Raw genomic sequence first — 57,671 nt, 5'->3', positions numbered from 1 at the left:
TGATCAGTAATTTTCTTGATGCCCTATGCGCATAAAAATTTCCTTCTAGATGGCCACGCTCATTGACGTTTCGTTCGTCATGACGAGCGTATTAATTTTTTTACTATGCAAAGCTTATTGCCATTTACCTTTTTATCAAAAACTGCTAACTTACCAGCATTTATTGAATACTAAGGCTTGTATGACGCAGCGCTGTATCATTATCGGTATTGCTGGAGCTTCTGCTTCAGGTAAAAGTTTATTGGCGCATACTATTGTCAAGGAACTGGGCTCCGAACAAGTCGCCGTCATTTCTGAAGACTCCTATTATAAAGATAACAGTAGCATCGCCTTTGAAAAGCGTATAGAAAACAATTATGATCATCCGGATGCGTTCGATCACGGCTTGCTCGTTGAGCATCTTAAACAACTACAAGCCGGTGAATCGGTAGAAATTCCTATTTATAACCACACCTTGCATATTCGTGAGCAACAAACACGACGCCTTGGTCCACATAATATTATTGTCTTAGAAGGCATTTTATTGTTTGCCGAAATTGGGTTACGGGAGCTGATGGATATCCGTATCTATATGGATACCCCTTTAGATATTTGTTTAATTCGCCGCATTAAACGTGACGTCGTTGAACGCGGTAGGGAAATTGAAACGGTGTTAACCCAATACCAACAAACGGTGCGGCCGATGTTTTCTCAGTTCATCGAGCCTTCTAAACATTATGCTGATATCATTGTGCCACGTGGTGGCGAAAATCGGATTGCTATTGAACTTATCAAAGCCAAAATTCGCGAATTATTAAATAATTTTAGCAACTAGCAAAGAGGAAAATCATGGGTCTGCTTGATAATAAACGTGCGTTAATTGTTGGTTTAGCCAGTGATCGATCGATTGCTTACGGGATTGCTGAAGCTATGCACCGTGAAGGAGCTAAACTCGCGTTTGCTTATCAAGGTGAAAAACTAAAAGAGCGTGTCGCTAAAATGGCAAGTAGGGATTTTAATTCAGACATCGTCATTCCTTGTGACGTCAGTAGCGATGAAGATATTACTGAACTTTTTAAAAAGCTGAATGTCAACTGGGATGGTTTGGATATCTTAGTTCATTCAGTGGCTTACGCACCTGCCGACCAATTACAAGGTGATTATTTCGAACATGTTAATCGTGAAGGTTTTAGAATTGCTCATGATATCAGTAGTTATAGTTTAGCTGCCTTAGCAAAAGCAGCATTTCCGATGATGAAAGATCAAGCTAACGGCGGCGCTATTCTTACACTCAGTTATCTGGGATCCGAAAAAGCCATGCAAAACTATAATATTATGGGCTTAGCCAAGGCAAGTTTAGAGGCTAATGTCCGGTATCTGGCGAATAGCTTAGGTCCAAAACATATTCGTGTGAATGCCATATCGGCTGGGCCGATTCGTACCTTAGCGGCTTCAGGCATTTCCGGTTTTCGAAAAATTTTAGCTTATAATGCTGCGGTTACGCCGTTACGCCAAAATACCACTATAGAACAAGTCGGAAATACCGCGGCTTTTCTGTGTTCTGATATGGCTTCAGGTATTACCGGTGAAATTGTTCATGTCGATGGTGGTTTTCATGCCATCGTGGCTATGGGTGAACCGGTTGAAACCGCACTTGGAAATTAGCTAGCTCCGTATTCTGGGCATAAAAATTCGCAATCTTTCCAGCGAGTGGTATATTACCTTAACAACAGTAATAGGGTCTTAGTGTGTTTCGTCCCATCGCTTTATATATTGGTTTGCGTTATACACGTGCAAAAAAACGCAATCATTTCATTTCCTTTATTTCTTTGACTTCGATGATTGGTATCGCCCTCGGGGTGATGGTACTGATCACAGTCTTATCGGTGATGAATGGTTTTGATAATGCGATCCGCGACCGCATCTTTAATATGGCGACTCAAGTGGCTATCACGGCGACAAACGGACAGCCATTGACTCAAATTAATTCATTAGCACAAAAAGTTTCTCATCAAGCGGACGTTATCGCCAGCGCCCCCTATGTATCTGGACAAGGGATGTTAGTCGATCAAGGGCAACCGCATCCGATTATGATTAGCGGTGTGTTACCTGAATTAGAAAAAAATGTTTCTGAAGTACCGCACAAAATAGTAGAAGGTAATTTCAATTTAGAACCCGGTCACTATAACATTGTGCTAGGCGAAGAATTAGCCTTAAGTTTGGGTATTCAAATCGGTGATAAAGTCAATGTCATCACACCCAGTGTTAGCTTAACACCGGTCGGTATTATTCCGCGCTTTAAAACTTTTACCGTCAGTGGAATTTTTCGTGTCGGACGCAGTTTCGGATTTGAAAGCAGCATGGCTTACATCGCTCTAAAAGATGCGCAAACTTTGTTTCAATTAGGTCAAGGTGTCACTGGCTTGCGTTTAAAGTTAAATAATCTGTATGCGGCACCGAGTGTTTCGAATGCGCTTATTAAAGCTTTACCCCCTACTTATATGGTAAGCGATTGGACTAGTACGTTTGGTAGTCTGATGTATGCTATTTCTTTAGAAAAAAGAATGATGTTTTTTATTTTACTCTTATTAATTGCCATCTCGGCGTTTAATTTAGTTTCATCACTAATGATGGTTGTTACTGATAAGCAATCCGATATTGCGATTTTGCGTACTTTGGGTGCAACTCCTGCTACGATTTTAAGTATTTTTATGGTACAAGGCTGCGTGATAGGTTTTAGTGGCACATTTCTTGGCTTAATCGGCGGAATTGCATTAGCTTCCCAAGTCAGTAACATCTTAAGCTTTATCGAACATGTCTTTCATGTACAAATTCTTGCGTCTAACGTCTACTTTTTTGTGGATAAATTACCTTCCAAGATTGAAACAGCCGATATTATTCATATTTGTATTGCCGCTTTGGGTATGAGTTTATTAGCCACCATCTATCCGGCATTAAAAGCCGCACGCACACTTCCTGCAGAGGCTTTACGTTATGAATAGATCACCTAGCGATTTAGCTACTCCTTCTAAGCAGGATGCTCCGGTACTGAGTTGTACTCATTTAAGTAAAACCTTTCATGATGGTTCTCTGTATGTAGAAGTACTCAAACCTATCAACTTTTCTGTGCAAGCTCGCGAACGCATTGCAATTGTTGGTCCTTCTGGCGCTGGAAAAAGTACTTTATTACATCTATTAGGTGGATTGGATCGACCCAGTTCGGGTGAAGTTTTTCTGGCGGGACAAAATTTAGATCAGTTGAGCGAGAACCATCGCAGTCATCTGCGTAATCGTTATCTTGGTTTTATTTATCAATTTCATCATTTATTACCAGAATTTACCGTATTAGAAAATACATGTATCCCTTTATTGCTAGCGGGCGTTGAGCCTGTATTCGCTCAGAAGAAAGCACTGAGTTTATTAAAAAAAGTCGGTCTGATACATCGACAACATCATAAGCTCGGTGAGTTATCGGGTGGAGAACGTCAACGCACTGCCATCGTAAGAGCATTGGTAAACAACCCGCTTTGCATATTAGCGGATGAACCCACTGGTAATCTTGACAGCCACACCGCAGAACAAGTGTATCAAACCTTACTTGAACTCAATGAAGAATTTAATACCAGCTTAGTTATTGTCACGCATGATCAAAATCTCGCTAGTCGATTAGATAGAATTTTACACATGGAAGACGGTCAGTTAAGTTCTAGTTGAAAAATAATCCTTTGTAGACTTTTTACTGTTATTTAAAATTTTAAGCGATAATACCGTAGTTTTGTAAAATTTTTTTAAAATCATTTTCTTGCATAGGCTTTATATAGACCTCATTAACGCCCATAGCCAAATAATTTTTTTTGCAATTTTCATGAAGCCAACTACTTGTTAATACGATGGGTACCTTTTGATTAACATTTCTTTCGTCACTCCGAATTAAATTAATTAATAAATCAATGCTACAATCCGGTAAATTAACGTCTAACAGAATAACTTGGTAGGATGAGCTTAATTTGTCTAAAGCACTGCGTGCTGAATTAACACATTCTACAGTACAACCAAATTTTTGAAGATTATTTACATTAATTTTTTGACAAATTTTGTTATCATCTATCGATAGAATTCTAGGTAAAGGATTACGCACATTTTTTATTGGGAAACTTAGTTCTTCTAAAGGTTTTTTTAATGTAGGATGGAAACTACTCCCAAAATCTTTAATTTTTTCCATTAGATTAGTTCGTAATTTTAAAATTGACATTATTCTTCTCCATAAATTAGCAATCGTTTTATTTTCCATCGCTATAATCATTGCAAAAATAACAAGCCCGATCATTGCGAGTCGCAAATGACCTTCCATAAATTAAGTTGAGCCAATGTATTAATCCATTTTTAGTCTCAACAATAACTATTTTAAGTATCCTCTGTGTAAGCCTACATGACTATGCTCTAATTCACATACTCTATTTTAAATAAAAACAACTCCTACTATCCACACCAGGGTTGATATTCGTTATAATAGATACATTTAATTAAATGTTTCCTTTCTTAAAGGTTTAAGTTGTGTCTATGAAACAATGATAAATTGTATCGAATATCATGAAATATCAGCTTAAATTTAAAAAAGTACACATTTGCTATTAATAACCTATCTTTATTATATCGAAGGATATTTTATTGATAATATTAAAAAAATTTCAGAACTATTCTGGTAGACATTGACCGTAAAAATTTTATTCTGCATAAAGTAAACTTAAACTGTAAATTGCAAAATAAACAATGTTAATCGGTGAAGCACCATTTTTGGTTTTTTTTAACCTTATTTTAAAATTTTTTAAATGCAGCAAAAAAATTTACATAGACAAAGTACCTTCAATAAAAAATATAATTTTCATTTATTTAGTCTTCCATTAAGACTAAATATTATCTGAATAGATATTTTATGTCAAATTTAATAAAGGAAGATAATGAAAAAGAATCCTAAGTCCATAAAAGAAAAAAACACTTCTCTGTCTATTGATATTCAAGAACGAGCTAATCGACTCAGATATTTGCGTAAAATGTCGCATCTATCCATGAAAGAATTTGCTCAACATTGTAATCTAGGCTTAACCACGATTAATTATTGGGAACAAGGATATAGTAGCGTCACTGAACGCGGTGCACAAAAAGTCAGCAAAGCAATGCGCGAAGAGGGGATAGAATGTTCAGTCATTTGGTTAATGACAGGATATGGGGAACCCCCAAAAGTAACTGATTCAAGTAAGCTGTCTAAATTAAATTATAAAAATCTTGAATCAATATCTAGGATTTCTATTAATGAGAAAAAATCCGATTATCCTTTAGAAAATACTGAAATTAAGGAAGAATTAGCACTTTTTAGAAAAAATTATCCTGAACATCTCATCTATCTTATTGATAATGAAAGTATGAAACCACTTTATGGTCCCGGTGATCTGGTGGCAGGAAAAAAATTAACTGATAAAAATATGGAGTTGGGGCATGGTGCAGATTGTATCGTCGAACTTGAAGGAAGAGAATTATTAATTAGACGTGTAAAAATAGCTCATGTTGTTAATAGTTATGATCTGTATGTTATTAATTCGGATGCTTCTCTAGAGTTCCCTCCCTTACGCAATATGAAAGTACTTTCCTTAGCACCCATTATTCGAATCTGGAAACCCGTTAAATTTTAATAGTAAGTTTATTTTTTTTTACTTTTTGGCTTATCAACTAGCATATAAAATAATTCATTAGGTTTTATCATATTAAGATCATTACGTGCATGCGCTTCCAATGCGATTTTACCTGACTTGAGATCCTTGATTTCAGCTACCATAGCCGTATTACGTTGACTCAGTTGTGTATTCTCCTTTAATTGCTGAGCAATTTGTTTTTTAAGTTGATGTACGCGCCATACACCATCTTGTACAAACCATAGCTTATATTGCAAGCTTAAGAAAAGTAAAGTCAAAATAACTATAAGAGGTTTCATCGAATTAATTATTTAAAAAACGTGAAAAAACAGACTTACCGGCATAACTTACCTTATTTTCCCTTGTGAGCTCTGCTTCAATCCGTAACAAACGATTGTATTTTGCAGTACGATCCGTACGACAAACAGAACCGGTTTTTATCTGACCAACCCCAGTGCCCACGGCTAAATCGGCTATACTAGTATCTTCTGTCTCACCTGAACGATGAGAAATAATCGCTGCGTAATGGGCTTGTTTTGCTAACGAAATTACTTCTAAGGTTTCACTAACCGTGCCAATCTGATTCAATTTAATAAGAATCGCATTAGCTAAATTTTTATCTATTCCCTGCTGGAATAAAATGGGATTAGTTACAAATAAATCATCTCCGACCAGTTGTATTTCTTTACCCAATCGTTTTGTTAGTTGCATCCAACCTTGTTCATCTGCTTCAGCCATACCATCTTCAATGCTAATAATAGGATATTGTTGCACTAAATGCTCTAAATAGTTAATCCATTGCTCGGCATTTAATTCTTTATTTTCTAAACAATATTTACCTTGATGATAAAATTCATTACTTGCGGCATCTAAACCTAGATAAATGTCCTTACCTGGTTTATATCCGGCTCGTTCAATCGCCACTAAAATACTTTCAATAGCCTCGTGATGAGATTGTAAATTAGGTGCAAAACCTCCTTCATCGCCAACATTAGTATTGAAACCTTGCTTTTTTAGATAGGATTTTAAACAATGAAAAGTCTCAACGCCCCAACGTAAAGCCTCACTAAACGTAGGCGCACCTAGAGGTAAGATCATAAATTCTTGGATGGCTAATGGATTATCCGCATGCACACCACCATTAATGATATTCATCTGCGGTGCTGGCATTAAATATTGCTTATCTCCTTGACCCATAAGCTCAGCAATATGCACATACAGCGCTTGTCCTTTCGCTAAAGCCGCGGCTTTCAGTAAACTTAAGGAAACTCCTAAAATAGCATTCGCACCTAATTTTCCTTTATTATCTGTTCCATCCAATTCTTTCATTAAATGATCTAATACTTTTTGATCGGCAATATCTTTTCCAATTAAGTTTTTTTGGATAGGCCCTAAAATATTTTGGATCGCTAATAAAACGCCTTTACCTTGATAACGATCCTGCCTTTGCGTATCCCTTAATTCTAAAGCTTCATTCGAACCCGTCGATGCGCCGGATGGGACACTAGCATCTGCTTTTAAACCTGAATCCAAGATAACTTCGGCGGCAATAGTTGGATTAGCTCGCGAATCTAAAATTTCATACGCATTAATCTCAGCAATTTTTGGCATACATTCTTACCTATAGCGTTGTTTCTATTAAGTTGGTTTTTTTTACCGTGTTATCTATCTCTTGTAAGCTTGCTAACAATTCAGCTATTTTTTCTAATGGCCAAGAATTTGGCCCATCGCTTAATGCTTGTTTTGGATTAGGATGTGTTTCCATAAAAAGACCAGCAATACCTGCTGCCACCGCTGCACGTGCCAATACGGGGATAAACTCTCGTTGTCCTCCCGACGATCCACCTTGACCACCTGGCAATTGTACGGAGTGTGTCGCATCAAATACCACCGGACATTGAGTTGCGCGCATGATAGCCAGTGAACGCATATCAGAAACTAGATTATTATATCCAAACGTCACACCACGTTCACAGACCATGATTTTTTTATTCCCAACTTGATATGCTTTCTCAACTACGTATTGCATGTCCCACGGAGAAAGAAACTGACCTTTCTTAATATTAAGCGGTAGACCTTGCTGGGCAACTTTTTGGATAAAATTAGTCTGTCGGCATAAAAATGCTGGTGTTTGTAAAATATCCACCACACTCGCCACCTCATTTAAAGGCGTATCTTCATGAACATCAGTGACTAGAGCAACACCCAATTCCTTTTTAACTTTAGCTAAAATGCGCAAGCCTTCTTCTAAGCCCAAACCGCGAAAACTCTTAGCAGAAGAACGATTTGCTTTGTCAAAGGAAGATTTGTAAATAAAAGGTATATTCAATTTATTGGTGATTTCTTTCAAGCGCCCAGCAGTATCCATGGCCAGTTGTTCGCTTTCGACGACACAAGGCCCTGCCATAACAAATAAAGGTTTATCAATACCCACTTCAAAATTAAGCAATTTCATAATTATAAACACAAAATTAAAGAGTCATAGTTTACTCTTAAACTTAATGAAGTCCTACCCTTAGCGCTACTCAGAGGCTTTAAAATCAGTCAAAATAGTGAATTTAACGCTTAAATTTTATAAAGAAAAAAAATTTTTAAAAAAAATTAATTTGGTGTTAATATAGAGAAAAATAATAAGGCGGTATGAGAGTGTACTTCAAAAATTATAAAATTTTATTCTCAAATAAAGAAAAAGAACCCAATCTTTTTAAAAAAAGATTGCCTTATGATTTAATTAAAAAAACAAAAAAAAGCTTGTGGCAAAAGGTAACAAAAAAGCGGCGCCAACAACTTAAATTTAACAATAGTTTACAGACTAATAAACATTTATTTTTAAACCAACAAATACCTATAGCAGAATCTCAACTAAAGGAAAATTTGTTGGCTTTTCTCCCTGAATACCATGCAGAAAATGTCATTCATAAACTCTATCAACGTTTTATACAAAACAATAAAATTAATGAACATGCTTATTTTCATTTTTATAATAGAATATCAGCTAAAATCGATGTTTTAAAAATTATTGATGCCGATCAGGGGAAAAATATTGCGCTAAATTCAGATCTGGTTTCTAAGGTGGTTTCTGCATTGACCTATTCTGTCGGGCTGGTTTCTTCGGTTATATTTGATGTTATCGGTGCAGTCATTCGACATGGAATAAGCGAAATAAGTGATATGAGAAAAATTAAAAAAGCCAAAAATAAACTGAATCATTGGATAACTGATCTGAATTTCATAAAATTGCTCAGCATAGTACTGACAAAAATCCATGAACTAGATTTCGCTCACCAAGAAAAAATTGACTATTTTTTAGATGAACAATTTTTAATATTTTGGACTTTGTTTAAAAAACAAGCCAAAATTGATACTGAAATACCTAATTTAAACGATTTTTGGTCTACTTGTTTAGTAGAATATGTCAAAGAGTTAAAATGTCCTCTATTAAAAGAAAATTTTGAACGCTGCTTAAATGAAATGTTTAAATTGCTCAAACTACCATTTCCAGAATCTTTACCGACGTTAACTGAAATAAATCAACCAAATCTTTCTAAAGGCTTCAACACAGACAGCCAAGAAAGTATATTTTTAGCTCAATTGATACTACAAGTTATCATTAGTGGTTATCTAACACAGCTACTGGAGTTTAATCATACAGTTAAAATACAGCAGAATTCTTCAACTTGCGCATCCAAATTTTGGCGTAATGAAAACAATAATTTTAGAGTTGATTATAATCGACCCACTCCTGCCATTAGCTAAGCATTTTCGTCCAGATTAATTACAAGCTATTAGCTTGATTAAACTTGATATAATGCTCTAATATTTCACAACGGATATGTAATAATAAAACAATAAAATAAAAGCTTATGAATGCCACCATCATCGATAATAAAGGATAAAGCATACGCGGCTCGATTAATGAAGGACTAAAAAAATGCAATGTTGCCCCTTGATGCAAAGTATTCCACCAATAGACTGAATAGTGAATAATGGGTAAGTTCGCTAAACCCAACATAATCAATATCGCCGTAGCTTGCGCTGCCATATGCCGCTCAGGAATTGCAGAACGTAAAGCAATTACGCCAAGATATAAAAATAATAAAATAAGCTCTGAAGTTAAACGCGCGTCCCAAACCCACCAAGCGCCCCACATCGGTTTAGCCCAAACGCTTCCTGTTAATAACGCTAAAAAAGTAAACCATGCTCCTAAAAAGACACTACCCGAAACGATTAATTCGGCTAATTTGATACGTAAAATTAAACCTACAATTGAGAAAAATGCCATAATAAAATAAACAAACAATGATAAAAAAGCACTGGGCACATGCACATAGATAATGCGAAAAGCATCTCCTTGCTGATAATCCGCTGGGGCTAAATATAAACCTCCTACTGCACCATAAATACCGAAAACTAATAAAGATAAAGCAAAAATTGGAACTAAATAGTTCGACAATGTATAAAAATGATGTACGGCGATATATCGATAAATTTTGTTTCTTTTTTTTAGTTGAGTCATTTTTTTATTTCCTTTGAGCGATACACAGACAAAATTTAAGTACCAGGAGTATTACGCAAAAGCTATGCCTATACGCAATATTTTATTAATAACTAAAGGTGCTAAACTCATACTCAGAATCATTAACACACCTAACCAAGCTAATGGCCCATTGGCAGGCAATCCCAAACTCGCTAAGGCAACCGCGCTGCTCGCAAAAATGAGTACTGGAATGTAAAATGGGATTATTATTAATATTATTAATAATCCACTCTGACGAAGTCCTAACGTCAAAGCGCGCGCAATACCGCCTAGAAATATTAATGTAGGCGTACCCAATAGGATAGTGAGATATAAAGTTTTTAAAGCCATGATAGGAATAAACAAGCTTAGACTCAGAATCGGTGTCACGATAAACAAAGACATACAAATAACTAAGCAAAATACTAATAACTTAATAAATAAAACTATGCTAAGTTCATTAGGAAGTAAAATAAGCTGCTCTAAATCTCCCTCTTTCCAATCATTTCGAAAAAGCTGATCTAACATTAATAATACTAGAAATAACACCACCACCCAATAAATTCCGGCAGATATTTTTTTTAATAAAATGGGATCGGCACTTATACTTAAAGGAAATAAAATGATCGCTAAAATTAAAAATAATAAGGGATAAATCAATTCGTGATAATAACGAAAAATAGTTAATAACTCACTACGTAAATTAGTTAAAAGCTTTAAAAAAAAAATTATCATGACTTTATATCTAAGAAAATTTTTTTTATTTTTAAAGAGAAAGAATACATCGCCTGATGGCTGGAAAAAACAATGACGCCTCCTCTAGCACTTTGTTTTTCCATTAAAGACGATAAAAATGCAATACCGGCACTATCGAGAGAAGTAAACGGCTCATCCAGAATCCAACAATCTGCTTTGATCAATAATAATTTTGCTAAACTCAAACGTCGTTGTTGTCCTGAAGAAAGGTGTGTTAATAAAGTATTTGCGCATTCTTTTAAATCTAATTGGTCTAATATCTGATGAATAGCATGGATTGCTTCACGTTTGGATTGCTTATGGATTAAATTTCGCCTGGCCAAACATAAATAAAGATTTTCAGTCGGACTCAGTGCAGATTTCATACCTAAGCGGTGGTTAACATAAAGTAAATTATCGGTAAAATTTATGTTATTTTTCTCAATTGCAATACCATTCCACATGACTTTTCCGCTTAAAGGAGTACGTAAACCGGTTAATATCTGTAATAATGTGGTTTTCCCTGAACCATTTGCACCAACAATATGTAATATTTGCTTCGGAAAAAGTTGAAACGTTAGTTGTTTAAACAGAAGTCTGTTATTACGTTCATAAGAAAGTTCCTCTACAGTTAACACTCTCTTCATTCCTTGATAAGTAATGGGTAAGTTTTTTCAATTGCCTATTTAACGAAGTGCTGTTGTATACAAAACAGGACCTAGGCTATATTATTCCTTTTTCAAACGAGTTAAAAGGCCAATAACCATGTCATTCCTTCTTCAATATGTTGTTTTCCTAGCGAAGCTATTTACATTGGTACTTGCTATTTTAATAGTAACCGCCGGAGTTTTCTCTATTATTCGCAAAGCTAAAGAACAAAACAAGAATAAACTATGTGTTAAAAAGCTTAATAAAAAATATCAAGAATTTGCTGAAACATTAAATTCAGAAATTTTAGATAAAAAACAATTAAAAAAATATGCTAAAGAACAAAAAATTAAATTAAAAAAATCTGCTAAATTATTGAAAAAACGAGTGTTTGTTTTAAATTTTCAAGGTGACATCAAAGCTACTGCAGTAAATAATCTACGTGAAGAAATCACCGCTCTCATCCAAGTGGCAACACCGCAAGATGAAGTCGTATTACGCTTAGAAAGTGGCGGTGGCATGGTTGCTCCGTATGGGTTAGCTGCTTCACAGTTACAACGTTTAAAAGATAAACGCATCCCTTTGACGGTTACTATCGATAAAATTGCCGCAAGCGGTGGATATTTAATGGCCTGCGTCGGTGATAAAATCTTAGCCGCACCGTTTGCGATTATTGGCTCAATCGGTGTCGTAGCACAACTCCCGAACTTTCATCGTTTTTTAAAAAAAAGAGATATTGATTTCGAATTACTAACCGCAGGAGAATATAAACGTACACTGACCATTTTTGGAGAGAACACTGTTAAAGCACGAGAAAAAACTCAAGATGACCTAGAAGAAATCCATCATCTTTTTAAAGCCTTTATCCAAGCTAACCGAAAACAAGTTGATATGGCCATAGTCGCTACGGGAGCTCATTGGCTTGCGAAAGATGCACTTACACTCAATTTAGTCGATGAACTAATAACCAGTGATGATTATTTAAGTGTACTCGCAGCTAGTGATAAAGCTGAAATTTATGAATGTCAGTATCTGACTAAAAAATCAGTGGCCGAAAAATTAAGTAGTAATGTACAATCTGCTCTCGGTAAATTAATGTGGTTTAAAAACTAACTTTTGATCCTAAAATTTGCGTGTTCCCTGTAGCAACTTTATGTATGCTAAAGATGGAATCTTTGCAATTGGATTTCTTGACTAGACTTCTTGCATAACCCAGTGATGGGCTTGAGTTCCCAAGCAAACGATAGTCGAGGACCGGAGTTTACTTAAGTAAATGAGGACCGTAGACTAGCGTTTAACGATGAAATCAAGTCTAGCACGCAGGTTATGCAAGTGGTCTACTCTTTTTCCTATGCAATTTTATGACCTACTATAAAGAAATAAGCGCACTTATCGCCGGTGGTTTACTCACCTTTGCTTTTGCTCCGATGTGCATTTATCCTTTAGCTATCTTCTCGCCCGCCGTATTATTATTGCTATGGCTAAATAGCTCAGCTAAACGCGCTTTTATTTTAGGATTACTTTTTGGCATAGGCTTTTATGGTATCGGTGTCTCGTGGGTATTTATAAGCATTCACGAATTTGGTCATACTTCTTTTTTTCTAGCTTCGTTAATTACTGCACTATTTATTTTTATATTAGCCTTATTTACAGCCATTCAAGGTTTTCTAGTCAATCGTTTTTTTCCTAGTAATACATTCATCAAACTCTACTTAATCTTTCCTAGTTCATGGGCGCTAGCCGAATGGGTAAGAAGTTGGATATTTACTGGTTTTCCTTGGTTATTATTAGGCACTAGCCAAGTAAATACGCCGCTTAGTGGTTATGCTCCAATTTTGGGAATAGTGGGTCTGACTTTTCTAGTTGCTTTGTCGGCAAGTTTATTTCTTTCGTTATTCTGTCCTTTTTTAAACAAACGTTTTGATTGTCAGTTCAATCTAAAAAACTTTTACTATTCAGGACGCTTACTGACAATTATAGGAATATGGGCCATTGGTTATATCTTAAGTTTTATCCCTTGGACACATTTACAAGGAAAACCAATCCAAATCAGTCTGATTCAAGCGAATATCCCCCAAGAAATAAAATGGGAACCTGAGTATCAAAAAGCATCATTAATACACTATCAACAATTAACGCAATCACATTGGAATAGTCGACTGATTATTTGGCCAGAAGCTGCCATTCCTCTGTTACAAAATCAAGCAGTTGACTTTTTAAAGCAGCTTGACAAGCAAGCCAAACAGCATAAAACCACATTGATAACAGGAATACCTATCCAAAAAGGCTTTCAATATTATAATGGCATGCTAGCTTTAGGCTTGGATCACGCGACCTATTATAAACAAAGACTGGTTATTTTTGGTGAATATCTCCCGTGGTGGATAATCTGGGCTCACGGTTTATTAAATTTATTAGATATTCCAATGTCTAGTTTTTCACCCGGGCCGAGTCACCAACCCGCATTTAGGGTAGCCAACGTTAATTTAGGTACATTTATTTGTTATGAAATTGCTTATTCCAACTTAGTCCGACAAGCATTGAAAGATCATGCTCAGTTACTATTAACTATTAACGATGATGCTTGGTTCGGTCATTCTTTTGCCTTAGCTCAACATCTACAAATTGGCCAATTTCAAGCGTTAGCCACCGGACGTTACTTAGCTTTTTTAAGTAATACCGGCCTAACGGCTATCGTGACTCCTAAAGGAAAAATTATAGCGAAACTTCCCGCCTTCGAGTCGGGTGTGTTAACAAGTTCGATTTATAAAACTGAAGGTTTAACACCGTGGGTATATCTCGGCGATGGTTCCATCATTATCTTTTTAGTGGGATTATGTATCTTATGTTACGCTTATCGAAAAGCTCACATTTAGATGTTTATGCTTCAGTTAACTCAGGCTATTATAGATTAGTGTTTTATCCAAGCAGTTATCACAATAAAAATTAGGCTTGTTATATAATTAGCAAATAGTTGAACAGTTTTTAATCTATCCGAATTAACAGTACTTTAAAAATGAAGCCTATACTCATAGCAATTGGATTTTTGGCAAGCGCAATGAAAATAAAGCAACCGAGTGTATTATCCATACATGAGGAATGCGAATTGAGCGGCAACCCAGACAAAATTCAAGTGCGAAGAGTATAATTAAAACAAGGTATCTAGCCACATGCAAGAACAATATCAACCCTTAGCGCTTGAAGCTGACATCCAAAAATTTTGGGAAGAGCACCAATGTTTCAAGGTCACTGAAGATCTCAATAAAGAAAAATTTTATTGCCTCTCTATGTTTCCCTACCCTAGCGGGCATTTACATGTAGGCCATGTCCGGAATTATGTATTGGGCGATGTGATTACCCGTTACCAGCGTATGTTAGGTAAAAATGTTTTGCATCCCATCGGTTGGGATGCTTTTGGTTTACCGGCTGAAAATGCTGCCATTGAAAAAGGAGTACCTCCCGCTAAATGGACTTATGCCAACATTGAACATATGCGCAAGCAATTCAAACAACTCGGCTTAAGCTTTGATTGGAGCCGAGAAATTACTACCTGTAAACCTGATTACTATCGTTGGGAACAATGGCTGTTTATTCAATTACTTAAAAATGGTCTAGTCTATAAAAAAAGTGCCGTAGTCAATTGGGATCCTATTGATAAAACCGTGTTAGCGAATGAACAGGTTATTGATGGCCGTGGCTGGCGTTCTGGTGCACTTGTAGAGCGTAAAGAAATTCCGCAGTGGTTTTTAAAGATTACCGCTTACGCAGATGAATTATTAAATGACTTGGATACTTTAGAAGCATGGCCAGATGAAGTCAAAACTATGCAACGCAATTGGATAGGTCGATCCCAAGGTTTAACTATTCAATTTAAAGTCAATAATCCTGAATTAGACACTATTGAAATCTTTACTACGCGTCCCGACACCTTATTTGGTGCTACTTTTATCGCGGTTTCACCCAGTCATCCTATAGCACGTTATATAGCTAAACACGATCCCAAGCTGCAAGCTATCATTGCCAGTTTTCAACAAATCCCTACATCTGAAGAGGCGACTGCACATTTAGAAAAGAAAGGTTTTACAACTCAGCTTACTGCCTATAATCCTCTGACTCACGAAAACTTACCGATATGGATTGCTAATTTTGTGAAAACTGATTACGGTTCCGGAGCGATCATGGGAGTCCCTGCACACGACGAGCGCGATTTTGAATTCGCAAAGAAATATCATTTACCTATACGTCCTGTCATATTATCTACTCAGGCACATGATTTTCAATCAGCCCCTCTTATTTCGGATACAGGCACATTAATTAATTCGGGTCCCTATACGGGTTTAAGTGCTGAACTTGCGTCAGTAACTATTGCAAAAAAGTTAATACAAGAAAAGATAGCCGTGCATACAACTAATTACCGACTTCGTGATTGGGGTGTTTCACGTCAGCGCTATTGGGGAACACCTATTCCAATTATTTATTGCACTACTTGCGGCGTTGTTCCTGTCCCTGAAGAAGATTTACCCGTGGTACTTCCCGAAACGATACAGTTTAATGGTGTAGGCTCACCTTTAAAAAATATGCCTGAGTTTTATCAAACCGAGTGTCCTATTTGTAAACAACCCGCTATGAGAGAAACAGATACTTTAGATACGTTTGTAGAGTCTTCCTGGTATTACGCTCGCTTTGCCTGCCCTACACAGAACAGAGCCATGTTAGATGATAGAGCAAAATATTGGACACCCGTTGATCATTATATTGGAGGTATTGAACATGCGGTATTACACTTACTCTATGCACGTTTTTTTCATAAAATATTACGCGATTTAGCTCTACTGAATTCTAATGAACCCTTTACGCGTTTATTGACACAGGGCATGGTCCTTAAAGATGGTGCAAAAATGTCTAAATCTAAAGGCAACACCGTCGATCCTGCTAAACTGATGTCACAATATGGAGCAGATACCTTACGATTATTTATTTTGTTCGCCGCCCCTCCTGAACAATCCTTAGAGTGGTCTGACGCGGGAGTTGAAGGTGCTTATCGCTTTTTAAAGCGTTTATGGACCTTAGCCTATAACAATCCTTGGATAATAGAGCTCAATGAAACTCATAGCCTCACCCAGTCCATCGATTGGACAAAAATTCCTCATGCGCATCGTAACTTACGCCGTCAAATCCATGAAATTTTGCAACTTGCGCGCAATGATTTTGAAAGACAGCAGTTTAATACGGTTATTGCTAGTTGCATGAAGCTTTTGAATACACTGCAAGCAGCCAGCCAATTATTAAGCTCATCTACTGATGATGCATTACACACGATTAAACATATAATATGGCAAGGTTTAAGCATTCTATTGCGCTTATTAGCCCCTATCGTTCCTCATATAACCCATGCTTTATGGAAAGAACTGAAATTTCCCGGATTAATTGGTAAAGCACATTGGCCGAAAGTAGCCGCCGATGCGTTAACCCTGGAAAAAATTGATTGGGTGATACAAGTAAATGGTAAATTACGTGCACAATTATCACTTGATATACACTATAATGATGAAACACTTAAAGCGGTTATTCTCAATGACCCTCAGATCAAACGCTATACTGAAAATCAAACGATTAAAAAAATTATTATAGTCCCCAAAAAATTAGTTAATATTGTTATTTAATATGACAGCTCGTTACCCCTTATTATTTATTCTCTTTTTTAGCTTCATATTAACTGCTTGTGGCTTTCAATTAAGAGGTCACTGTGAATTTTCACTACCTTTTCATTCACTTTCTTTGGAATCTAATCAGCCTTATAGTAATTTCACCAAAGAATTACAAAACGCGTTAGCAACAGCGGGAGTTCATACCTTACTTGCGACTCCGGCATCTTCACGATTACAAATTCTTACACAAAACTTTACTCGTACGGCTACCAGCCTAGGAAATGCCGGACAAACAACCACCTATTTACTTGTTTACAGTATTTTATTTCAGCTCATAGATTGTAAAGGTCGTGTTTTATTAGCACCACAGCAAATCCAAGCCACACGAACTTTTTCGATTACATCCAATCAACTCGCTGGTGATCTCAATACAGAAACTGATTTACAAGAAAATATGCAACAGGATGTTATTCAACAACTTTTAATTCGCTTAAATTCTGCAGAGTTACGCCAGCAACTTCGCTGCAGCACTTGTCCTCAGCAATAATCTATATATTATGCAATGTCGTTATGAACAATTACCTCAACAATTAGATAATCCTGCTTTAGCGCCAATTTATTTGATATCCGGTGAAGAAATAGTATTAATTCAAGCAGCCTGTAATGCCATTCGCCTAGCGGCAAAAAAAGCAGGTTTTACCGATCGACAAGTATTTTATAGCGACACACATTTTAATGCTTCCTCGCTGATTGGCTGTATGAATAATTATGGATTATTTGCAGACAAACAACTGCTAGAATTACATCTATCGCAAGGTTTATCTGAAACCATAACACAAACGCTGGCACTGTATGCTAAAAACCCACCCCGCAATAAACTTTTGCTTATAATAGCGGGGAAACTGGACAGTCGCTTACAGCAAGCTGCTTGGTTTAAAAGTATTGATAAAGTAGGTTTAGTCATTCCGATATGGCCTTTACAACCCCCACAATTATTTAGATGGGTAACCGAACGTTTTCACTCCATGGGTTTAAAAGTAGAAAAAGCAGCTATTGAATGCCTTATTTTTGCCACCGAAGGAAATTTATTAGCGACTGTGCAAACCATAGAGAAACTCAGCTTATACCTTGACGCAAAAAATAACGTCGTTACGATTGACATGTTGACGCAGGCACTCAGCGACAACACCCGATTTGATCCTTTCAAACTGATCGATGCTGCATTAGCAGGAAACTCTGAACGTTGTTTGCGCATCTTAGCGCGTCTAAAAGAAGAAAATGTAGAACCCCTATTAATTTTATGGGCACTCAGTCGCGAATGCCGATTATTAGCTTCTTTTGCATTCAAACTTAATCAAGGCCAAAATTTAACAACGCTTTTTAAAGAACACCATGTATGGGAAAAGCGTAAACTATTACTTCAACAAGCCTTAAAACGTCATACGCTTATGCATTGGTATCGATTACTAAGTCTTGCAAGCCGCATTGACCAGCTTATAAAAGGGATAGGTACCGGTCATGTTTGGAATGCTTTACAGACGCTTAGCCTCGAAATCGCGGAGCCCAACTCGACTCATTGCAATTGGGTTTTTGACCAGTGCCGCGTCCATGCAACAAACTAGGGTATATAAAACCATGAGGATTGCGAGTTGCGCGGCAACACAGTCAAAAATTCAAGTGCGAAGAACATTATGATAGGGATACTTGGGGGTAGTTTTGATCCCATACATTATGGGCATTTACATATTGCGCTCGATTTATATCAACAACTCCATTTAAGTGAAGTCCGTTTCATCCCTTGTAAGAATCCTGTTAGTAACAAAAAAGTAGTGGCCACTGCACAACAGCGGCTTACTATGCTGCAACTAGCTTTACAGCCCTACCCTTATTTTTCCATTGACATGCGAGAATTATGTAGAGCCACTCCTTCGTATATGATAGACACCTTAGCTTCTTTACGTCTTGAATTGGGTAATACACCTTTGGGACTTATTTTAGGATATGATAATTTAGCTTGCTTAGATCACTGGCATCAATGGACGTCTCTAATCAATTTCGCACATTTACTTATTGTACCTAGACCTAGTCATACGCAAGCTTACTCTAAGGAAATCCATGCTTTTGTTGAAAGACATCAAACTAAGGACCCTTCCTTGTTATCACAACAAGCTGCTGGATTTTTATTCATGACTCATGTAGAAGCTTTACCCATCTCGGCGACTTTCATACGCAAAACTATTGCGAGCGGGAATTCGCCTATTGAAGCATTACCCCCTACCGTCCTTGATTACATTTTGGAACAAAAGTTATATTTATGACACAAGCTAATTTAAATAAAGATCTACAAACTGACCTAATAAGCTTATTGGAAGATCACAAAGCAAAAAACATTACTGCCTTGGACGTTAGTAAAATCACCGACATTACCGATCTAATGATTATTTGCACAGGAAATTCTAATCGACATGTTAAAACTCTGGCACAATATTTAGTCTCAGCTGCCAAAGCCAAAGGCATGACTATCTATGGTATTGAAGGTGAGAAAGAAGGCGAATGGATATTAATCGATTTAGTTGATGCAATTATCCACATCATGTTGCCTCAAGAGCGGGAATTTTATAATCTTGAAAAATTATGGAGCCAACCCTAAGAAAAAATGATCATTAATTTAATTGCTGTAGGATCCCGTTGCAGCCAGTGGGCTGAAACTGCCTTTCAAGATTATCAAAAACGCTTACCTTCAGAATGCAAACTTAATTTAATTACCATCCCACTTAGTAAGCGTAATAAAAATTCTGAAATTTCTAAACATATTGCCGAAGAAGAAAAAAAAATTTTAGCCGCCATTCCAAAGCGATCCCGCATCATTGCTTTAGATGTACAAGGACAAATGTGGAATACGCAACAACTTGCGCAATCTTTACAACGATGGCAGCTAGAGAGGCAAGATGTCAGTTTATTAATTGGCGGTCCTGACGGTTTAGGTGCCGCCTGTACAAAAATTGCTGAACGTATTTGGTCACTTTCACCATTAACGCTTCCCCACGCACTGGTTCGAATTATCGTGGCAGAACAACTGTATCGCGCTTGGAGTTTATTGAGTAATCATCCTTACCACCGATAATGATTTTACTTTCCAACAAAACGGCATAGTCTTTTTTAGATAAAACCCATTCAAAGCTTTTTGATTCTGCACTAAACAAAATGTTCATCTTCAATATTTTCAAATTCATTAATTTCATTTATATAATTAAATTTTTTTATCTAAAAACCAAATTAATCTTTATATTGAAAAACATAAATAACTCCTTTTTTCAAAATTTTATAATCATAATTAGAAATTTTGAACATGCATTAGATACGTATTAAAAAAATTTTTTAATTAAAAACTTAAGAATTGTCAGATAAAATAAATAAATAAATAAGAATTTAAATAACTAACTTTTCATAACTATCTACGTTTACTTTTTAATTTTTAGGAGACATTATGGATCAGATGCAGTCGAGTAAGAAAAAAGACTCTTAAGCTTGACGTTAACAACGCCCAAAAATACATCAGTGGAGGTGGTGAATTATTAGACAAAGGTCAAGGGACAACATCTGTACTGAGTTTTTCATACTCAAATACTATAGACAAAAACAAAACAGAAAAAAATAAAACTGACATGGCTAAAAAAATAATACTAAGCAATAAATGCTTTTCACATTAGTAGGAGACTTCTTATGCCTAATTCAAACAATAAAATTCGCGAACCACTAAAAATTAATTTTGCTGCAAGTCATGACCAAGCAAGCTTACAAGAGAAAATGGCCATGGATCAGAAAAAATTAACTAAAGCGAATGTTGATTTAGAAGAAATTAGCTCTCAACAAGAAAAGATAAATTCAATAAAATATGCTCAACAATTACTTAATGACATTCAGGAAGCCGCTAATAAATTAAGCGTTATTTACCAACATACTCCTAAAGAAAAATTAAAATACGCTGAGTCATTACTAGCTACTCATAAACCTTTAACTGCAAATGAAAAAAATAGATTTAAGGAAATTGAAGAAGCTTTAAGCAACACTTGCATTATTAAAGCTGTTGGTGATGAAGTTGTAAAATTTCAACTCGGCATTCTTGGCTATGAAAAAGATCGTAACAAGATCACTGAGTCTGAATTTAATTACTTAGTTCTATCACGATTAAAAGACAACAACTTATTAGATTCTTATAGACTACGAGTAACAGGGGATATGATTCTTAAGCGAACTTCATTAGAGATTTGCCAAGCCCTAGATAATGATCTCTCAAGCGATGAAGATTATAAAGCTTCTAAAAATCTCTTTATGGCCCGTCTAGAAGGGATAAACTATGAATTAAGCTTACTACATTCTGTATCGCCTAGAGATGTGACTCAACTTCGGAATGAATTAATATCGTTATCGACGCAAAATTTCGAAAACCACTCTGAAGGAAAATTACCTACTCTTCCAGAAGTTCCCGATCACTCTCTTGAGTTGAACTCACATCAACCTTCTAATGAACCTACAATAAATATAAATCCTATTGAAGAAGATCAAAAAAAATCAACATTTGTTTCACTTATGCAAGAACTCATCCCAGAAAAGAAAAAAAATCTAATAAACATAGACACGATCCAGCCCACGTCTCTTCAAACAATTATGCAGGCCAGTTTGGAAGAATCAAGTTCGCTGCCGGAAAATGAAATATTTAAACTTAATTATCAAACCTCAAGCAAAATAAAAGATGCTGCTTTGTTAGCAGTTCATAAGCTCGAAGAACAATTTAGAAAATCATATTCAATAGATGGATCTTCTACCCACGAAGAGATGCAGCGTAGTTGTGAAGCTGCTTTTAAGAACCATGATGAAAAATTAAAAAAACCAGTACCTTGTAAATTGACTGGTGAAAAATTGATCAATAAATATTATGAATTTGGAAATAAGTATCTAAATAAAAAGATAGAGAATTACAAAACAGCGATAGATAATTTAACCGCCAGTAGAAAAGGAGAATATGGTGAGTTTAGTAAACATAATTCCACATATAGCCATTTAAATAAAGATGAAAGAAAACAAACTTTGAGTAGAATCTATGATCATAAAAAAGCAACATTCAATAGAGAATTAGAGAAGGCTGAAAAGCAAAAAGCTTTATGGTTGGGAAACAAAATATTTACCCAAAGTGTAGAAAAAAACGGAAAAATTAAACAAGAAGAAGTACTTTTTCCAGAAAAAGAATTAGACTTTAGAAATCTTGTTTTAAATTTTAATTGCAATTCAGCATCCGAGGGCAAAACAATCAATGTTTATCAAGATGGTGTATTTCTTGTAAGAAATAAAAAAACTGAAAATGAACAATCAAGCATTCAAATTTCAAATATTCGAACTCCACATAAAAGTTGTATAACGGGGCTAACCTCATCCTCAGCCAATTTCTATAAGGAACATAATACAAAAGAAAAAAATCCTAAACAGACTGTGAGTATGGCATTGGGCTCATAAGTGCAAAGCTTTTTTAATAAACACAAACCGGAAAAGATAACTGGCGGGATTGACAAAGTTTAGTTCGAGATGGAGCGGCAACTCAAAAATTTAAGTGCAACGAGTATATTAGGTGTAAAATTATCCAGGCATACACACCCGCCATTAAATCATCTACCATGACACCTAATCCACCCGGCATTTTTCGATCTATCCAAGCGATAGGCCAAGGTTTCACAATATCGAACAAACGAAATAAAACAAAACCAATCGCTATCCATAACCAACCTTTTGGAGCGGCAAACATAGTCAACCCAAATCCACATATTTCATCCCAAACTATTCCTGAATAGTCGTGAACGCCAATTCCTCGCTCCGTTACATCACAAATCCAAACACCGATCAGCGTCGCGAATAACAAAATCAGTCCGTAGTTAACTAAAGAAAAAGACTGTATTAAATAATACAATGGAATGGCAACTAATGTTCCACAAGTCCCTGGCGCAAAAGGAGATAATCCAGCGCCAAAACCAAAAGCGATTAAGTAAATAGGATGGCTAAACACCTTACGGACTAGATCCTTTTGCATAATTTATCTCATAACATTCTATAGAAAAAAATGATTATATACTGACTAGAAGCTAAGACGCGAACATACGTTATCTAATACTTTCAAATAAAGTGCTGATATCCTAATTTATCTATATTGAAAACTGATCCTTTTTTATCTAGCAAAATTAAACCTGGTTCTTTTTTAATACTTCCTATACAGGTATAGGGCGTATTCAATGCTAGTAAATGTAATTGCAATGCTCTTTCATGCGACTCAGGCACAGTAAAACATAGCTCATAATCATCTCCAGAATTTAAAGCCAATTGCCATGCCTTTGCAGATGGCAAAGCTTGCAGACTCTCTGATAAAGGAAGCTTTTCTAATTGAAGCAACGCACCCACTTGATTCGTCGATAAAATATGACCCAAATCAGCGGCTAGTCCATCTGAAACATCAATAGCACTACTTGCAATATCACGTAATGCAAGACCTACCTCGACGCGGGGAACGGGTCGATTTAAACGTTGCATGACAAAAAAAATCTGAGAGGGTGATAATCCAAAACAATTTTTTTTATGGATTGATTCGAGAGCCAAGCCTGCATCACCTAAAGTCCCTGTCACATAAATGCGATCACCTACTTTTGCACCGACACGACCTAACGCTTTACCCGCTGGAACAAACCCTAATGCCTGAAACGTAATTGTTAAAGGTCCTTGTGTTATATCTCCTCCCACCAGTTGCAATTGAAAATCTTGCAGTAAAGGAAAAAAACCTTCGGTAAATTTTTTGAGCCAGATTTCATTGGTGTTAGGTAATGTCAGTGCCAGTAATGCCCATGCAGGCTCAGCACCCATTGCAGAAAGATCACTTAAATTAACTGCTAATGATTTATATCCAATATCCGCAGGTGAAGTATTTTCAGGAAAATGTCGACCTGATACTAAAGTGTCGGTACTCACTACCAATTGTTGATCGAATGGCACTTGCAAAATAGCGGCATCGTCGCCTATGCCTAAAATAACATCTTTGCGCTGCTTTGTTGGTGAATTAAAAAAACGTTGAATTAAATCAAATTCATTTAATGACATAAAAGATTAGAAAATTATTGATCCTTATATACTTTTTGCACTTGAATTTTTATGTTGACGCTTAACTCGCAATCCATATACATCACATTTTGATCGCTTTATTCTTGTGATGTCTTGCCCAAAATCCCTTTGCTGTGAGTATATTCCAAAGAACGATTTTTTTTTGCTAGTAGGTTTAAAATACCATTAATATATTTATAACTATCCATAGCGCCAAACATCTTAGCTAATTCGATAGATTCGTTTAATACAACTTTATAAGGGACTTCTGGGCAGTCAAGCAATTCATAAGCACCCAATCTCAAAATAGCCAACTCTACCAATCCTAATTCTTTAAGTGGACGGTCTAAAAATTGTTGTAAAAGATTATCTAATGATTCTTGATCCTTTAAGACTCCTTGAACTAGCAAAAGGAAATAAGCAGTATCCACACTCACCATTTCCTCTTGAGCCAAAAATTTAGCTTGAATAGCAGAAAATTTTTCTTGCGTTAAATGCCATTGATAAATGGCTTGCATAGCAAAACGACGTGCGCGTTGCTTTGCTTTAAAATTATTTTTTTTCGATTTCAGTGTCATGAGTTTGTTTTTTATTTGCAGAAATATCTTGTTTTAATTGTTCAATCGCCTGATTAAATGCTTGTATATCCTGAAAACTTCGATATACCGATGCAAATCGTACGTACGCAACGGGATCTAAATCACACAGTTCTTCCATCACCCATTCACCAATTTGTCTTGAAGAAATTTCACGTTCGCCTAATGCGCGTAATTTTTTTATTAAGCGCACAATAATTGCCTCAACCTGCTCGCTGGAAACAGGTCTTTTTTCTAGGGCTTTAAGCATGCCCGCTCTTAGTTTTTCCTGATCAAAGGCACTCCGCGTATTATCACGTTTGACCACGCGTGGTAATCCTAGCTCAGCTGATTCAAAACTGCTAAAACGTTCATTACATTGTAAACATTCACGCCGACGCCGTACCTGTTGACCATCGCTACTTAGACGAGAATCGATCACTTTGGTATCCGCTTCATTACAAAAAGGACAATACATCATTGTATCTCTAGAAGAACATTTCTGAACTTAGGGGGAGTATACTGGAAATTGCTGGCATAGTGCCATGACTTGTTTCCTGACTTTATCTATGCATTGAGGGTCTTTTAGATTATCAAGGACATCGCAAATCCAATTAGCCACGTCCCTCACCTCTTTTTCTTTTAAACCTCGAGTGGTTATAGCAGGGGTGCCTATCCGTAAACCGCTAGTTACAAAAGGTGAGCGTGGATCATTCGGAAGCATATTCTTATTCAAAGTGATATATGCCTTTTCCAATATCTCCTCAGCTTCTTTCCCTGTGATACCTTTTTCAATCATGTCGATTAAGAAAAGATGATTATCGGTCCCGCCAGAGACGATTTTATAGCCTCTTTGCAACATCACCTGAACCATAGCTTTTGCATTAGTTATTACTTGTTGCTGATAGACTTTAAAACTAGGTGCTAAAGCTTCTTTTAAAGCGACTGCTTTACCCGCAATAACATGCATTAAAGGTCCGCCTTGCTGCCCTGGAAATACCGCAGAATTTAATTTTTTTTCGATTTCAGGATTTGAGCGCGCTAAAATTAAGCCTCCTCTAGGCCCGCGTAAAGTTTTATGTGTAGTCGTTGTCACCACATCCGCAATAGGAACCGGTGAAGGATACAAACCCGCTGCCACTAACCCTGCTATATGCGCCATATCCACCAAAAAATAGGCACCCACTTCATCCGCAATATCTCTAAATCGTTGCCAGTCCACCACTCTTGAATAAGCTGAAAAACCCGCAATAATTAATTTAGGCTTATGTTTTTTTGCCAGGAATTCTACTTCTGCATAATCAATTAATTGTGTATCGGGTGTGACACCATACGCATAGGCATGATACATTTTCCCAGAAAAACTAACTTTTGCTCCATGCGTTAAGTGACCACCATGCGCTAAACTCATGCCTAACAGAGTATCCCCAGGTTGAATCAAGGCCATATAAGCCGCCGCATTCGCCTGGGAACCTGAATGCGTTTGTACATTCGCGTAATCTGCTTGAAATAATTCCTTTGCTCTATCAATTGCTAATTGTTCTACGATGTCAACATATTCACAGCCGCCATAATAACGTTTACTGGGGTAACCTTCGGCATATTTATTGGTTAAAACAGAACTCTGTGCTTGCAATACCAACGGACTGGTATAGTTTTCTGAAGCAATTAATTCTAAATGATCTTCTTGACGCTGAGCCTCGTTGCTCATCGCGGACCATAAATCAGGATCAAAGTCGCTAAGTGTTTCTTGCAGTGAATAAGACATGATGATTTAATCCCTCATTTTTAAAGTCAAAAATTTGTTATTTATTGAAAATTCTTATATTACTTTCTTTTCTTTCCCTAATCAAAAGCTAGTTTTCAATTTATTACGTATGGTAGCATACGTAAAAATCTAACAATATTAAAAGGAGTTAATAAAAATGTTTACATTGCCTAATCAATTAAATTCGGTTAATAACTCCTTTAATAAATTATTAAAATTAAACACTAACTCACCTGAATATGCAAAATTGCGTTTGAGTATGAGCGCATCGTACAATTAGCATTAGACACCGCTCATTCTAGTAATCAAATAAAACTCATTGGGCTCGCCGCTCGTTTAGGAGTCATCCAATGCAAAATGAATTCCTTTGAATTATCACCTACTGCTGAATTGATCATTCAGAACAATGACTCTGAACTTGGATTATTAAAAAATCAACTTGATCAACTTAATAGAGAAAACACAGCATTCCAAAAAAAAGTTTCTTTGCGGAAAAGTAAAACTTTTGCCTTACAATTAAAGACAGCCACAAATAGTTGGGAAAAAGATAAAAAAAATCGTCAGGTTGCTTATTATTATAATTTTGCCTGTCATATTTTAGACACTACAACCTCACCAGTGTTAGTAGGAAAAGCGATTAATTACTTGGAAAAATCGTCTGCTCTTTATAAGCAAAATAATATGCCGCAAGCAAAGATTGAAACGGATATTAAAATAGCTGAAGCTAAAGAAACTTTAAAGGAGTTACAGTTAAACTCCTCGATAGTTCCCTTGGAAAGAATAAAGCTTCAAAATGCAGAGATACAAATTTCGCGCGTAACTCTTAGCGATAAGGATTCGTTAATCGCAAAAAATATTGATAAAATTCCGAATTTGGTATCAAACAAACCTGTCGTAACCTCTAATAAACGTAGCTATCCGCCATTAGAGATAAATGAAAAGCTTAAAACAAAAATCTCTAAACCTAATACATCAAAATCAATAACAAATGCTTTAAGCTTACTTACAATATCTAATGAAGAATTATTAAACTTAGAAAAAAATATATTTAAAGAAATAGAAGAAAGCTTGGAAATAGCCGTATTTTTACCTGACAATTATTTTTATCCTTTATTTATAAATAATATGGCTAGGTTTATACACCCACATTCCGATATTGATAGATTGACACAGTTAAGGTTAGCCGAAATAGTTTTATATCTTTCTAAATCACCTGAAAGTGCTTCTCTTGAAAATAAACAACAAATAATAGCCAATGAATTTAGGATTAACTGCGTTTATAGAGATTTTTTTTCCTCGGAGGAACGATCGAAACCAGAAATCCTGCAAGAAAAATTTCAAGCTGTAGATGGGGTTAAACTGCTATTTTTATCCGAAATAAAAGCATATTACTTCAAGCGAAAAATAGCACTCTCCGATAATGATTCAAGAAAAATTTTTCTTAATGAATTGCAATCTATTACAGTGAAATCTATGCAAGCTGCTTTAACTGAAGGCACAATACAAACTATTGCTTATCAGCTAAGCCACCCATTGCTTGAACCAGGACATCAATTGTTTGAAAAATTACTAAGCGCTATTTTAGCATTTTATATCGCCGCCCATCCAGATCAGCAAAAACAAAATTGCTTAGAAAAAAATAATATTCCTGTTCAACCTTCAGATCTTAGATATCAAGATTTTTTAAGTAAATTATATGATTTAACAAGTTTATATTCAGCACCTGGGGTGAAACAAATAAAATTTAGCCATAGCGGTATCCGTAAATTATATTTTTTTAAACCCCAATCTATCGCACTCACTAAGGAAATTTTTTTAACTAGGCTTAAAGAACACCTATTAATGCTTAAAACTGATTATATACCATCAAATAACCAATATTCTGCAATTTGTCACTGTTTAACTCAATTAATAACCACTCAAATTGATCAGCATACTAAAGATCAGAAACCTCTATGGAGACCCTATGACCCCTAAATAACAATCTAAAAATAGTCGAATTTAGAACAGCTAGAGTATAAAAAATCTAGCTAGTTCAGACTATTATTGCTAGTATTCCTTCTTTCTAACAATTTATTGATTTTAGGTTATGTCCCAACAATATATCTATACCATGCAAGCAGTGAGTAAAATCGTTGCCCCTAAGAAAGAGATCCTTAAAGATATTTGGCTATCTTTTTATCCTGGAGCGAAAATTGGGGTCTTAGGGCTAAATGGCTCAGGCAAATCGACTTTACTGCGTATTTTAGCAGGAGAAGATCAGGATTTTGTCGGTGAAGCACGTGCATTACCAGGAATCAAAATTGGCTATCTTCCTCAAGAACCTCAATTAGACCCACTTAAAGATGTGCGTGGTAACGTGGAAGACGCCATTGCAGATACTAAAAAGCTATTAGATCGATTTAACGAAATTAGCATGAAATTTGCCGAACCTATGAGTGAATCGGCCATGAATCAGCTCTTCGAAGAACAAGGCGAGCTACAAACACAAATCGATGCCCAAGGAGGCTGGGAATTAGAACGTAAATTAAATATAGCAGCAGATGCGCTCTGTTTACCTCCATGGGACGCACAAATTACACAACTTTCGGGTGGTGAACGACGTCGTGTCGCATTATGTCGCTTGTTATTATCCAACTCTGATATGTTGTTGCTCGATGAACCCACTAACCATTTGGATGCGGAAAGCGTAGCCTGGTTAGAACGCTATTTACATGATTATTCAGGCACTGTCATTGCAGTAACCCATGACCGTTACTTCTTAGATAATGTCGCCGGTTGGATTTTGGAACTCGATCGCGGGCATGGAATCCCCTATGAAGGCAATTATTCCTCTTGGCTAGAACAAAAACAAAAGCGTCTTGCTCAAGAAGGAAGACAACAAGCCGCTCATGAAAAAAGCTTAAAAGCTGAATTAGAATGGGTACGAACTAACCCAAAAGGTCGGCAAGCAAAAAGTAAAGCGCGTTTAGCACGTTTTGAAGAATTAAGTTCTCAAGACTTTCAAAAGCGAGCCGAAACACAGGAACTCTATATCCCACCGGGAATACGTCTGGGGGATTCGGTGTTGGAATTTGATCAACTGACAAAAGGCTTCAATGGACGCATATTAATCAATAATTTTAGTTTTACAGTGCCAAAAGGTGCCATCATAGGAATTATTGGTCCGAATGGTGCTGGGAAATCCACTTTGTTTAAATTGATTATGCAACAAGAACAACCCGATAGCGGAAAAATACATCAAGGTGCTTCCGTACAACTAGCTTATATTGATCAAAGTCGTGATTCACTGAATCCGGATCATACTGTGTGGCAAGAAATCTCCGAAGGATTGGATATTATGACGATTAATCAATTCCAAATGCCTTCACGATCCTATGTAGGTCGCTTCAATTTTAAAGGGTCTGATCAACAAAAACTAATAAAAAACTTATCGGGCGGCGAACGTAATCGCGTCCACTTAGCCAAATTATTACGTGCTGGTGGCAACGTTTTACTCCTTGATGAACCCACCAATGATTTGGATGTAGAAACTTTACGTGCATTAGAAGAAGCATTGTTAAGTTTTCCCGGTTGCGCAATGGTGATTTCTCATGATCGCTGGTTTTTAGATCGAATGGCAACGCATATCATCGCTTTCCAAGACAATCGGATTGATTGTTTTACAGGTAATTTTACCGATTATGAATTTGATCGTTTAAAACGCTTAGGCATTGACGAAACTCAAGCTAAGAAAAAAATGAAATACAAAAAACTAAATGATTAAACTAAATATTTCACGCTTCTATGTCAGTCATTTTACTAAAAACTGAAAAAGAAATGGAGCAATTAGCCAAAAAATTAGCTGAGTGCTGCCCTAAGAACAAACGATTGATCATTTTTTTAAAGGGTGAGTTAGGCGCAGGAAAAACATTCTTTGTTCGTGCGCTAGTAAAAAAATTAGGCTATTCAGGCTTAGTAAAAAGTCCCACTTACACCTTAATTGAAACCTATGAGATAGCCCCTTATTCTATTTATCATCTTGACCTATATCGTTTACAATCCCCCAACGAAATATTTGAAATGGGGCTTTGTGATGAATTTGACCAACCTGCTATTTGGCTAATAGAATGGCCTGAACGTGCTTTAGAATTTTTACCCAAACCCGATATTATTTGTCATATCAATTTAATGGAAATGAACAGACAGATATTATTCCATGCCGAAACTTTTCAAGGCACACAAACCTTAGCCTTATTCAATCCATCTTTAAATAAGCTTTTTTAACAAAGGAATCATTGACTTTATATCCAATCTTTGCAACCGTTCTTTAAAGTGAATCTTATTAAGGACTAGTCTCCTCTATGTCTTTTACTTATACTCAAGCTATGATAAAGGATTTGCATCCAACTATTCTTATTCCTGCTTACCAGCCTAACGATAATCTGGTAGCGTTAATAAAATCTTTACGTGAAAGCCAATCTAAACAACGAATTATTGTTGTAGACGATGGCTCTGACCTTAATAAACAAAATATTTTTTCAAAAATTCAAGCTTTTGATATTGAGCTTCTCCGTCATACAAAAAATAAAGGTAAAGGTCAGGCGCTCAAAACGGGATTTAAACATTGGCTAGCCACTAGCCACCCTAAAGAATTAGGAATCGTCACTGCGGATGCTGACGGTCAACATCTTCCCCAAGATATCCTACACCTCTCAGCAGTTTTTATGCAAAAACCCTCACATCTCTATTTAGGAAAACGTACATTTAATAATACGCCCATTCCATGGCGTAGTCGATTCGGCAATAAACTAACAAAATATATTTTGCGTCTATTTAGTAAAACCATCTTAGAAGACACACAAACGGGTTTACGTGTCATTCCACGCACCCTGCTATTACCTTTGTTAAATTCGAATGCACGCGGCTATGAATTTGAGCTAGAAATGTTATTGATTGCTGAGGAACATCAAGTCAATATTCAAGAAATTCCTATAAAAACAGTCTATTTAGATGATAATCGTTCCTCACATTTTAATCCTTTAATCGACTCCATCAAAATTTATTTTGTTTTTATCCGCTTTGCCGCTATTTCCTTAATTTCAGCTGCGATCGATTTCGCCTTATTTTTTTTAACTTATTGGCTTAAAAAAAATATATTTCTTGCTGTGTTATTAGGACGTATTTTATCGGCCACTTTCAATTTTAAATTAAATCAGCACCTCGCCTTTAAAAGTAAAAATCGTTGGTTACCCGCGGCGTTGAAATATACTGCCTTAGCCACTTTTTTGGGACTTATTGCTTACAGCCTCATTAAATTTATCCACGATTTTGGAATAAATGTTTATAGCAGTAAAATTATTGCTGAAATTGCTTTATTTATCCTTTCATTTACTATACAACGTTTTTTTATTTTCAACAAAACTCCTGTATTGGAAATTAAATCTTAATTTTGAAATTAATTAAGATTAAAATTTAAAATAAAAAATATGTACTAACATTTGTATAATAAAAAAGGGTTATAAAACGATGTACCGCAATAAACATAAACTATCGTTAAATCTTCCTGTTTATCCGGACTCTGTCAAGGAACTTGGTGTAACGCGCTTGGGGTCTGAAAAATTTGTGCCTATTAAACATGGAAAGTTATGTCTACCTAATGATCCGACGAATATTGCTTTTGTCCAAAAAAAGGAAAAAAAAACAATTCTATCTGAAATAAAAATTTATAAGCTTATTGCTTCTAATAAACAATCTAAAAAAAAAGCTATCCTACAACCAATTCCTAATGTTAGTAACGAGTCCTCCTTACTCTTGCCATTCATGTCAGGGGGGGATTTAGATTTACACCATTCTTTTTTATTTGAACAGTTTGAAAAAAAAAACATAGCAAGTTTATGGTTAATGAAACAACTATTTTTGCTGTTAGAAGCATTGTATCACCTGCATACAGAAACATTTATTTTTGAAAATCAGGAATTTAAAGGAATCGTTCATGGTGATATTAAATCAAGCAATATTCTGATAGACGAATTAGGCAATCTAATTTTGGCCGATTTTGATTGTGCTTATCTTGCAGACGAGCCTGCGCATCAGTTTGGTAGTCTACGCTATGTGGCCCCTGAATTGTTTGCTAATATGGATTTTACCAAAATACCAATTTTAAACGTAGATAAATCGGATATTTGGTCATTGGGAATTACACTTTATCGACTATTAAATAATAAATTTCCTATTTTCTTTAATGATTTCACCTTGAATCAAAAAAAAGTCGGTGCGAATTTTTTCCAAAAAGAATTAAATAAAAATAATTATTGTGTTCTGAAAGATGACATCAGTTGTTTTATCGATTTAAAAAAATGGGGAGAGAAATATTCCTCATCATCAATGGCCAGAAACGCTCAGGAGAGTTTAAAAATTCTTCAGGAAATTAAAGATAAGGAGGACACTCTAACGCAATCGGAAATTTTAAATCATTTATCTTTAGCTATGTTAACACCGGTAGAAGAACGACCTTGTGCGCAAACCCTATTAAATCTTCTACACGGATTGAAAAAACATTTCTGTGCAGCAAATGACGATGAATATCAGGAATTTATTACTGATTTGTTTAACCATTCTCCCTTAAAAAAAGATGCACAGGTTAAGAAAAATTTAAATCCGGCGACAGATGGCTTAAATATCAAAAATCGAATATTCAGCTAATGGTGAAAATTTGTTAAAATCCCTGTCTTTCCCTGTAGAAATAACTATGTCAGATCGTATCCAACGTTTAAGCTCACATTTGGCCAATCAGATTGCTGCAGGTGAAGTCATTGAACGGCCTGCGTCTATCGTAAAAGAATTGGTCGAAAATAGTCTGGATGCGGGTAGTCAGCAAGTTGATATCGATATTGACAAAGGGGGTATTCAGCGTATCCGTGTCCGCGACAATGGCCACGGTATCCATAAAGATGATTTAATTTTGGCCTTAGATCGACATGCAACCAGCAAAATTCATACGCTAAATGACTTAGAACGAATTACTACATTAGGATTCCGCGGCGAAGCCTTAGCCAGCATCAGCTCTATCGCTAGGCTCAATTTAAGCTCCTCGACAGAGACCAGGCAACAAGGCTGGAAAATCACCTGTGATTATCACCAGGAACATCCGTTAATCCCCATTCCTGTTGCGCATGCGCGGGGAACAACCGTAGAAATTCAAGACCTTTTCTTCAACACTCCAGCTAGACGCAAATTTTTGAAGTCGGAACAAACCGAATTTGCGCATATAGAAACTTTGATAAAACGCTTAAGTCTCAGTCATTTTTCTGTAGGTTTTAGTTTGCAGCATAATAAACGAGGCATTTATCAATTGCATCCTGCCTGCGACGAAGCTGCAAAACAGGAACGTGTTGCAACATTGGGTAGCCGCTCCTTTATAGAAAACGCTATCTACATTGATATGCAAAGCATCGATTTGCGCTTATGGGGCTGGATTTCATTACCCACTTTTTCACGTAGCCAAAACGATTTACAGTATTTTTATGTTAATCGACGTATAGTAAAAGACAAATTAATCAATCATGCGGTTAGGCAAGCTTACCAAGACGTTCTTTATAATGGTCGTCACCCCGCTTTTGCGTTGTTTATCGAACTCGATCCCCATTCAGTTGATGTGAATGCTCATCCTGCTAAATATGAAGTTCGCTTTCGCGAGGGTCGCTTAGTCTATGACTTTATTAAACAAAGTTTACAAAAAGCTTTAGCCAACACATCTCCTAGATCACAAACCAATAAATCAATACCGAACACAATTGAATTATCGGTTGAATTAAACGAAAAAATCTCCGATATCTCTTCTAAGATAACACATCCTCAACAAACTAACTTTCCTTTACACGTTGCTGCAGATTCTATGAGCTATCCTACTAAAACTGATCATGCGCTCTGTGTTTCATTGAAAGGCGAAGAAGTTTTAGCAGAAAAAAAATTAACTCTTCAAACCACAAAACCCACAGAAACTTTACACTGTGATCCACCTTTAGGTTTTGCCTTAGCACAATTGCATGGCATTTATATCTTGGCTGAAAATACTCAAGGTTTAATTCTAGTTGATATTCATGCAGCACATGAGCGCATCCTTTATGAACGCTTAAAACATGACATACAAAATAGTGCCATAAAAACGCAACTATTATTAATTCCTATCTGTTTAACATTATCTCAACAGCAGGTCTTGCTTTTAGAAGAATATAGTAGCCTATTTACACAGTTTGGCTTTGAGTTTGAGAATCTGGGTCCCGAAACCATGATTATTCGCCAAATACCAGAACTCCTAGCGAAAGACAATGTACAGCAACTGGTGCATGATGTTTTAAGTGATTTAATTCAACACGCTAACAGCCAACGTATACCTGAAAAAATTAATGAATTACTTTCTAGCATCGCTTGTCATAGTGCTGTACGTGCTCACCGCAACATGACATTGATTGAAATGAACCAATTACTCCGGGACATGGAACGAACTTCGCGTAGTAATCAATGCAATCACGGTCGACCAACCTGGAAACAATGGTCTTTATCAGATATTGATCGGTTTTTTCTACGTGGACGTTAAACCTGTTATCTGCCTGATGGGTCCAACGGCATCAGGAAAAACTAATCTAGCCATCGATTTACTTACTTATTTAGAGTTTGAAATCGTTAGTGTCGATTCAGCATTGATTTATCGTGGTATGGATATTGGCACTGCCAAACCTTCTAGACTTATCTTAAATCAAGCACCTCATCGATTGATAGATACACATGATCCTAGTGAAATTTATTCCGCAGCAGAATTCAGAACAGATGCTATCAATGCAATTGAAGAAATTATTAATAAGGGTCGTATTCCATTATTGGTAGGTGGAACGATGCTTTACTTTCATGTCTTGCAACAAGGCATTGCTACTTTGCCACCCGCTAATCAACTTGTTCGTGAACAACTAAAAAAAGAGCTAAAAGATTTCGGGTTAAAGAAACTTCATGAACGTTTATCAATAGTTGATCCGATCGCCGCCCAACGCATTCATCCTAATGATCCACAACGAATCTTACGCGCTTTAGAAGTTGCTCTGGTCTCTGGAAAAACATTAACTGAATTACAACGCACGCTTACTCGCTCATCACCCTATTTTTTTATTAATATTGCATTAATTCCTGATGATAGAACTTTGTTACATGAAGCGATCACTGCCCGTTTCCAAGCTATGTTAGATTTAGGTTTTATAGAAGAAGTTGAGAAACTATTTAAACGTGGCGATCTACACGCTAATTTACCCGCTGTACGCACAGTTGGTTACCGGCAAATTTGGAATTATTTACTTAATAGTATTTCCTATACTGAGATGCAAGATCTGACCCTTATTGCAACACGACAACTCGCAAAACGCCAATTAACCTGGTTACGTTCTTGGCAAGAATTAAATACATTTGCCAGTAACCATAAAGAAAACGTCAAAAAAATAATTGAACTCATTAAAATGAACTTAACTAAAAATCAAGTTAATCCTGTTTGAACAAAGTCAAATAACTCGGTACGGTCATTTTTTTAGAAACAATTAAAATAATAACGGCTACAACAGCGCTCAGAGCAAGATATAAACCGGGTATGGCAACATTGGTGGTTTTTGTTATTAAATAAATAGCTACCAACGGCGCTGTGCCCCCAAAAATAGAATACGCCAGATTATAACTAAGCGAACCTAAGGTATACCGTATTGCGACCGGTATTCGATCGAGTGTAAGCGCCAACAGTGGTCCTTGAAAGCTAGCGGCTAGAAATGTAAAAATTATTTGCGCAATAATAACTGCAAAAAAAGAACCTTGCGCAATCATCATATATAGCGGATAACTGAAACACATCAATCCAATGGCACCTACCAACATGATAGATTTCCGCCCAAGCTTATCAGAAAGCCAACCAAAAAAAATATCGAGCAAAATAAGTAAAATCAATATTATTGTATTCAGCGCATGCGCATGAATTCTCGAATGACCCAAAACATCCGTGAAATAAATAGGCATAAAAATAAACACTAAATAAGTTATTAAAGCTGACAACAAATAAAGCCCCATGAGTTGGCCAATCAAAAACTTATGCGTTAAAAAAATAGTTTTTATTGGAAATTTTTCTATTAAACATTGGTAGCGTAAATGCTGAAAAGCTTGTGTCTCTGGGGTTTGTGTTCTTATATAATACGCGATGAAGCCGCTAATAGCAGCTAACAAAAAAGGCAAACGCCATGCAAAGCTATAAAGTAAAGGTCCTTGAAAACATACGAATAAAATAAAAACGACAAAGGATCCGAATAACAGGCCAATCACTGAGCTCGCCCAAATTAATGATGAATAAAAACCGGTTTTATTTGAGGGAATAGACTCTACTAGAAAGCAAGCAGAGCCAAACGCTTCACCCCCTACTGCGATACCTTGCAGTAATCGGAAAAAAAGCAATAAAAATGCCGCGCTTATTCCGATCGCGGCATAGTCTGGAAGCATACCTATTCCACACGTAGCTATTGCCATCAATAAAACGCTTAAACTTAAGGCTTTTTTTCTACCTTGTGTATCTCCTAGATAACCAAACAGGGCTGCGCCCAAAGGACGTGCTAAATAACCCATTGCAAAAACACTATAACTCAGCAACAAACCAATGCTTGGTATGGCATGAAAAAAAATTTGTGCAAAAACACCTGCTAAATAGGCATAAAGACTAAAATCATACCATTCTAAAATAGTTCCTATACAAGCTGAAAAAAAAATTTTCTTTTGATCCTTGGTCAGCATTTTTTCCTTAGGGGTTTATTGAGTTTGATACCAATCAATAAATTTTTTCAAAGCTTGTTGACGAAAAGAAAAATGAAAAAAATCATCTGTATAACGCAATTGCGCTAAGGTTTTATCTGAACCTTCTGGTTTGAAGATGGCTGTAAATGGAAGCTTTGGATGAGAAAATAAATCGTCTGGCACGACGATCGTGCCGTGACAAACGCCTTCAAATAATTGTGTATGCAATCCATCGGTGTAAGCTAACTGTAAAATAAACGATGCACGATTATCTTCTTCCACCAATTTGAATAAACCTTTAAAACCTAATCCTTGAAAAACAAATTTCGATAAAGTACCAGGAAATTGGTTATATGCGGCAAAAAATAAACCGCCGTCATCAAGCAACAAAGGTTGTTTGACTAGATTAAATGCCTTTTTAACTTTATCTGCCACCACTATTTTTTGATCTAAACTCTGAATTTCATCAATATCGATAGCATATTGTTCAACATGGAAAGAAGGAGCGGCCTTGTCAAAAAAATCTCTGACCTCTTCGAATTTACCCGCATTATTGGTGACATAATAAATTTTTTTGTTCAATTTCTTTTCCAAAGTTATTTCAAATAAAGCGATTCAACCACACGATCAGCATTATCTGCAACAAATCCAGTAAAATAATCATGCCATCGTCTGTTTTCTCCCGTCTTTTTTGGATAACGCCATACAAATTCTATAAATCGATCCGATAAATCTATCACTCCATCAGCAAGTTTTACAGGTTTAATAGCGGGCTGTGTTGAACTTTGCTCTATACCTTTATTAACATTGCCTTTTATCAAGCCCCCTTTTTTGTTCAAAGGAATATGTAAAGTAGAACTCAAAAATTGATTAAATTTTTTTAACCGATTAAAACATTTTGATAAATGTATACTCCAAGCAAAATGATTAACTTGACGACCCATGACTAACACCCAAGCTAATAATTCATTGTGACTTTTTACTCTTTCATATTCTTTTATAGTAGGTAATGGCCAGTCTCTAGACTGAATATAATTCAAAATGTACCTGGACAGTTCGAAAGCCGCCACCTCATCGTGTTGTAAAGTGCGATAATGCAGAAATTTTAACTGTTCAGTATCCAAAGCTTGGGTAAACCCAGCATAATGATCAATGATGGTTAATATTTGCGGTGCTAATGCTTCGCGGCGAAAATCTGCAACCACTATTTGCGGTGATGCATCAATAGCTAAGGTCTCAGAACTTATTTCGTCTGATAACCATCTAAAATTATTTTGTTTTTCAGCTAAATAATCTTGACCGCGCACCTGATAGCCGAGATAAGAAAATAAATGAGACAGTGTATCCATGCCGGTATAAGGACCCGGTAAATCGATAAGCGCAAAATGATCTAGAATTAATTCTTCCTGAAAATGCTTCTTGAAATAACTTTGAATAGTAGATAACTCGTTCAAGTGAATACTGTAATTTTGCCATAATTGACTGAAAACGTAATTTTTAACCCGATTTAGCATAGACACCTACTTATACCCCCTCGCAAATTGAATCCAAAATACTATATACTAATGTCCATGTATAAAATTTCAGTCTATATTCCTAATGATTATCTTGAGCCTGTCAAACTAGCGATGTTTGATCAAGGTGGCGGCCGATTAGGAAATTATGATCACTGCGCTTGGCAAGTATTAGGACAAGGGCAATTTCGTCCTTTAGCACAGTCTAACCCTTTTAAAGGTCAAAAAGGAAATATAGAAGCGCAAGATGAATATTTAGTTGAAATGATTTGTGATAAAAAACATATCAAGCCGGTCATAGCCGCTTTAAAAAAATCACACCCGTATGAAGAACCTGCTTACTCAATAGTCCGATTAGAAGATTTTTATGAGGAAACAAAAACCGATGTCTAAGGTACTTCGTATTTTTATCACTTTTATTGGCGCTGTCATATTATTAGGCCTGGTTTCTTTAATAGGGTTAGTGGTATTTGTAAATCCTAATGATCTTAAACCACAGATTAGTCAAGCTGTCACTAAGTTTACCGGACGTCAGTTGCAATTAGGCGGAGATATTCAATGGTCTATTTTCCCATGGTTAGGATTACAATTAAATGATGTCAAGCTAGCTAATAGTCCTGGCTTTGGTAATAATCCGTTCGCACAAATTAAAAAGTTGGACATTCAAGTTCGTCTATTCCCTTTATTACATAAACAATTAGAAATTGGTAAGTTACAAATTCATGGTCTAACACTTTATCTAATAAAAAATGCTAAAGGCCAGGGCAATTGGGAAGGGCCACTCACTTCCTCGCAAAAAATTTCGAACAATTCAGAAAATAATCTAAATGATAGTTTAAAACCGTTAGGATTTATTGTAACAGGTTTAGACATTCGAGACGGACATATTATTTATGCTGATCAACAAAAAAATAAACATCTTGAAATAACTGGATTCCAACTTAAAAGCGCTAATCTGGCTATTAATAAAAGCTCGCCTTTTGATATTCAGTTTAATTTAAATTCGAACTCACCTATTATTAATGCCGCCGTTAAGTTACGTTCATCGATCACATTAAGTACAGATAAAAAAAATATTGAGTTTAATAACCTCAATCTTAACATGCTATTAAAAGGACCTAGTTATCCTAAAGGCGAACTTCCTCTGTTCTTAAAAAGCCATATCGATCTCGATTTAAATAAACAGGATATTATTGTCGATCAATTGGTTGTCCAGATTAATCAAATTAAACTCACCGGACATGTCACAGGTCAGCATATTTTAAATAACCCTAGCTTTGCTGGGACTTTATCTAGCCAGCAAATTAAAACCGGTAAATTAATTTTTCAGCAAATAAAACTTAATTTTCAATTTAAAAATAACTTGCTTGCGTTTAACCCTATTAATGCCAAATTTTATCAAGGAAATTATCAAGGCAACGCCTCTATTAATCTTAATCCAAAAGTACCGTCGATCACTGCGCAAAATCAATTTAATCAAATTAATACCGCATTGCTTTTTCAAGATCTGATGAATAAAAGTCAAATACAATTAGCCGGCTTAGCAACATTGAATCTTAATATATCGACGACAGGCGATAACGCTGGGGTACTCATAAGAAATTTAAACGGACAAGGCCACTTTAATTTAGATCAAGGCGCTTTAAAAGGAATTAATTTATCTTATTGGATAGCATTAGGAAAAGCCTTACTTAAACACGAAGCCACGCCTAAGAGCACGGGTCCAGATACCCCGTTCAATAGATTTAACGGTAGTTTTACTATCAGTCAGGGCATAGTCAATAATATTGATTTGATCATTAGTAGCGGTCGTTTACGTGTCAATGGTAAAGGCGTGTTGAATTTACCATTGCAACAAATCAATTATGAATTACAAGCCCAACCTATATTAGCTGATGGTAGCCCTGAAGGTATTGCTATCCCCATTAGAATTTCAGGACCTTTACAACAACTTTCTATTAGTCCTATTCTGGATCAATTAAGTGTTGACATCATCAAAGAAAAACTTAAAGGGAAACTTGGCGATACGCTAAAAAAATTAGACCTAAACAAACTATTTCACTAATTGTACAATTAATTGCAGAGTCAACCTAGCATTAATCTTTCGTAAACGACCAGTGACACTAAGCACAAAACTATTCCAACAAAAAATGTTAAGCTGGTTTACTTCCGCTGGTCGCAAACATCTACCTTGGCAGCAAACAAAATCACCTTATATGATTTGGCTTTCGGAGATTATGCTGCAACAGACTCAAGTTGCAACGGTTATTCCTTATTTTCAACGTTTTATTCAACATTTTCCCACGCTTTCTTCACTCGCTAAAGCCGATATCGATGAAGTAATTATGCTATGGTCAGGCTTAGGATATTATGCAAGAGCACGCAATTTACACCACTGTGCGCAAATTATTGAAAAAGAATATTCAGGAAAATTTCCACCTGATTTACTGTTATTACAAAATTTGCCGGGCATCGGTCGATCGACCGCCGGAGCCATACTTGCCTTAGCATTTAGCCAACCTGCCAGCATACTCGATGGGAATGTGAAACGCGTATTAACCAGGTTTCATGCTATCAAAGGCTGGTCTGGTTTAAGCAAAGTCAGTAAACAGTTATGGGCTTTAGCAGAACATTATACGCCAAAAAATAAACATATCAGTCATTATACGCAAGCAATGATGGATCTTGGTGCATTGGTTTGTACGCGCTCACAACCTAAATGCACTCAATGTCCTTTACAAAACCATTGCAAAGCGTATACCACAAATAGTATTGCAAATTATCCTTCACCCAAACCGCGTAAGACTATCCCATGTCGCACTATCAAGATGGTAATTTTGGTCAATGAACATCAAGAAATTTTGCTAGAAAAAAGACCACCGATGGGAATTTGGGGTGGTCTATGGAGCCTGCCAGAATGTTCCATGACAGAAAATTTAAAAAATTTTTGCAAGAAATACTATTATTGTGAGATAGGAAAATCTGTAAAAAAATATCCCCTTTTAAAACATACTTTTAGTCATTTTCAACTTGAAATTCGACCTGTTCTCATTCATGTTAAAGATTGGCATCCACCATTGATGGAATCTGACCGTATAGTCTGGTATAACAGGCAACAATTAGCTTCAAGAGGTCTTGCAGCCCCTGTCAAAAAACTATTAAGCCTATACTATGAGCCGAACTATCTATTGTATTAAACTACACACACAAGCAGAAGGTCTTGATTATCTCCCCTATCCTGGAGAATTAGGTCAACGTATCTATCAATCTATTAGTAAGCCTGCTTGGCAACAATGGGTAAATCATCAGACTATGCTCATCAATGAATATCGTTTAAGCACATTTGAGCCGCAAGCACGCGAATTTTTAAAAAAAGAAATGGAAAAGTTTTTATTTGGATCGGATGAAACTGCAAGTACACCTCCTCCAGGATATAGTGACCCGAATTAAAGTCATATAAAAAACTATCCTCACTAAAAGGTGATTTATGACAACACATGTTTCTCCGCAACAACTTGCCCAATCTATTTTAAAACGTCGACCTGATTTCCAACCTAAGATTGGAATTGTTTTAGGGTCTGGTTTAGCGGATGTTGCTGATAAACTTACCGACAGCATCTCCATACCCTACGCTGAACTTCCTGGTTTTCCAGTGAGCAGTGTAATTGGACATCATGGAAAAATGATACTCGGCTATATCAATAAAATACCTGTGGTATGTTGCCAAGGGCGTGTTCATCTTTATGAAGGAATGCAAGGCAAAGACTTTAAAATATTTATCCGCACTTTAAAATGCTTGGGCTGCCATACACTAATAATGACCAATGCGGTGGGATCCTTAAATGAAAATGTTAAATCAGGTCAATTGGTTTTAATTTCAGACCATATTAATTTCCATCCGATGAATCCTCTTACTGGACCTAATGATGAAGAATTTGGCCCACGTTTCTTCCCGATGGATGATGCTTATGATCCAGATATTCGACACATCATTCAACAAACTGCAAAAAAACTATCTATTCCTTTAAACGAGGGAATTTATATCAGTGTTTTAGGACCTAATTTTGAAACTCCTGCAGAAATACGCGCTTTTCAAAAATTAGGCGCTGATGTAGTAGGAATGTCCACCATTCCTGAGGTGATAGTCGCCAGACATTGCGGCTTAAAAGTAGCTGTAATATCCGTAGTAACCAATTTAGCTGCTGGGCTAAGTGATGAGCCTATTACTCACGAAGGAACGGTACATTTTGCAGCTAAAGCGAGCGACAATCTAAGCCAATTGCTCGAATCTGCTGTCGTACAAATCGCTAAATAATATATATTTGCGCAGAGTATTCTACTGAATTGTATAGCCGCCATCGACATTGACCAATGCACCCGTCATAAAAGAAGCGGCTTCACTGCATAAGAAACTAACCACTTGCGCCACTTCCTCAGGTTTTCCCACTCGTCGCAAGGGTAATTTTTCTGCGACCTGATCGCGAATTGATGACACACTTAAGCCGCTTTTTTGCTGAAATTGTTCTAAAACTGCTTGATACATGGGCGTATCGATAGTACCGGGACAAACACAATTAACCCGGATTCCATATTGGGCATAATCTAGTGCAGTACTTTTGGCTAATTGAGCAATAGCGGCTTTGCTCGCTCCATAAATAGCGCATTGTTCTTTGGCAATAAATGCTTGATCCGAAGCCATTAAAACGATCGATCCGAATCTTTGCTGTTTCATACTAGGTAATACTTGTTGCAAACAATAAATTGTACCTAATAAATTGGTTGCAAAAACTTTTTGTATTGCTTCAAAAGAACTATCTTCGATATTAGCAAATAAGTGTATACCGGCATTACAAAAAAGATAATCGATCTTTGGATTTTTCTGAAGAATGGTATAAATAGCTGACTTAACCTGGTCAGCATTCGAAACATCACACTCTAAATAATGAATCGACAGTGATGAATAATCTGTCGGCTTTTTTTTATCGAGTATGTAAACGTTTGCTCCTGCACGACTAAATAACGTGACTGTTGCCGCGCCTATTCCTGATGCTCCGCCAGTTATTATTATTGTTTTATTTTGAAACATCATACCCCCCGCACTTCAATCTCTGCAAAAGGCTGGGTTTGTGAAAGTTCAATTAAGGATTGTCGCCATAATTCTAATAAAGCCATAAAAGTCACTACCACACCCATGCGACCTTCTTCACATTTAAACAACTCCGTAAACTTAATAGTGGTTTGAATTGTCATTTTCTGCAAAATTTGCGACATACGATCCTTAATCGACAACGGTTCTTCAGTAATCGCATGATGTTTCTTTAAAGCAGCTCTAGCTAAAACCGCTTGAAAAGCCTCTACCAATTCCTCTAAAGCTAAGAGCGGGACTTGTCTAGGGTTTTCTGCCGAGGCAGGCGGCAGGCCTGCTTCAGCCATCGCTAAAAAAACATCCCGGCCTAAACGTGGTAATTGTTCTAGTGTTTGTGCGGCTTGTTTAGTCCGTTCATACTCCTGTAAACGACGAATGAGTTCAGCACGCGGATCCATTTCATCATCATTGGTTGGTGTTTCAGCAGGCTTAGGTAAAAGTAAGCGTGATTTAATTTCAGTCAATATGGCCGCCATGACCAAATATTCAGCAGCTAATTCAATTTCCAATACCTGCATCAATTCAATATATTGCATATATTGGCGTGTTATTTCGGCAACCGGAATATCTAAAATATCAAAATTTTGCTTTTTTATTAGATATAAAAGTAGATCTAAAGGCCCTGTAAACGCCTCTAAAAGTACTTCTAGGGCTTGTGGTGGGATATATAGATCACTAGGCAACTGAATCAACGGTTGGCCACGTACAGTGGCAATAGGCGCATTGGCCAATGTTGTAGCAAGATTATGTTCTGTCATAGCGCCAGTGTAATCGTTATAAACCAAAAAATCTAAAGAAAACCGATAATAATCCTTGTAATAGCGGCCCTAAGACCCTGCCTAAAATACCACTGGCTAATAACAGCACTAAAATAAGAAAACCATATACCTCTAATTTATTGAACTGATAAGCCATTTGCGGTGACAAAAAACTCGCCAGCACACGACTGCCATCCAGAGGTGGGATTGGAATCAGATTTAATAACATTAATACCAAATTTATTGTCACGCCAATCTGTGCCATATAAATAATTGGGAAATTATCGAATGCCATCGCCACTTTGGCGATGCCCACCCATAAAAAGGCCATAAATAGATTCGCTAAAGGACCTGCCGCAGCCACTAAAGCCATATCACGGCGCGGATTTCTTAGATTTTGCCAGGTGATGGGCACGGGTTTAGCCCAACCAAATATAAAACCACCGAGGGAAAAAAGAATGGCGGGTACAATAATTGTGCCTATAGGATCGATATGCTTCAGAGGGTTCAAGGTTAAACGACCTAATAATTTAGCCGTTGGGTCTCCGCATTTTGCAGCAACCCAACCATGTGCGGTCTCATGGACGGTAATAGCGAATAGTAAGGGAATGACCCAAAGTATTATTTTTTGGCCTAAAGAAAAATCACCTAACATTGCTCAACTCAATAGCTCTTTAAATTTAAAGTATATACTCATCCGAGCTTATTAAGCGAATAAGTTTGTTGTGATTTATGGAAAAATACAAGCTGTTTATGGGCTTTAAGCGTTTATTGGTATGTTCTACTTTTTTTAATTCCCGGTAATTTTCTTAGTTTTTATTGAATTTTTAGCAGCCCTTAATATTATGTTAAGAAAAATTATTTATAGTAGATTTTAAATTATAACCAACAAAAAAATTAAATTTACTGAAATTTTAAAGCAATTTCAAAATCATTTGAGATTATCAACATGCCCGCACAAAAAACCTCCCATAACATGCCCATTTTAATAGATGAAAAATTCTTTCTTAAAGCAAAACAGGCTTCTAATAAAGAAGAATTTCATAACGCCTTAAGAAGTCTTATAACTCGTGCCAATAAGATTTATAATAACGTATTTGAAAGCGACCGATTCAAACATGTAGAGAGTTTCCCATTATGCAAAAAAAATTATACAGAAATTCAGACTATCATTAAGAATTCAAAATTTCCCATAAATTTCTTTAAAGTATATCATCTAGAAGCAGAATTAGCTTGCATTCAATCTGATTTTAATGCTTTAAATTATAATGTAACATCGGAAAAAGATCTAAACTCACTTATAAAAAATTTAAAAAAAGTTGAATTAAATTTTCAAAAATTTAAGAACGATTTTGACGATCCAAATTTTAGAAAAAATATTAATTTAGAAACTAATGATGTCTATGAAAAATTATTAATCTACCGCAATGATTTTTCAAGCTCCTGGAAAAGGAATTCGAATAGATTATTAGGCGATACATATTTTAATTTTGCAAAATATTTAGAACAAATATCATTAAAACTGGCCGAAGACTATTTTAAAGGAGCGGCAAACTTTTATAATAAAGCTGGATTATCAAACTTTAAAGATCAAACAATACAACAAATAAAGAAACTTGAAATCACTCCGAAAGAATTTCCGGATGATTCATCTCATAATAAAAATCCTGAAGAAAATCTTTCAAATTTAACGATAGTACTAACAAGATTATCCCCTTCACGCGAAACTAAAACTAATGGAATAAAAACAGAATCTCAATGGATAAAATCTAATAAAGAAACAACGAAAAAATTACCGGAAATCGTTGGCCAGCCTAAAATACCTGAAATTGTATGTGAAAAAACAACTGAATCACACAAACTGTCACAAATTCAAGCTAGTAAAAGAAAAAATTCAACTGACACTACTTTCTCTATACCCGCTAAAAAAAGTAAAGGAAATAAGCAGATCGACTGTAAAAAATTATTAGACGAACTTAAACAAATAGAAATAGAAAACTATAAGCTCAAGGATCCTTCTAACAATAATGAGCTTATTAGATATAAAGCGAGTTTAGCAGGCAAGGATGCTTTAGATAGGATAGAAAAATTAAGTTTTTCAATTAAAAATCTTTCTGAGACTGAAAAACTATACTGTTTAAAAGAAGCTCAAAACAGCTTCTCACATTCTATTAAATTCTATAGTCAAGCTGAGCTGGTAAAGGAAAGCGAGAAAATTATAGAATACTACGATACTTTGACACTTGTTATTAATTCTCTAGAATTAAAAGTATCCGCTAATAAACCCTCCACCGAAAAGCTTATCTTATCTTCCAATAAAAAACTCAGTAAAAAATTTAATAACGAACATTCTCATCAACCTGCTCGCTATACTCGAACTTTCTTTCGAGAATTATCCTGTCCGGAAAACGATGTGATACCTATTGTCGATAATCAATCTAACTTAAACAATCCGACACTTCTTTTTTAAGATTTTCCGAAGCAATCTCGCTCAAATGAATAAAATCCGGTAAAATTGAGATCGAACTATTATCTTATTCGATCTCAAAAAAAAGCGGAGTAGCGCGCATGTCTTACCAACATATTCAGATTCCAAGTTCCGGCAAGAAAATAACGGTTAATCCGGATTATTCGTTAAATGTTCCCAACCAACCGATCATTCCTTTTATTGAAGGTGATGGTATCGGTGTGGATATCACACCCGCGATGCGTCTTGTCGTCGATGCGGCCATTAGCAACGCTTATGGCGATAAACGTCGAATTGCTTGGATGGAGATTTATGCTGGAGAAAAAGCAACTCAGGTTTATGGATCGGATGTTTGGTTACCCGAAGAAACACTTTCTGTGGTGCGCGATTATGTAGTTTCTATCAAAGGTCCACTGACTACGCCGGTGGGCGGTGGAATTCGTTCCTTAAATGTGGCATTGCGCCAACAGTTGGATCTGTATGTTTGTCTGCGCCCGGTGCGCTATTTTAAAGGCGTCCCTAGCCCGGTTCGCGAACCTGAAAAGGTCAACATGGTCATTTTTAGAGAAAATTCTGAGGATATTTATGCAGGAATAGAATGGGAAGCCGATAGCAAAGAGGCCAAAAAATTAATTGCTTTCTTGCAACATGACATGAATGTTAAAAAAATTCGCTTTCCTGAACACTGCGGCATCGGTATTAAGCCTGTATCGAAAGAAGGCACACAGCGGTTAGTCAAACGCGCGATTCAGTACGCCATCGATCAAGATATGCCCTCAGTAACCTTGGTACATAAAGGCAATATCATGAAATTCACCGAAGGCGCATTTAAAGACTGGGGTTATGCCATTGCAAAGGATCAATTTGGTGCAGAACTGCTCGATGGAGGACCATGGATGCGCCTAAAAAATCCAAAAACAGGAAAAGAGATCATTATTAAAGATTTTATCGCTGATGCTTTTTTACAGCAAATCCTATTGCGTCCCGCTGAATATAGTGTCATCGCGACATTAAATCTGAATGGAGATTATGTTTCAGACGCTTTAGCCGCACAAGTCGGTGGGATCGGTATTGCCCCTGGCGCAAACCTCAGTGACAAAGTCGCTATGTTTGAAGCAACTCATGGCACAGCGCCTAAGTATGCAGGACAAAATAAGGTCAATCCCGGATCGCTGATCCTATCAGCAGAAATGATGCTACGCCATTTGGGTTGGAATGAAGCAGCTGATCGCATCATTACAGGCATGGAAGCAGCCATACAAGCCAAAACGGTCACTTATGATTTCGCTCGTTTAATGAACGATGCCAAAGAAGTAAGTTGCTCTGATTTTGCTCAATCTATCGTCGATTATATGTGCAATAAACAAACGTTGGCCTCTATTACAAGCTTATAAAATAGCTATTTTATAAGCCTTTGCTAAGTTAAGAGGAAAATTTCAATTTTCCTCTTAAAATCGTCCATCTTAGTATCTGATTCACCTAATAAAATACTTACAAGGTATCAAAGAAATCTACTTCCCCTTTATCTGGATTTAAAAGGCTTAATTTTACGCAAACTCGCAAATCCCTAAATTTCGACTAGGCTGAAATTAAAGGGAAATAATTTTTTTCAACATGGACTACCCAGCTTGTATAACAACAGTGAAACTCGACTTTATGCGAGAAGTCACGGATTTTTATGCGATTCGAAAAGGAGGGCTACCATGTTTAGCAAAGAGCTTGAAGTTAGTTTAAATTCGATATTTAAACAAGCCCGTGAAAAACGTTATGAATATTTAACGGTTGAACATCTATTATTAGCGCTTTTAGATGAACCTTCTGCCGTAGCCGCATTGAAAGCGTGCGGAGCGAATTTAAATCGACTTAAGAATGAGATTAGTAATTTTATTGCAGCAACAACGCCTTTGTTTCCTTCTGCTGATCCTAATCTTGATATACAACCCACGTTAGGATTTCAACGTGTTTTACAACGCGCTATTTTTCAAGTGCAATCCAGCGGGAAAACCCAAGTACATGGCGTTAACATCTTAGCTGCTATCTTCGGTGAACAAGATAGCCAAGCTATTTATTTTTTACGTCGTGAAAATGTAACACGCTCAGATGTATCGAATTACATATCTCAAGGGCTACCTAAATTACAAGATAATTTGGAGCCAAAATTAAATCAGTTTGTAACTGAAGAAGAAGTCACTATAGAAGGTCCTGGTAATAGTCCATTAGAGCTTTATGCGATTAATTTAAATAGCAAAGCACGTCTTGGAAAAATTGATCCTTTAATTGGTCGCGAAGAAGAATTAGCGCGTGTGATTCAAATTCTTTGTCGCCGTCGTAAAAATAATCCTTTATTAGTGGGTGAAGCTGGTGTCGGTAAAACAGCGATTGTAGAAGGGCTCGCTAAAGCAATAATTGAAAAAAGAGTTCCCTCTGTTCTAGCTAATAGCACCATTTATTCTTTAGATCTTGGTAGTTTATTAGCTGGAACCAAATATCGTGGCGATTTTGAAAAAAGATTTAAGGCTTTATTGGCGCAACTTAAACAAGAACCTCAATCAGTACTCTTTATTGATGAAATTCATGTCGTTATTGGTGCTGGTGCAGCCTCAGGCGGGGTAATGGATGCTTCTAACTTAATTAAGCCTTTACTCACGACGGGTGAATTAAAATGTATCGGCGCAACGACTTATCAAGAATATCGTAGTATTTTTGAAAAAGATCGTGCTTTAGCACGACGTTTCCAAAAAATTGATGTCCCTGAACCCAATTTAGAAGAAACGATTGCTATTTTACGCGGATTGCGCGATAGACTAGAAGAACACCATCACGTCAAATATCGTATGACTGCTTTACGTGCCAGTGTAGAACTTGCAGCGCGTTATTTACCGGATCGTTTCTTACCAGATAAAGCAATTGATATCGTTGACGAGGCCGGTGCTTATCAGGCCTTACGACCCCGTCATAAAAGAAAACAAGTTATCGGTATCCATGAAATTGAAGCAATTGTAGCGAAGATGGTACGCATTCCTACACGAAATGTTTCTGCCTCAGATAAAAGTCGTTTGCGTCACTTGGAAACAAAACTAAAGGCACGCGTATTTGGCCAAGATATGGCAATTGAAAATCTTTGTGCTGCCATGAAATTGACACGCTCTGGTTTAAGAGAAACCAATAAAACTATCGGCTCTTTTCTTTTCGCCGGACCAACGGGTGTGGGCAAAACGGAAGTTACACGTCAACTCGCAGAACTTATGGGCATCGAATTACTCCGTTTTGATATGTCTGAATATATGGAAAGACATAGTGTGTCTCGTCTAATAGGGGCTCCTCCTGGTTATATTGGTTATGATCAAGGGGGTTTACTCACCGAAGCAGTGACTAAACATCCTCATGCTGTTTTATTATTGGATGAAATTGAAAAAGCACATCCAGATATTTTTAATCTCTTATTACAAGTCATGGATCATGGTAACTTAACTGATACCAATGGTAGAAAGACCGATTTTAGTCATATTATTTTGGTAATGACCAGTAATGCAGGAGCAGAACAGCTTAGTCGACAAGAAATAGGTTTTACACCTAACTTGAATCAAGCTGAAAATTCAGAGGCTATCAAACGAATATTTTCCCCTGAATTTCGCAATCGTTTAGATGCAACAATCTATTTTAATTATTTAAATGCATCTATCGTCTCGCAAGTAGTTGATAAGTATTTACTGGAGTTAGAAGCTCAACTTGAAAAGAAACATGTCACTTTGACGGTGGACAAACCTGCTCGTGTTTGGTTAGCTAAGCACGGTTATGATAGAAACATGGGGGCACGCCCGATGATGCGACTCATTCAAGAAAGGATCAAAAAACCAATCGCTGATGAACTACTCTTTGGGCGTTTAGTGCACGGCGGTCAATTGATATTAACAAGTATCGATGATGAGTTACAATTAATAATTTCTGAAAAAAGGGGCATTATTACGCCTCCTGCACAGAATAAAAATCTAACTCAAGCACCTATTAGCTAGGCTTAGATTTATCCGGCTCGGACCCTTTACCACGAAATATAATACGGCCCTTGCTCAGATCATAGGGTGTCATTTCAACTTTCACCTTATCGCCAGTAAGGACACGAATATAGCTTTTTCGCATACGTCCAGAAATATGGGCATTAATAACATGCCCATTTTCTAATTCCACCCTAAATAAGGTATTAGGTAAAGTCTCAACAACCGTACCTTCCATCACTATCTGATCTTCTTTGGCCATAATTTACCTAAGCTTAACTCTTTCACGCATTAATATCGGCTATGTTGCCGTAAAAGTCATCGATTTACAATAATAATTATTTAATAACCGTAAGATAAATAAACAGATACTCAAAAAAATGAAAGCTTATCTCAAACCTCATTTAAAAATGCTACTTGTAAAAACACTAAATCTTAAGCAAGCATTTTTCTTCCCTTTTTTTAAAAAGGAAGATTATGCTTTAATACATAATTTCTTTTCTCTTATCTCTTTTTTAAAATGGTTAAGCTTAGAATAAGTAAAAATTCTGTTAAGCCAATTTTAAAGATTGATCGGACAAGCTATGGTAAAAATCCTGCTAGCGACGATTTGAAATGTTATCAATTAAGGGACAGATGATGAGCAACTTCCATCGCTTGATGTGTCTCAGCAGAAATATTAGGTACTTTTCGTTTTAAAGCAGACTCATTTGCATCGGATATTCTTTTAAACAATATAGCTGAGGCTCCGTCTAATTTAGGTTGTCTTACGGCACCGTTAGACCCACCAAGTTCGAAGTCAGTTCGTCAGGTTCAATTGATTCATGCATACACATATCATCTAGTTTTTGCTTTAATTTGTCCTTAACTAATTTTATTGCATTGTTATAAAGCAAATCTAGACAATGTAATTTAGTTCTTTTAGATTCATTGTTGAAATATTCCAGATAATCATTAAGAGCGCCTTCCAGTTAAAGCCTGTGCCTCTTCATTATCAACCTCTATAAAATTATCGTAAAGTAACGGCATAGAAAACTCCCTCGTTATTATTAGGTTGCTTAATTGTATTGCATTCAACTTTATAATTCTTAGTAATCAAATTGAGATTATACAATACAATTAATTTATTAAAAACGCTTAAAACTTTTTGCGCTGGTTCGTCAAAAAAATAAATTATTTTGAATAACGCACACTTAATTGACAAAAAATTACAAAAATACTAGATATTCATCTAGACAGGCACCCATTGATTCATTCCGTTCGACTATATCTTGATGTTTCAAAATTTTTTACACTTATTATGAAAAGATATGACTTATAAACTTTCTCAAACTCATGTGCTTGCCAAAGAAATTGGCGATAGACTCAAAAAACACCAGTTAAAATTAGTTACAGCCGAATCCTGTACAGGAGGACAACTCGCACAAACCATTACTAGTATACCTGGTGCATCCACCTGGTTTGATCGTGGATTTATCACTTACTCGAATTTATCTAAACAGGAAATGTTAGGAGTAGACGCATCACTTCTAAGCCAATATGGTCCTGTTAGTGAAGAAATAGTACTCGCGATGGCTAATGGTGCCCTAAACAAAAGTCCTGCCAGTGTCAGTATAGCTATTACCGGAATTGCAGGTCCAGATTGTGGCACAGAAAAATTACCGATAGGTACAATATGGACTGCTTGGATTCATAAAAACGTTTTCAGCAAAACTGAATGCCAATATTATTCGGGTGATCGGTTAATTATCCGTTATGCAGCAGTAGAATTTTCCTTGCAAACCTTATTTAATTTAATAAAGTAAAAATTTATTTCTAAAGTCAGAACAAAAAGCAAAATATATCCTAGGAATTAATTTGGCGACTGATACCTGGCTCTAGACATAATAAAGATCTTGGAGAGTATGCTAAAAAATGCTAACCCTGCGAATAGAATACCAACCCAAACTAAGTTATGTGTTCCAAAGTGTATAATGAACCAACCTGCTATAGCTGTGCCCACTGTAATTCCGAGATTAGAAAAAGAAACAAACAAACTATTTGCAAACTCAGGTGTTTCCTGTGCTTCACCTGCTAGCCACGTTTGGCTAACTATCAGACCAGCCGAATGTAATAATCCCCATAGCATGGTCAAACCAATCATCAACGAAAAAGAAAAACCAAAACTGTAAATAAGCAAATACACACCAATATAAAGAATCGGATAGAAGATCACAGTGAAGTCAACGTTCTTCTGTAATAATGCACTGAAGAGAAAATTTCCTAAAATTCCGAAGACCCCAAACACCATTAGCATTATACTGATCCATGTGCCATTCATATTGGTAATATCATGGAGATATTTCGCAATGAAACTATAGGATGAAAACATTGCTGCGAAGACAAATACTACTGTGGAAATTGTTAACCACAATCTACCTTTACGCAGAATACTTAGCTGTTTGCCAAAAGATATTCTCTCGGCAATCGGCATGGAAGGCATTAGCAACAAAATGCTCATTAAGGCCAAGCCGTTAGCCACGGCACCAAAAAGAAATGCAAAAGTCAATGAAGCATGTACTGCAATAAACGCGCTTAAGGGTACGCCCAAAACCAAACCAACTGCTATTCCAGCAAATACTTTGGCAGTGGCGCTAGCTTGATATTGCGGTGCAACTATGTTTGCAGCTACTACCAATGTTACTGCGAAGAAGGGGGCGTGCATCAGTGCGGGTAGCACGCGAAACAGCATCATCGTATGGTAATCCCTTGTATAGGCATAAACTAGATTTGAAATAACAAACAGCAACATAATGCTCAGCAAAACCAACTTCTTATTCAAACCTAACATTAATAGAGTAATGAAAGGTCCTGTTATCGTAACAACGAGGGCGTAGGCACTAATAAGCAACCCCACTTCTGCAGCGTTGATATTCAACTGATTCATTAATTGTGGCAGCAAACCGATGATGGAAAGCTCAGTGGTGATAACGCCAAAAACAGCTAGGGATAGAATCAAAAGTAATAAAGAAGTGTTTTTCTCTTTCATAATGATGTTTCGATAACAACAAAAGAAGCTTCGGTAATAGCTGTTTAATGTTATATCATCTGACTATCTTTTTCTTAGCCGCTATGCACAAATACACACCAGAAGCTGATTTGGTGTTTTTTAAAGCTTATAGTCAATAATTAGAGGGGCATGATCCGAAAAGCGTTGATCCTTATAAATCTCAACCGATCTAATTTTATTTTTGAGTCCTGGTGTAATAATCTGGTAATCAATCCTCCATCCGACATTATTATCCCAGGCATGCCCGCGATTTGACCACCAAGTATATTGTTCTGTCTGTTGATTCAATGCTCGAAAAGCATCCACATAACCAACAGGCCCTAATACTTGATCTAACCAGGCTCGTTCTTCCGGTAAAAAACCAGAATTTTTTTGATTGCTACGCCAATTTTTTAAATCGATGGGTTTATGCGCAATATTCCAATCTCCACAAATAATAAAATCTTGCTTATGCTGAAGTTGTTTTTTCAAAATAGGCAAATACTGATTTAAAAATTGAAACTTAAAGTCTTGCCGTAATTCACTACTACTACCTGAAGGCATATACAAAGAAGCAATACTCAATCCAGGGAAATTAAGTTGTAGATAACGACCTTCTTTATCCGCGCACTCCCAACCCAAACCCGCAGCTGTTGAATCCGGTTTAACTCGACTATAAATTGCTACCCCACTATAACCTTTTTTTTCGGCATCAAAAAAATAAGCTTGATATTCTTCGGGAAAATGTGATGCATCCAATTGGTTTTTTTGCGCTTTGGTTTCCTGCAAACAAATCACATCCGCTTTTTGATATTTCAGCCAATCAAAAAAGCCTTTTCGCGTTGCAGAACGAATGCCGTTCACATTTAAAGAAATAATACGCATATTTACTCACAGCAATTGGGGTTTTAACAAGGCGCCGCGAAAACGGGACAACCGGAGTGTATATTACATACATGAGGATTGCGAGTTAAGCGGCAACGCAGCTAAAAAATTCAAGTGCGAAAAGTATATTTAAAAGGGTAATTTCAGATGTGGATCCATCGCTAGTAAAGCATTTCTAAATAGAGTTTGGATACGCTTTAAAGCGGTTGAATTATCTGCTTCAAACCGTAACGTTAAATACGGACCAGTATTCGATGCACGAACTAAACCCCAACCATCAATAAAATCTGCGCGGACACCGTCTATTTTACTCAATTTTGCATTTGGAAAATCAATATTTTTCTGAAAAGCTTGAATAAAGGCAAATTTTTTATCTTCAATCATAGCCAATTTTAATTCAGGGGTATTAATGCCGTTCGGCAATTCTACAAACAACTCACTCACATTTTTTTTACTTTTCGCGATAATTTCTAATAATCGAGCAGCGGTATATAAACCATCATCAAAACCATACCAACGTTCTTTAAAGAAGATATGACCGCTCATTTCGCCCGCCAATAATGCCCCTGTTTCTTCTAATTTAGCTTTCATAATCGAATGCCCTGTCTTCCACATCAGAGACTGTCCGCCGTTTTCTGCAATGAGTCTTGCTAAATGACCCGTCGATTTGATGTCATAAATAATCAGTGCACCTGGATTACGTGATAACACATCGATTGCATACAACATCATTTGTCGATCAGGCCAAATAATTTCTCCTCGATTCGTGACCACACCCAGCCTATCGCCATCGCCATCTAAAGCGAGACCAATATCTGCTTTATGCTGTTTCACGCTAGCAATTAAATCATTTAAATTCTCTGGCCTGCTGGGATCAGGATGATGATTCGGAAAATGACCATCCACATTACAAAATAATTCGATCACTTCACAACCCAAACGTCGCAGTAATTCGGGAGCAACGACGCCACCTACACCATTTCCACAATCAAGCACTACCCGTAAAGGGCGCGCTAAAGAAATATCTTGAGTAATCCGATTGAGATAGGCTTCGATAATAGATATTTGCTGGTAACTCCCTTTTCCTGATTTAAAGCCGCCTGCTTGGACACGTAAATAAAGTTCATCAATAGTACCTTCTGACAAGCTTTTCCCTGCTATAACTATCTTTAAACCATTATAATTCGACGGATTATGACTCGCCGTTAACATCACTCCCGAACGATAATTCAAATAACGTGTAGCAAAATAAAGAACAGGGCTAGGGACTTGCCCAATATCTATAACACCACAACCGCTTTCACGTAATCCCTGCTGTAAGGCCTCCATCAAAATAGGTCCTGACAAACGTCCATCTCGCGCAGTGATAATGGTTTGTTCTCCTTGCTCTTGTGCTGCGCTCCCTATTGCTTTACCCAGCGTGTAGATAAGCTCGGGCGTTATCGATTCACCCACGATGCCCCGAATATCGTAGGCACGAAAAATACTCTTTGAAACCTCTGCAAAAGGAATGTGTTGCATATCACCTCGTGTTACCTAATAAAACGACAAAATACATCTACCGTACAATAAATTTAATCGTCTATGCATAAACCCAGTTCCGACGGACTACCCTACGAAAAATAAGTATGCACATTAACATGTTTTACCCAACTTACTCACAGCTTACTAAATATTTACTCACTTCATATAGTGGTTGCATAGTATAGAAACCACATGATATTGTGTTATATCATTTTCATAGACATAATTCCTCACAACTTTTTTAAGGAGCATCCATGAGCGGACTTTCATCCGAACTAATGACTTCTTCTCTTCTGCTTAACAGCGCCGAGATTCTACTACCTGAAGCTGAAGCAGAACAAGATAGTAAATCCATCTGTACACTACAAGTTATAAAACGTAATGGTAAACTTGTTAATTATGATCAAAGTAAAATTAGGATTGCAATTACTAAAGCTTTTCTCGCTGTAGAAGGTGGACAAGCCGCATTGTCAACCCGTATCCATGAGCGGGTATCGCAATTAACGCAACAAGTCACGAACATCATACAACAACGTCACCCCAATGGCGGAACATTGCCTATTGAAGCCATACAAGATCAAGTTGAGCTGGCTTTAATGCGGGTGGAAGCTCACCAAGTCGCACGCGCATACGTGCTTTATCGTGAAGAACGACGAAAAATGCGCGCAGAAACGAAATCAGAATCTGAGATTCAACTACAAATAACCTTAGCGGATGGTAGTCAGCATCCACTCGATCTCATACAATTAAGCCTGTTGATCACGGAGACCTGTAAAGATTTAAGCGAAGTAAAACATGAACTCATTTTACAAGAAACCTTACGTAATCTATATGATGGTATGCCTATCGCAGAAATTGATAAAGCACTCATTATTAGTG

At 36.5% G+C, this 57,671-nt stretch carries 54 protein-coding genes (1 of these 54 only partly in view); 32 read left to right on the top strand and 22 right to left on the bottom strand.

Annotation, left to right across the window (positions count from 1 at the left end):
* Window positions 1–181: 181 nt before the first annotated feature.
* The 4 genes from udk to lolD all read left to right on the top strand — a co-directional run bounded on the left by udk (window position 182) and on the right by lolD (window position 3,693).
* Entirely contained in the window at window positions 182–814 is a 633-nt protein-coding gene (gene udk / locus AACL18_RS01855; protein ID WP_339051581.1) for a uridine kinase, read from the top strand.
* 14 nt (window positions 815–828) lie between these two features.
* Window positions 829–1,644 carry an enoyl-ACP reductase gene (locus AACL18_RS01850; RefSeq protein ID WP_339051010.1) on the top strand — a complete coding sequence of 272 codons (816 nt, stop codon included), beginning with the start codon at window positions 829–831 and terminating at the stop codon, window positions 1,642–1,644.
* Window positions 1,645–1,727: 83 nt separating this feature from the next.
* Window positions 1,728–2,981, top strand: a complete 1,254-nt coding sequence (locus tag AACL18_RS01845; RefSeq protein WP_339051008.1) for a lipoprotein-releasing ABC transporter permease subunit — start codon at window positions 1,728–1,730, stop codon at window positions 2,979–2,981.
* Entirely contained in the window at window positions 2,974–3,693 is a 720-nt protein-coding gene (lolD, locus tag AACL18_RS01840; protein WP_339051006.1) for a lipoprotein-releasing ABC transporter ATP-binding protein LolD, read from the top strand. Before AACL18_RS01845 ends, lolD begins: the two co-directional genes overlap by 8 nt.
* Before the next feature lie 40 nt (window positions 3,694–3,733).
* Here lolD and AACL18_RS01835 read toward each other — a convergent pair whose 3' ends face one another.
* Window positions 3,734–4,231, bottom strand: coding sequence for a response regulator (locus AACL18_RS01835; protein ID WP_339051004.1), 498 nt, complete (start codon window positions 4,229–4,231; stop codon window positions 3,734–3,736).
* A gap of 706 nt (window positions 4,232–4,937) precedes the next feature.
* Here AACL18_RS01835 and AACL18_RS01830 point away from each other — a divergent pair.
* On the top strand, window positions 4,938–5,666 hold the full coding sequence (locus tag AACL18_RS01830) for a helix-turn-helix domain-containing protein (RefSeq protein ID WP_339051002.1): 729 nt from the start codon (window positions 4,938–4,940) through the stop codon (window positions 5,664–5,666).
* Window positions 5,667–5,674: 8 nt separating this feature from the next.
* Here AACL18_RS01830 and ftsB read toward each other — a convergent pair whose 3' ends face one another.
* Genes ftsB through kdsA form a run of 3 tightly spaced genes read right to left on the bottom strand, consistent with a single transcriptional unit; the run spans window position 5,675 to window position 8,121 of the window.
* Window positions 5,675–5,965, bottom strand: coding sequence for a cell division protein FtsB (gene ftsB, locus AACL18_RS01825; RefSeq protein WP_339051000.1), 291 nt, complete (start codon window positions 5,963–5,965; stop codon window positions 5,675–5,677).
* Between the two features lie 4 nt (window positions 5,966–5,969).
* Window positions 5,970–7,277 carry a phosphopyruvate hydratase gene (eno, locus tag AACL18_RS01820; RefSeq protein ID WP_339050999.1) on the bottom strand — a complete coding sequence of 436 codons (1,308 nt, stop codon included), beginning with the start codon at window positions 7,275–7,277 and terminating at the stop codon, window positions 5,970–5,972.
* A gap of 10 nt (window positions 7,278–7,287) precedes the next feature.
* Window positions 7,288–8,121: a 3-deoxy-8-phosphooctulonate synthase gene (kdsA, locus tag AACL18_RS01815; protein WP_339050998.1), complete on the bottom strand. Its 834-nt coding sequence runs from the start codon at window positions 8,119–8,121 to the stop codon at window positions 7,288–7,290.
* 191 nt (window positions 8,122–8,312) lie between these two features.
* Here kdsA and AACL18_RS01810 point away from each other — a divergent pair, with 191 nt between their 5' ends.
* Complete coding sequence (locus AACL18_RS01810; RefSeq protein WP_339050997.1) at window positions 8,313–9,422, top strand: hypothetical protein; 1,110 nt, start codon at window positions 8,313–8,315, stop codon at window positions 9,420–9,422.
* Window positions 9,423–9,441: 19 nt separating this feature from the next.
* On the opposite strand, the gene AACL18_RS01805 is transcribed toward AACL18_RS01810, so the two are convergent.
* The 3 genes from AACL18_RS01805 to ccmA are packed head-to-tail and all read right to left on the bottom strand — an operon-like array spanning window position 9,442 to window position 11,555.
* Complete coding sequence (locus AACL18_RS01805; RefSeq protein ID WP_339050995.1) at window positions 9,442–10,182, bottom strand: heme ABC transporter permease; 741 nt, start codon at window positions 10,180–10,182, stop codon at window positions 9,442–9,444.
* A gap of 51 nt (window positions 10,183–10,233) precedes the next feature.
* Entirely contained in the window at window positions 10,234–10,917 is a 684-nt protein-coding gene (locus AACL18_RS01800) for a heme exporter protein CcmB (RefSeq protein ID WP_339050993.1), read from the bottom strand.
* Window positions 10,914–11,555, bottom strand: coding sequence for a cytochrome c biogenesis heme-transporting ATPase CcmA (ccmA, locus tag AACL18_RS01795; protein ID WP_339050992.1), 642 nt, complete (start codon window positions 11,553–11,555; stop codon window positions 10,914–10,916). The genes AACL18_RS01800 and ccmA overlap by 4 nt, the downstream gene beginning before the upstream one ends.
* Before the next feature lie 127 nt (window positions 11,556–11,682).
* Here ccmA and sohB point away from each other — a divergent pair, with 127 nt between their 5' ends.
* The 9 genes from sohB to AACL18_RS01750 all read left to right on the top strand — a co-directional run bounded on the left by sohB (window position 11,683) and on the right by AACL18_RS01750 (window position 22,724).
* The gene (sohB, locus tag AACL18_RS01790) at window positions 11,683–12,678 is read left to right on the top strand and encodes a protease SohB (protein WP_339050991.1); all 996 of its coding nucleotides are present in this window, start codon (window positions 11,683–11,685) and stop codon (window positions 12,676–12,678) included.
* Between the two features lie 248 nt (window positions 12,679–12,926).
* Window positions 12,927–14,441 (top strand): apolipoprotein N-acyltransferase, encoded by a 1,515-nt coding sequence (gene lnt, locus AACL18_RS01785; RefSeq protein ID WP_339050990.1) that lies wholly within the window; start codon window positions 12,927–12,929, stop codon window positions 14,439–14,441.
* 294 nt (window positions 14,442–14,735) lie between these two features.
* Complete coding sequence (gene leuS, locus AACL18_RS01780) at window positions 14,736–17,228, top strand: leucine--tRNA ligase (RefSeq protein ID WP_339050989.1); 2,493 nt, start codon at window positions 14,736–14,738, stop codon at window positions 17,226–17,228.
* A gap of 1 nt (window position 17,229) precedes the next feature.
* Window positions 17,230–17,760 carry an LPS assembly lipoprotein LptE gene (lptE, locus tag AACL18_RS01775; RefSeq protein WP_339050987.1) on the top strand — a complete coding sequence of 177 codons (531 nt, stop codon included), beginning with the start codon at window positions 17,230–17,232 and terminating at the stop codon, window positions 17,758–17,760.
* Window positions 17,761–17,770: 10 nt separating this feature from the next.
* Window positions 17,771–18,835, top strand: coding sequence for a DNA polymerase III subunit delta (holA, locus tag AACL18_RS01770; RefSeq protein WP_339050985.1), 1,065 nt, complete (start codon window positions 17,771–17,773; stop codon window positions 18,833–18,835).
* A 69-nt stretch (window positions 18,836–18,904) separates the two neighbouring features.
* The gene (gene nadD / locus AACL18_RS01765) at window positions 18,905–19,531 is read left to right on the top strand and encodes a nicotinate-nucleotide adenylyltransferase (protein WP_339050983.1); all 627 of its coding nucleotides are present in this window, start codon (window positions 18,905–18,907) and stop codon (window positions 19,529–19,531) included.
* Window positions 19,528–19,863 carry a ribosome silencing factor gene (gene rsfS, locus AACL18_RS01760; RefSeq protein WP_339050981.1) on the top strand — a complete coding sequence of 112 codons (336 nt, stop codon included), beginning with the start codon at window positions 19,528–19,530 and terminating at the stop codon, window positions 19,861–19,863. The genes nadD and rsfS overlap by 4 nt, the downstream gene beginning before the upstream one ends.
* Before the next feature lie 6 nt (window positions 19,864–19,869).
* Window positions 19,870–20,337 (top strand): 23S rRNA (pseudouridine(1915)-N(3))-methyltransferase RlmH, encoded by a 468-nt coding sequence (gene rlmH, locus AACL18_RS01755; protein WP_339050979.1) that lies wholly within the window; start codon window positions 19,870–19,872, stop codon window positions 20,335–20,337.
* Window positions 20,338–20,936: 599 nt separating this feature from the next.
* Window positions 20,937–22,724 (top strand): hypothetical protein, encoded by a 1,788-nt coding sequence (locus tag AACL18_RS01750; RefSeq protein ID WP_339050978.1) that lies wholly within the window; start codon window positions 20,937–20,939, stop codon window positions 22,722–22,724.
* Window positions 22,725–22,806: 82 nt separating this feature from the next.
* On the opposite strand, the gene AACL18_RS01745 is transcribed toward AACL18_RS01750, so the two are convergent.
* The 5 genes from AACL18_RS01745 to glyA form a co-directional block, all read right to left on the bottom strand.
* On the bottom strand, window positions 22,807–23,295 hold the full coding sequence (locus AACL18_RS01745) for a phosphatidylglycerophosphatase A (protein WP_339051580.1): 489 nt from the start codon (window positions 23,293–23,295) through the stop codon (window positions 22,807–22,809).
* A gap of 80 nt (window positions 23,296–23,375) precedes the next feature.
* A complete protein-coding gene (thiL, locus tag AACL18_RS01740; protein WP_339050977.1) occupies window positions 23,376–24,347 on the bottom strand; it encodes a thiamine-phosphate kinase in 972 nt (323 codons plus the stop codon).
* A 98-nt stretch (window positions 24,348–24,445) separates the two neighbouring features.
* Window positions 24,446–24,925, bottom strand: coding sequence for a transcription antitermination factor NusB (nusB, locus tag AACL18_RS01735; RefSeq protein WP_339050975.1), 480 nt, complete (start codon window positions 24,923–24,925; stop codon window positions 24,446–24,448).
* The gene (gene nrdR, locus AACL18_RS01730; protein WP_339051578.1) at window positions 24,900–25,400 is read right to left on the bottom strand and encodes a transcriptional regulator NrdR; all 501 of its coding nucleotides are present in this window, start codon (window positions 25,398–25,400) and stop codon (window positions 24,900–24,902) included. The genes nusB and nrdR overlap by 26 nt, the downstream gene beginning before the upstream one ends.
* A gap of 30 nt (window positions 25,401–25,430) precedes the next feature.
* Entirely contained in the window at window positions 25,431–26,690 is a 1,260-nt protein-coding gene (glyA, locus tag AACL18_RS01725; protein ID WP_339050974.1) for a serine hydroxymethyltransferase, read from the bottom strand.
* Window positions 26,691–27,047: 357 nt separating this feature from the next.
* Here glyA and AACL18_RS01720 point away from each other — a divergent pair, with 357 nt between their 5' ends.
* The 7 genes from AACL18_RS01720 (at window position 27,048) to miaA (ending at window position 36,208) form a co-directional block, all read left to right on the top strand.
* On the top strand, window positions 27,048–28,667 hold the full coding sequence (locus tag AACL18_RS01720; protein ID WP_339050972.1) for a hypothetical protein: 1,620 nt from the start codon (window positions 27,048–27,050) through the stop codon (window positions 28,665–28,667).
* Between the two features lie 112 nt (window positions 28,668–28,779).
* Window positions 28,780–30,456: an energy-dependent translational throttle protein EttA gene (ettA, locus tag AACL18_RS01715; RefSeq protein WP_339050970.1), complete on the top strand. Its 1,677-nt coding sequence runs from the start codon at window positions 28,780–28,782 to the stop codon at window positions 30,454–30,456.
* 20 nt (window positions 30,457–30,476) lie between these two features.
* Entirely contained in the window at window positions 30,477–30,956 is a 480-nt protein-coding gene (gene tsaE, locus AACL18_RS01710; protein ID WP_339050968.1) for a tRNA (adenosine(37)-N6)-threonylcarbamoyltransferase complex ATPase subunit type 1 TsaE, read from the top strand.
* 77 nt (window positions 30,957–31,033) lie between these two features.
* The gene (locus tag AACL18_RS01705) at window positions 31,034–32,119 is read left to right on the top strand and encodes a bifunctional glycosyltransferase family 2/GtrA family protein (RefSeq protein ID WP_339050966.1); all 1,086 of its coding nucleotides are present in this window, start codon (window positions 31,034–31,036) and stop codon (window positions 32,117–32,119) included.
* A gap of 79 nt (window positions 32,120–32,198) precedes the next feature.
* Entirely contained in the window at window positions 32,199–33,374 is a 1,176-nt protein-coding gene (locus AACL18_RS01700) for a protein kinase domain-containing protein (protein ID WP_339050964.1), read from the top strand.
* A 46-nt stretch (window positions 33,375–33,420) separates the two neighbouring features.
* Window positions 33,421–35,268: a DNA mismatch repair endonuclease MutL gene (gene mutL / locus AACL18_RS01695; RefSeq protein WP_339050962.1), complete on the top strand. Its 1,848-nt coding sequence runs from the start codon at window positions 33,421–33,423 to the stop codon at window positions 35,266–35,268.
* A 16-nt stretch (window positions 35,269–35,284) separates the two neighbouring features.
* Window positions 35,285–36,208, top strand: a complete 924-nt coding sequence (gene miaA, locus AACL18_RS01690; protein ID WP_422395899.1) for a tRNA (adenosine(37)-N6)-dimethylallyltransferase MiaA — start codon at window positions 35,285–35,287, stop codon at window positions 36,206–36,208.
* On the opposite strand, the gene AACL18_RS01685 is transcribed toward miaA, so the two are convergent.
* The 3 genes from AACL18_RS01685 to AACL18_RS01675 are packed head-to-tail and all read right to left on the bottom strand — an operon-like array spanning window position 36,195 to window position 38,992.
* Entirely contained in the window at window positions 36,195–37,478 is a 1,284-nt protein-coding gene (locus AACL18_RS01685; RefSeq protein WP_339050958.1) for an MFS transporter, read from the bottom strand. The two genes, miaA and AACL18_RS01685, sit on opposite strands and share 14 nt — an antisense overlap.
* 15 nt (window positions 37,479–37,493) lie before the next feature.
* Window positions 37,494–38,060, bottom strand: a complete 567-nt coding sequence (locus tag AACL18_RS01680; RefSeq protein WP_339050956.1) for a non-canonical purine NTP pyrophosphatase — start codon at window positions 38,058–38,060, stop codon at window positions 37,494–37,496.
* 14 nt (window positions 38,061–38,074) lie between these two features.
* The gene (locus AACL18_RS01675) at window positions 38,075–38,992 is read right to left on the bottom strand and encodes a DUF1338 domain-containing protein (protein WP_339050954.1); all 918 of its coding nucleotides are present in this window, start codon (window positions 38,990–38,992) and stop codon (window positions 38,075–38,077) included.
* A gap of 57 nt (window positions 38,993–39,049) precedes the next feature.
* Between AACL18_RS01675 and AACL18_RS01670 the strand changes: the two genes are divergently transcribed.
* The 5 genes from AACL18_RS01670 (at window position 39,050) to AACL18_RS01650 (ending at window position 43,307) form a co-directional block, all read left to right on the top strand.
* Window positions 39,050–39,385 carry an NGG1p interacting factor NIF3 gene (locus tag AACL18_RS01670; RefSeq protein ID WP_339050952.1) on the top strand — a complete coding sequence of 112 codons (336 nt, stop codon included), beginning with the start codon at window positions 39,050–39,052 and terminating at the stop codon, window positions 39,383–39,385.
* Window positions 39,378–41,057, top strand: coding sequence for an AsmA family protein (locus tag AACL18_RS01665; protein ID WP_339050951.1), 1,680 nt, complete (start codon window positions 39,378–39,380; stop codon window positions 41,055–41,057). The genes AACL18_RS01670 and AACL18_RS01665 overlap by 8 nt, the downstream gene beginning before the upstream one ends.
* Before the next feature lie 85 nt (window positions 41,058–41,142).
* A complete protein-coding gene (mutY, locus tag AACL18_RS01660; RefSeq protein ID WP_339050949.1) occupies window positions 41,143–42,189 on the top strand; it encodes an A/G-specific adenine glycosylase in 1,047 nt (348 codons plus the stop codon).
* On the top strand, window positions 42,164–42,442 hold the full coding sequence (locus AACL18_RS01655) for an oxidative damage protection protein (protein WP_339050948.1): 279 nt from the start codon (window positions 42,164–42,166) through the stop codon (window positions 42,440–42,442). Before mutY ends, AACL18_RS01655 begins: the two co-directional genes overlap by 26 nt.
* Window positions 42,443–42,479: 37 nt before the next feature.
* Complete coding sequence (locus AACL18_RS01650) at window positions 42,480–43,307, top strand: purine-nucleoside phosphorylase (protein ID WP_339050947.1); 828 nt, start codon at window positions 42,480–42,482, stop codon at window positions 43,305–43,307.
* 21 nt (window positions 43,308–43,328) lie between these two features.
* Here AACL18_RS01650 and AACL18_RS01645 read toward each other — a convergent pair whose 3' ends face one another.
* From AACL18_RS01645 to AACL18_RS01635, 3 genes are read right to left on the bottom strand one after another with little or no spacing between them, the layout of a single operon-like run.
* Complete coding sequence (locus tag AACL18_RS01645) at window positions 43,329–44,081, bottom strand: SDR family oxidoreductase (protein ID WP_339050945.1); 753 nt, start codon at window positions 44,079–44,081, stop codon at window positions 43,329–43,331.
* Window positions 44,078–44,896 (bottom strand): ScpA family protein, encoded by an 819-nt coding sequence (locus AACL18_RS01640; protein WP_339050944.1) that lies wholly within the window; start codon window positions 44,894–44,896, stop codon window positions 44,078–44,080. Before AACL18_RS01640 ends, AACL18_RS01645 begins: the two co-directional genes overlap by 4 nt.
* 16 nt (window positions 44,897–44,912) lie before the next feature.
* Window positions 44,913–45,551 (bottom strand): site-2 protease family protein, encoded by a 639-nt coding sequence (locus AACL18_RS01635; RefSeq protein WP_339050942.1) that lies wholly within the window; start codon window positions 45,549–45,551, stop codon window positions 44,913–44,915.
* Between the two features lie 294 nt (window positions 45,552–45,845).
* On the opposite strand from AACL18_RS01635, the gene AACL18_RS01630 reads away from it, so the two are divergent.
* The 3 genes from AACL18_RS01630 (at window position 45,846) to clpA (ending at window position 51,376) form a co-directional block, all read left to right on the top strand.
* Window positions 45,846–47,366 carry a hypothetical protein gene (locus AACL18_RS01630; RefSeq protein ID WP_339050940.1) on the top strand — a complete coding sequence of 507 codons (1,521 nt, stop codon included), beginning with the start codon at window positions 45,846–45,848 and terminating at the stop codon, window positions 47,364–47,366.
* A 98-nt stretch (window positions 47,367–47,464) separates the two neighbouring features.
* Window positions 47,465–48,757 (top strand): NADP-dependent isocitrate dehydrogenase, encoded by a 1,293-nt coding sequence (gene icd / locus AACL18_RS01625; protein WP_422395890.1) that lies wholly within the window; start codon window positions 47,465–47,467, stop codon window positions 48,755–48,757.
* A gap of 309 nt (window positions 48,758–49,066) precedes the next feature.
* Window positions 49,067–51,376 carry an ATP-dependent Clp protease ATP-binding subunit ClpA gene (gene clpA, locus AACL18_RS01620; protein WP_339050939.1) on the top strand — a complete coding sequence of 770 codons (2,310 nt, stop codon included), beginning with the start codon at window positions 49,067–49,069 and terminating at the stop codon, window positions 51,374–51,376.
* On the opposite strand, the gene infA is transcribed toward clpA, so the two are convergent.
* Window positions 51,369–51,617 (bottom strand): translation initiation factor IF-1, encoded by a 249-nt coding sequence (infA, locus tag AACL18_RS01615; RefSeq protein ID WP_339050938.1) that lies wholly within the window; start codon window positions 51,615–51,617, stop codon window positions 51,369–51,371. The genes clpA and infA overlap by 8 nt on opposite strands.
* Window positions 51,618–52,665: 1,048 nt before the next feature.
* Between infA and AACL18_RS01610 the strand changes: the two genes are divergently transcribed.
* Window positions 52,666–53,160, top strand: coding sequence for a CinA family protein (locus AACL18_RS01610; protein ID WP_339050937.1), 495 nt, complete (start codon window positions 52,666–52,668; stop codon window positions 53,158–53,160).
* Between the two features lie 47 nt (window positions 53,161–53,207).
* Here AACL18_RS01610 and AACL18_RS01605 read toward each other — a convergent pair whose 3' ends face one another.
* The 3 genes from AACL18_RS01605 to AACL18_RS01595 all read right to left on the bottom strand — a co-directional run bounded on the left by AACL18_RS01605 (window position 53,208) and on the right by AACL18_RS01595 (window position 56,789).
* Window positions 53,208–54,383, bottom strand: a complete 1,176-nt coding sequence (locus AACL18_RS01605) for an MFS transporter (protein WP_339050936.1) — start codon at window positions 54,381–54,383, stop codon at window positions 53,208–53,210.
* Between the two features lie 120 nt (window positions 54,384–54,503).
* Window positions 54,504–55,268 carry an exodeoxyribonuclease III gene (locus AACL18_RS01600; protein ID WP_339050935.1) on the bottom strand — a complete coding sequence of 255 codons (765 nt, stop codon included), beginning with the start codon at window positions 55,266–55,268 and terminating at the stop codon, window positions 54,504–54,506.
* A gap of 129 nt (window positions 55,269–55,397) precedes the next feature.
* Window positions 55,398–56,789 carry a phosphomannomutase/phosphoglucomutase gene (locus AACL18_RS01595; protein WP_339050933.1) on the bottom strand — a complete coding sequence of 464 codons (1,392 nt, stop codon included), beginning with the start codon at window positions 56,787–56,789 and terminating at the stop codon, window positions 55,398–55,400.
* A gap of 257 nt (window positions 56,790–57,046) precedes the next feature.
* On the opposite strand from AACL18_RS01595, the gene AACL18_RS01590 reads away from it, so the two are divergent.
* Window positions 57,047–57,671, top strand: partial view of a ribonucleoside-diphosphate reductase subunit alpha gene (locus tag AACL18_RS01590; RefSeq protein ID WP_339050932.1) — the beginning only. 2,225 nt of this gene lie beyond the right edge of the window; only the first 625 of its 2,850 coding nucleotides appear in the window; the start codon lies at window positions 57,047–57,049; its stop codon lies beyond the right edge, outside the window.

Source organism: Rickettsiella endosymbiont of Xylota segnis (genome assembly GCF_964019545.1).
Classification (GTDB): domain Bacteria; phylum Pseudomonadota; class Gammaproteobacteria; order Diplorickettsiales; family Diplorickettsiaceae; genus Aquirickettsiella.
This window is presented reverse-complemented; position numbering and strand designations above follow the sequence as displayed.

Bases quoted from the DNA above. Each gene is read 5' to 3' on its own strand.
- AACL18_RS01850 (WP_339051010.1), top strand. From the start codon at position 829: ATGGGTCTGCTTGATAATAAACGTGCGTTAATTGTTGGTTTAGCCAGT.
- rsfS (WP_339050981.1), top strand. From the start codon at position 19,528: ATGACACAAGCTAATTTAAATAAAGATCTACAAACTGACCTAATAAGC.
- nusB (WP_339050975.1), bottom strand. From the start codon at position 24,925: ATGACACTGAAATCGAAAAAAAATAATTTTAAAGCAAAGCAACGCGCA.
- AACL18_RS01720 (WP_339050972.1), top strand. From the start codon at position 27,048: ATGAATTCCTTTGAATTATCACCTACTGCTGAATTGATCATTCAGAAC.
- AACL18_RS01655 (WP_339050948.1), top strand. From the start codon at position 42,164: ATGAGCCGAACTATCTATTGTATTAAACTACACACACAAGCAGAAGGT.
- AACL18_RS01835 (WP_339051004.1), bottom strand. From the start codon at position 4,231: ATGTCAATTTTAAAATTACGAACTAATCTAATGGAAAAAATTAAAGAT.
- udk (WP_339051581.1), top strand. From the start codon at position 182: ATGACGCAGCGCTGTATCATTATCGGTATTGCTGGAGCTTCTGCTTCA.
- AACL18_RS01670 (WP_339050952.1), top strand. From the start codon at position 39,050: ATGTATAAAATTTCAGTCTATATTCCTAATGATTATCTTGAGCCTGTC.
- clpA (WP_339050939.1), top strand. From the start codon at position 49,067: ATGTTTAGCAAAGAGCTTGAAGTTAGTTTAAATTCGATATTTAAACAA.
- AACL18_RS01700 (WP_339050964.1), top strand. From the start codon at position 32,199: ATGTACCGCAATAAACATAAACTATCGTTAAATCTTCCTGTTTATCCG.
- AACL18_RS01805 (WP_339050995.1), bottom strand. From the start codon at position 10,182: ATGACTCAACTAAAAAAAAGAAACAAAATTTATCGATATATCGCCGTA.
- AACL18_RS01800 (WP_339050993.1), bottom strand. From the start codon at position 10,917: ATGATAATTTTTTTTTTAAAGCTTTTAACTAATTTACGTAGTGAGTTA.
- icd (WP_422395890.1), top strand. From the start codon at position 47,465: ATGTCTTACCAACATATTCAGATTCCAAGTTCCGGCAAGAAAATAACG.
- eno (WP_339050999.1), bottom strand. From the start codon at position 7,277: ATGCCAAAAATTGCTGAGATTAATGCGTATGAAATTTTAGATTCGCGA.
- AACL18_RS01630 (WP_339050940.1), top strand. From the start codon at position 45,846: ATGCCCGCACAAAAAACCTCCCATAACATGCCCATTTTAATAGATGAA.
- ftsB (WP_339051000.1), bottom strand. From the start codon at position 5,965: ATGAAACCTCTTATAGTTATTTTGACTTTACTTTTCTTAAGCTTGCAA.
- infA (WP_339050938.1), bottom strand. From the start codon at position 51,617: ATGGCCAAAGAAGATCAGATAGTGATGGAAGGTACGGTTGTTGAGACT.
- AACL18_RS01685 (WP_339050958.1), bottom strand. From the start codon at position 37,478: ATGCTGACCAAGGATCAAAAGAAAATTTTTTTTTCAGCTTGTATAGGA.
- sohB (WP_339050991.1), top strand. From the start codon at position 11,683: ATGTCATTCCTTCTTCAATATGTTGTTTTCCTAGCGAAGCTATTTACA.
- AACL18_RS01605 (WP_339050936.1), bottom strand. From the start codon at position 54,383: ATGAAAGAGAAAAACACTTCTTTATTACTTTTGATTCTATCCCTAGCT.
- mutL (WP_339050962.1), top strand. From the start codon at position 33,421: ATGTCAGATCGTATCCAACGTTTAAGCTCACATTTGGCCAATCAGATT.
- AACL18_RS01705 (WP_339050966.1), top strand. From the start codon at position 31,034: ATGTCTTTTACTTATACTCAAGCTATGATAAAGGATTTGCATCCAACT.
- nrdR (WP_339051578.1), bottom strand. From the start codon at position 25,400: ATGTATTGTCCTTTTTGTAATGAAGCGGATACCAAAGTGATCGATTCT.
- nadD (WP_339050983.1), top strand. From the start codon at position 18,905: ATGATAGGGATACTTGGGGGTAGTTTTGATCCCATACATTATGGGCAT.
- mutY (WP_339050949.1), top strand. From the start codon at position 41,143: ATGTTAAGCTGGTTTACTTCCGCTGGTCGCAAACATCTACCTTGGCAG.
- AACL18_RS01635 (WP_339050942.1), bottom strand. From the start codon at position 45,551: ATGTTAGGTGATTTTTCTTTAGGCCAAAAAATAATACTTTGGGTCATT.
- rlmH (WP_339050979.1), top strand. From the start codon at position 19,870: ATGATCATTAATTTAATTGCTGTAGGATCCCGTTGCAGCCAGTGGGCT.
- leuS (WP_339050989.1), top strand. From the start codon at position 14,736: ATGCAAGAACAATATCAACCCTTAGCGCTTGAAGCTGACATCCAAAAA.
- lolD (WP_339051006.1), top strand. From the start codon at position 2,974: ATGAATAGATCACCTAGCGATTTAGCTACTCCTTCTAAGCAGGATGCT.
- AACL18_RS01675 (WP_339050954.1), bottom strand. From the start codon at position 38,992: ATGCTAAATCGGGTTAAAAATTACGTTTTCAGTCAATTATGGCAAAAT.
- AACL18_RS01750 (WP_339050978.1), top strand. From the start codon at position 20,937: ATGCCTAATTCAAACAATAAAATTCGCGAACCACTAAAAATTAATTTT.
- kdsA (WP_339050998.1), bottom strand. From the start codon at position 8,121: ATGAAATTGCTTAATTTTGAAGTGGGTATTGATAAACCTTTATTTGTT.
- thiL (WP_339050977.1), bottom strand. From the start codon at position 24,347: ATGTCATTAAATGAATTTGATTTAATTCAACGTTTTTTTAATTCACCA.
- AACL18_RS01665 (WP_339050951.1), top strand. From the start codon at position 39,378: ATGTCTAAGGTACTTCGTATTTTTATCACTTTTATTGGCGCTGTCATA.
- tsaE (WP_339050968.1), top strand. From the start codon at position 30,477: ATGTCAGTCATTTTACTAAAAACTGAAAAAGAAATGGAGCAATTAGCC.
- AACL18_RS01600 (WP_339050935.1), bottom strand. From the start codon at position 55,268: ATGCGTATTATTTCTTTAAATGTGAACGGCATTCGTTCTGCAACGCGA.
- AACL18_RS01640 (WP_339050944.1), bottom strand. From the start codon at position 44,896: ATGACAGAACATAATCTTGCTACAACATTGGCCAATGCGCCTATTGCC.
- AACL18_RS01645 (WP_339050945.1), bottom strand. From the start codon at position 44,081: ATGATGTTTCAAAATAAAACAATAATAATAACTGGCGGAGCATCAGGA.
- ettA (WP_339050970.1), top strand. From the start codon at position 28,780: ATGTCCCAACAATATATCTATACCATGCAAGCAGTGAGTAAAATCGTT.
- AACL18_RS01830 (WP_339051002.1), top strand. From the start codon at position 4,938: ATGAAAAAGAATCCTAAGTCCATAAAAGAAAAAAACACTTCTCTGTCT.
- miaA (WP_422395899.1), top strand. From the start codon at position 35,285: ATGGGTCCAACGGCATCAGGAAAAACTAATCTAGCCATCGATTTACTT.
- lptE (WP_339050987.1), top strand. From the start codon at position 17,230: ATGACAGCTCGTTACCCCTTATTATTTATTCTCTTTTTTAGCTTCATA.
- AACL18_RS01595 (WP_339050933.1), bottom strand. From the start codon at position 56,789: ATGCAACACATTCCTTTTGCAGAGGTTTCAAAGAGTATTTTTCGTGCC.
- holA (WP_339050985.1), top strand. From the start codon at position 17,771: ATGCAATGTCGTTATGAACAATTACCTCAACAATTAGATAATCCTGCT.
- glyA (WP_339050974.1), bottom strand. From the start codon at position 26,690: ATGTCTTATTCACTGCAAGAAACACTTAGCGACTTTGATCCTGATTTA.
- lnt (WP_339050990.1), top strand. From the start codon at position 12,927: ATGACCTACTATAAAGAAATAAGCGCACTTATCGCCGGTGGTTTACTC.
- AACL18_RS01650 (WP_339050947.1), top strand. From the start codon at position 42,480: ATGACAACACATGTTTCTCCGCAACAACTTGCCCAATCTATTTTAAAA.
- AACL18_RS01610 (WP_339050937.1), top strand. From the start codon at position 52,666: ATGACTTATAAACTTTCTCAAACTCATGTGCTTGCCAAAGAAATTGGC.